The following is a 57,671-nucleotide window of genomic DNA, read 5'->3' on the forward strand; positions in this document are numbered from 1 at the left end:
CCGGCGGGGGAAGCCGGGATCGTCAAACGGGAGAAGAAGGGAATTCCGAGCGTTCGGCAGCGGGTGACCATGCTGCTCGATCCCGGGACGTTCATCGAGACCGGGGCGCTGGCTCGCCAGCCGGGTCAAGCGGACGCACTGTACGGTGACGGGCTGGTGACCGGTCGCGGGCTGATCGGGGGCCGTCCGGTGGTGGTGATCTCGCATGATCAGACCGTGTACGGCGGGTCGGTCGGGGTGACGTCGGCGCAGAAGTTCATGCGGGCATTGCAATTCGCGTTCGACACCGCGTGCCCGGTGGTGACGATCAACGATTCCGGCGGTGCCCGCATCCAGGACGCGGTGGGTTCCATCGCCTCGTTCGGCGATATCTCCCGGGTGCTGGAGAAGCTGTCCGGCTATGTGCCGCAGGTGTCGATCATTCTGGGGAAATGCGCCGCCGGATCGGTGTACGGGCCCATCAATACCGACGTGCTCATCGGCACCAAGGATTCCTACATGTTCGTCACCGGGCCGGACGTGATCAAAGCCGTCAACGGCGAGGACGTGAGCGCCGAAGAACTCGGTGGCGCGGAAGTGCAGGCCAAACGCGGCACCCTGCACCACGTGGCCGACACCGAGGAAGAGGCCTACAAGTGGGCCCGCGACTACCTGAGCTACATGCCGACCAGCTGCCTCGAGCAGCCGCCGATCGTGAATCCCGGCCTGGAGCCGGAGATTACGGCGCACGACCTGGAACTCGACACGATCATCCCGGATTCCGATCGCGCCGGTTACGACATGCACGAGATTCTGCTGCGCCTCTTCGACGACGGCGAATTCCATGAAATCCGTGCGGCATTCGCGCCGAATCTCATCACCGGGTTCGCCCGCGTCGACGGCTATCCGGTCGGTGTGATCGCCAATCAGCCTCTGGTGCTGGGCGGTTCGATCGACGCCGCCTGCTCGGACAAGTCGACCTACTTCATCCGGCTGTGCGACGCGTTCAATATCCCGCTGGTGTTCGTCGCCGACACCCCGGGCGTGCTGCCGGGTCTCGCGGAGGAGGCGGCCGGCGTGATCATCCGCGGCGGTCGCACGCCCCGGGCGATCATCGAGGCCACCGTCCCGATCATCAACCTGGTGGTGCGCAAGTCCTACGGCGGCGCCTACGGCATGATGGCGGCCCGGCAGGTCGGCGCGGATATCAGCCTGGCGTGGCCGACCGCCCGCATCGCGGTGATCGGCGCCGACAGCGCGGTCGACCTGCTCGGCAAACGCCAGTTGGCGGCGATGCCGGAGGAACACCGCGCCGCGGCCCGCGAATTCATGGTCAACCAGTACAACGAGACGATCGCCACGCCGTGGATCGCCGCCGAACGCGGCTACATCGACGCGGTGATCGAACCGTCCCGGACCCGCCTGGAAATCCGCCACGCCCTGCGGCTGCTACGCGACAAGCCGAAGGTGAAGCCGGAATTCAACCCGCGCAAGCACGCCATCTACCCGATGTGAGCCGATGCGGCCCGGTCAGGCGGTCAGGCCTCGCCGGGTCAGCAGGGGTTCGATGATCGGCGGGCGGCCTCGGAAGGATTCGAAGGCCGCCATCGGGTCGACCGCGCCGCCGCGGGACAGCAGTTCGCGGCGGAACGCCTCGCCCTTGTCGCGGATGGACGCGGCCTCGTCCTCGAACCAGGTGACGGTGTCGGCGTCCAGCACCTCGCTCCAGATGTAGGAGTAGTAGCCCGCGCCGTAACCACCCGCGAAGATGTGCGAGAAGTAGGCGGTGCGGTAGCGCGGCGGGATCGCGGCCAGGGCGACGCCCGCCTTGCCGAGGGCTTCGGCTTCGAAGGCTTCGGCGTCGACGCCGTCGGTGGCCCCGGCGGGCAGGCGGTGCCAGGCCCAGTCCAGCAGCGCGGCCGCCAGGTATTCGACCGTCCGGAAGCCTTCACCGAACTGTCCCGCCTCGAGCATGCGCTCGACCAGCTCGGCGGGCATCTGCTCCCCGGTCTCGACGTGCTTGGCGTAGTTGGCCAGCACCTCCGGGCGCGACATCCACATCTCGTTCACCTGCGACGGGAACTCGACGAAATCGCGGGGCACCGCCGTCCCGGAGAAGAACGGGTACCGCACGGCCGAGAACAGCCCGTGCAGCGCGTGGCCGAACTCGTGGAACAGGGTGCGCACATTGTCCCAGCTGAGCAGGGCCGGTTCGCCCTCCGGCGGCTTCACGATATTGAGGTTGTTGACGACGACCGGCCGCGTGCCCAGCAGGGTCGACTGGCCGACCAGGCTGTTCATCCACGCGCCGCCCCGCTTGGACGGGCGGGCGAAGAAGTCGCCGAGGAACAAGCCCAGCCCGGAGCCGTCGGCGTCGAAGACCTCGAACACCCGGACTTCGGGGTGATAGCCGAGCAGATCCGGGCGCTCCTGGAAGGTGACGCCGTACACCTCACCGGCCGCGAAGAAGACGCCGTCCCACAGCACCCGTTCGAGCTCGAAATAGGGCCGCAGCGCCTCGGCGTCGACCGAGAATTGCTCCGCGCGAATCCTTTCCGACCAGAACTGCCAATCCCAGGAGCGAAGCTCGTCGTCGTCGCCCGCCGCGCGCATGGCCGCGGTGAGTTCGCCCTGTTCCCGCTCGGCATTGGCCACCGCGGGCGGAACGAGCTGCGCCAGCATCTCTTCCACCGCGTCCACCGTCTTCGCGGTCTGATCCTCGACGACGTACGCCGCATGATCGGAGTACCCGAGCAGCGCCGCCCGCTCGGCCCGCAACGCCGCCATCTGCACCGCCAACTCGGCATTACCCCCCTCGCCGAACCCGCGCCCCAGTGACGCCGCCATCATGCGTTCCCGCACGTCGCGATCGGCCAACTCGGCCAGCACCGGCTGGTTCGACACATTCTGCAAGCTCAACGCCCACGCCCCCGCGTGCCCGAGCGCCGCCGCGTTCTCGGCCGCGGCCGCCACCGCCGCGTCCGCGAGCCCCTCGACCTGTTCCGCCCGATCCAGAATCAGCGCCGCGGCGTTGGTGTTGGCCAGATTGTTCTTCTTGAACAGCGTCGACGCCGACGCGAGCTCGGCATTCAACTCCCGCAACCGGGCCTGCTGCCCCGCGTCCAGCCGCGCCCCCGCCCGCACGAACCGCAGCCGATACCGCTCCAGCAGCCGCACCTGCTCCGCGTCCAGCCCGAGTTCCCCCCGCCGCTCGTACAGCTCCTCGATCCGCTGGAAGAGCTCCCCGTCCAGCAGAATCGAGTCCTCGTGCGCCGCCAGCCGAGGCGACACCTCCGCCTCGATCGCCTCGGTCCGCTCCGTCGAATCCGACGACGCGACATTGAAGAACACTCGCGACACCCGCCCCAGCAGCTGCCCCGAGAGCTCCAGCGCCTCAACGGTATTCGCGAACGTCACCTCCCCCTGTCCCGCCGTGATCCCCGCAACCTCGGCCAGCTGCTCCGCCATCCCCCGCTCGAACGCGGGCAGATAATGCTCGTCCCCGATCTCCGCGAACTCCGGAAGCTCATACGGCAGCACACTGCGCTCAAAGAAGGGATTCCTCGACATACGCGCCACCCTACGTACTCCCCACCCCCACCGCCCATCCGTAAGTAGTCGACCAGCAGAAATACCGGAAACTACGGATTCTTGCCCGGCCGCGACACCCCACTATGGATATCAGCAAGTACTTGGCAACACCGTCACCCCCATTCGGCGGAATCGCCCGACAGATCTCGCCAATGACGTCGAGATCAGGCTCGAAGAAGCGCCGCAGTCGTCCGACCAACCGAATGGGGTTGTCACATCCTCAGCTCACCGTCCGTGGTCAGGCTTCCAGTCTGGCTCGGATGGTGGCGAGGCGTTCCCGGAGTTCGGATTCGTCGATGACGCCGCGGACCACCAGCGAGTGCGCCAAGGCGACGAGCTGGTTTTCCGGGTAGGGCAGGTCGGCGTAGAGGGTCGACGACAATGAGTCCTCTTCGTCGCGGCGCTCCTTGAAATCAGGGATATTCGCCGCGCAGGCGGCATTGTCCAGGGCGTCGCACATACCGTCCAGGCTGGTCTTCCAGGGCGGCACCGGGTTGCTGACCCCGTATTTGGCGGCCATCCGTGGCCAGACCTGGTTTCGTTCCACGATGCTCTGCAGCGACGAGATTTCTTCCGTGCTCACGATTGCCCGCTTCCTCAGTCGACCGGATGGATGGCCGGACGCGTGTCGGTGATGACGTTGCTCGTCACGCCCACCTTGGGCATCGCGACACCGATCAAGCAGTCGCGCGTGACGATGTCGGCGAGCTGGTCTTCGTCCCAGCCGTTGGTTCCCTCCGGCCGCAGCGGCATCACCATGAACCGGTGTTTCTGGTTGGAGTCCTGCACTCGCACCGAAACACCCTCGGGCAGTTCGAGACCGAATTCCGACAGCACTTGGCGCGGCCAGCGGACCAGACGCCGCCGGTAGTTGGGCGTGCGATACCACTCGGGGGAATTGCCGAGGATCGGGCGTGGATAGCACGAGCACAAGGCGCAGACGATCACGTTGTGCACGGTCGGCGTGTCCTCGAGAATCTCGAATGCGGTGAAATCGCTGGGTGTTCCGAAGCCCGTGGGTTCCAGCCAGTCCACGCCGACTTCCCGGCTGGCGGTCATCGGTTCGGCGAGAGCGAGCGCTTTGAACTCGGGGTCGAGCCACGCCCGGGCCACCAGGTGCGCGGCCGGGGTGGGTCCGATCTGCTCGGCGAATTCGGTGAAGCGGCGGTGCTCCTCGGCCGTGAAGATGCCTTTCTCGATGCACAGTTCGCGTAGTGCGATCTCCAGGACTTCGAAGTCGGTTATCTCGTCGACCATCGGCGCGACCGTGCGCGCATGGTCATGGTCATGGTCGTGATCATGGCCGGTCATTCGATCCCTTTCAGCCAACGCTCGGGCAGCTCGGTTTGCAGGGTGTCGGTGCTCGTTCCGGTGTAGCCGTACCACAATTCGGAGAGATTGAACCGAACGACGTAGAACCACTCCGGTTTCGCGTCGGGCCGGTCCCAGGTTTCGTCCTCGGCCGCCGGGCTTTCATAAGCGACAGAGGCGATTTCACCGGTGGCGCCGCGGACGTACTCCGGCGTCCGGGTGTAGAACAGCGCCGGCAGTTCGCGCACCATCACGGTATCGCCGACGCGGAACTTCGGTTCACCGGCGCGCCCGGCGAACACCTGTGGATCGCCCTTGCCCACCGCCTCGATGTGATGCCGGTTCCGTTCGACCCCTGAACCGTCCCCCTCGAACTTGGGGCGAGCCTCGATGGGCCTGCCGTTGAGACCACCCGCATAACGGTCCTGGACCTCGACCATCCGCTCGCTCAACTCGGTGAGGCCGATGTGGTGTTTCTCGACCAGGACGCGCGCCACGGCCAGCAGCCAGCGAGCGTAATACGGAATCCCCAAGTAGATCGCGCGACCAACGTCGACATTGCCCATCCGGCGCCGCTCCTCCGACAGCCAGATCCCGCGCCAAGCGAGCACCTCGCAAATCACATAGGTGTTGTGCTCCCACACCTCGTACTGCTTGTTCTCGTACTTCATCGGCGCATCCGGCTCCCCGCCCACGTCATGCACCGTCTTCATATAGGCCGCCAAGTGCTCGTGATCCAGAAGATCGGGAGTCGGCGCGTCCGGAATCTCGGAGTACGAAGATTTGAGTCGAGCCACCAAATCCAGCTGGGCTGCCCGTTCCGCTGCAGTGCTCATCACGGCTCCCTTTTCCTCGGCGGATAGCAAACCAAGGCCAAATCCGGGCCGCACCACATCAGGTGTAAAGGGAGAGGGGACATTCGCCGACGACGGCGCCCCACAGTCCCAGGCTACATCCCGCGCCCCCAAACCAACGCCACAGCTCGTTGATGCAGATTCCGCCTCCGTCGGATAGGAGGCGGCTAACCTTCTATGCATGCGCCTCGCAGAGTTCGGGGACAACGATTACGCGGTCACCGTGGCTGCGGATCTCAGCCAGGCACTGTTCCGATACCGGGCAGACACCGCGATTCGGCGAATAGCGGAAGCGGCCGACCACAACGTCGAGGACATCGGCGAGCGAGAAATCGAAGAAGCTCGCCGCCCATTGCAAGGGCTCGACACGGTCTACGGTGCGGGACTCGTATGGGTTGAGGACCGTACCCAGGCGGTCGTGCTCCTCGATGCAACAAACCTCGACACATATGTCGTCGACCACGACGCCGCCCCCGGTTTCCCAACGCGGCTGAATTACCGATCGGAGATCGGCAATCTCATCGAGGACCTTCTTGGGGGAACCCCTGACGTCTGGGCAATACCAATCACCGAGCCACAGCCCCAGTTCGCCACCGTCGAAACGGTGACCGGCCCCTCACGGACGGGGACCTTTGGTGTCGTCGTGCACCCTCGGTCGCCAGGAACTTGGGCACAGGACCTCATCACAACCGCCGGACATGTCGCCCCTTCCAGCGGCCAGGCAGTGGTCCACGATTCTCAGCGGAACCAGGGGAATGTCGTGTGGTCTCAGGACCCGGCGTGCGCATCCGCGCCGACACCCTGTGTCGACTTGGCGCTGATCGATCCGAAGAACGCTGGTATCACCGCGACGAGCGCGGTCAACCTGGGACGGTCCGCGCCGTCACAGCAGGTTGAAGTCCGTGGCGCGGTTACCAAGGTCGGGACGAGCTACACGATGGGATTCACACCCGCCCTGTATGTGCCCTCCGTGACGGGAATGTGGGCACAGACGTACTTCACCGGCACGCAATGCAGCCGGAAAGGCGATTCCGGCGCACCCGTATTCGAACCAGGCACCAATACCGTCGTGGGGCACGTCGTCGGGGCTTCGCCGCCGATGATGAGCTTCATCCAGGACATCGATACACAGCTGAGGGCGACGAACTGCAAGCTCTAGTGGAAGGACGTCCATGCTCACCACTGTCGTTTGGTTCTGCCTCATCGGTGCAGCCCTGCTCCTCGGATACTCCGCGTACGCCGCACATTCAGAGTTCGACGCACAAAAGAGTGCTTTGAGAACACTCGATGCGGTCGCGAAAGAGCACCGGTCCGAACCAGGTGCTGGCGGCGCCTTCGAACAACAGGGAGCTGAAGCCCTCGTCGAAAAGCCCATCGAAGCTCTCGCCAAGCTCGCTGAGGCATTGGGCAAACTACGCACGAGCGTCGCTGCACTAGTGCTCGCCTTCGGCCTGATCATGCTCGCAGGAGTGTTCGCCAGCGTCCTTGACAAGATACCCACTGCCAACTGACTCGTTCCGGTACGCCAACAATCGCGCAGGCCCGTCCGAACTCCCGTCGGCGACACCGGCAATCTCCCTGCGCGGCCCAGAAATGCCTGTGGCTCAACCAAATCAACGGAGGATCTTCGGGCGGCCTACGCCAGTCTCATCGTCCACACGGAGACGTTGTCGGTCGCACCGATTAGTTTCTGCGTGCGGCCCCGTCTGCACCCACGAACCCCGGTTACCGCGAGGAAGAAGGACAGCCATGACCACCGGAAAAGATCTCGTACTCACCCACGTCGCCGTACTGGTCGGCGACCAGCAGCAAGCTCTGGAGTTCTACCGCGACGTGATCGGCCTCGAGGTACGCCAGGACATGCCGTTCTTCGGCGACGTCCGCTGGCTCACCCTCGGCCCGGCCACCCAGCCCGGCATCGAGTTCCTCCTCGAAACCCCCACCATGAACCCGAACGAGGCTGCCGTCCAAGCCAACCGCGCCCGCCTGGAAAGCCGCGCCATGGGCACCCTGATCTTCGTCACTGAGGACGTGGACGCGACCTTCAAGCGCCTCGAAGCGGCTGGCGTCCCGATCGAGCAGCCGCTGATCGACCAGCCTTACGGCATGCGCGACTGCGGTTTCGCCGACCCATGGGGCAACCACCTGCGCTTCTCCCAGCCGCAGGGCTGATCTTCGAGGACAACGGGACCCGCGCCTTCTCTAGCGCACGGGTCCCGTCACCGTGTGTCTCCATGAGGCCGGGAGCCACTGAACGGCCCGGGAAGCGGCTACTCCTCGGTGCCCGCCTAAGTGTCGGATTGCGGCGGTTCGGGTGTGTCCCGGATCGGCAACCGTCCGGGCAGACGTCGGGCCCACTGCCCGATTGGGATGCGGGGGAAGAGGAGATTTCGTATCGCCAAGCCCAGCTCGAAGCGATAACCCGTCCGGTAACCGGCGAGGAAGCCGCCGACTGGCCCAGCGCTTCGGGCCAGACGATTGTTGCGGTCTCGCATGGACTCTATTGCACCTCATCGAGACCGGGCGGTCAGAGTGTCGAGCTCGGCCGACCGCCCCGCCGGGGCGGGAAGCCGGAGCCGCCCGATCCCGTCTGCTCGGCCCGGTCCGGGCGACCTGTCAGGCCGCCCGGACCATGTGAGAACGCCGGCCGTGAAGTCACGGCAACCCGTCAACAGTTACTGGGTGCCGGCTCGCCGCGAACCCGGCCGTTGAGCCACGCCAGGACCTCAGGGGCACCCATCACCGCTCCCGACAGATGCTCGGGCGCGGGAACGTGCAGCGTCTGCACCGGAACGCCGGCCGCACACCACCGGCGGTCGGTGTTGTCGATCGCTTGGACCGGAATCAGCGGGTCGGTAGGTGAATGCCATTCGAACACCGGTGTTTGCGGCACTTCGCCGAAGAGTTCCAAGCTGTTCTCCCGCAGCACCTCCCGGCCTTCACGGACGTTGAAGCTCGAGGCATCGGTCATCAATGCCCCCGCGCTGCCGCCGACGCCCTCGGCGAGGATCTGATTGGTGCAGTCATTGGCCATGCCATCGCGGATCGCCAAGCCACGCTGGTTGAGGTAGGAGCTGATCGGCAGTTGGCTCGGATATTCGCGCTCGAGGCCGATCGCCGCCGCCATGGCCAGCCCGAAGGCCGGGTGCGGGTCGTAGCCCAACGCCTCGACCATCGTCTCCAGGTTCATCGGGGCACCGCCGATGGCCGCGCCCGCGAGTTTCAGCTCCGGCGCGTACGACGGTTGGAGCGCCGCCGCCGCCCCGGTGGCCATGCCGCCGCCGGAGTAGCCGGCCAACGTAATCGGACTCTGCTGGGAAGCGAGTTTCGGGACCTGTTTCACCGCTCGGACGCCGTCCAGAACGATCCGGCCACCCAGACGCGACGCGCCGAATGCGAAGTACGGACCGAGATGATCCGGCAGCGCAATGCTCCAGCCCTGCGCCAGTACCGCATTCAGAATCGACGCCGTCACCAAGAGATTCGGATCGTCGGAGTACAACAGATGCGACACTGCGCAACGGGTGCCGAGCGCATTGATGAAGTGCTGATACGACATCAACGGCGCGTCGGGCTGGTGACCGATCGGAGTGAGGACCGTGGTGGTAGCCGCGATCGGCTCATCCTGGGAGTTGGTGGATCGGAATTGCACCAGAGTAACGGTGGCGCCGGGAAATACGGCCACCGGCGGCAGTGTCTGCGTGCGGAGCACATCACCGGGCCGATGTGCCGCCAGATCCGGCGGCGCGGCGTAGAACGGATCCGGATCGGGGATCGGATATATCGGATCCGCCGCAGCAGTCGTCGTCATCGATAACCCGAGAACCACACCGCCCAGCGCAACCACAACTTTCGCCGACCCGCTGCGGAGGAAAACAGAAAAACGACCAAGCACGTGTCTGACCTCCATGAATAGTTCACGTTGTTCGACAAGCCAGTCCGAGTTCTGACGCGACTATATCGGCCAACTTCCAGCAACACATCAAAATGCGCGTGTGTCATTGATCGGCCAACAGTCCTCCCCGCGACCGGGATTCACCTGCTCGCCTGCCCGATGCCGGCCACCCGATCAACGAGCCCTCGCGCCTGCGCAACCCGACGACTCCTAATCCCGTAGGGGCGCACAGGTCATTCATAGACATCCCCGAATTGGCAATGCCGACACGAGGGGCAATCCCATAACGACACGCGGTGGGCCGACATGAATTCGGCGTTTCATCCACTGATTTACCCGTCGCGGTGGGCGACGACTTCTACCTGCCGCCGCCGCTACTGCCCACACCGGGAGCCGTCGTGCGACGCAAGTCTTGGTGAAAGTCAGTGGTCCCTGGTCCGGCTAGTTCTTGGCTAGCGATGACGGGTCCCGAGTCAATGGTGGCCGGCGTGTGTTCACGAGGGACAGGTCGCCGCCGTAGTGCTCGAGGACGCGGTGGTCCATGACTGCGCGCCAGAGTGGAGGAACGACGGCGAGCAGGATCATGGTGGCGTATCCGGCCGGGAGTTGTGGGGCCTGTTCGGAGCTGCGCAGGGTTTGGTAGCGGCGGCCTGGGTTGGCGTGATGGTCGCTGTGGCGTTGGAGGTGGAACAGCAAGATGTTCGTGACGAGGCGATCACTGTTCCAGCTGTCGCGGGGGGAGCACCGTTCGTACTTGCCGTTGGCGCGGCGCGGGCGGAGCAGCCCATAGTGCTCGATGTAGTTGACAGTTTCCAGCAGGCCGGCGCCCAGCATTGCCTGCACTACGAGATACGGAATCAAGCCGGGGCCGAATAGGACGATCAGGGTGCCCCACAGGGCGACGGACATCGTCCAGGCCTGCAAGAGCTGATTGTCTCGGCTGAGCCAACGTTTTCCTTTGCGGTGCAGTCGTTCCCGCTCCAGTTTCAGGGCGGAGCGGAAGCCACCCGTCGCACTGCGTGGCAGGAATCCCCACAGGGACTCGCCGAAGCGGGCGCTGGCCGGATCTTCGGGCGTCGCCACGCGCACGTGATGGCCGTGATTGTGTTCGACGAAGAAGTGCCCGTAACACGATTGTGCCAGTGCGACCTTCGCGAGCCAGCGTTCCAGGTGTTCGACTCGGTGCCCCAGTTCATGGGCGGCATTGATGCCGATGCCCGACACGAATCCGAGCGTCACAGCCAATCCGAGCTTGTCGGCTACGCTCAGCTCGGGACTAGCCCACAGATAGCCTGCCACGAACAGCCCGGCGAACTGCAGCGGCAGAAAAAGATACGTACACCACCGGTAATACCGGTCGTTGGACAACGACTGGTAGTCCTGGTCGCGTGGATTGCTCCCGTCATCGCCGACCGAGAGATCCAGCAGTGGGATCAGGCCGAGCACGAAAACCGGACCGATCCACCAGAATATGGGGAGCCCGGTGCGGGCTACCAATTGCGATGGAACCACAGCGCACGACGGAGCGATCAGCCCCAGAATCCATAGGTATCGCTTGGGGTCGCGCGCCTTCGAATTCTGAAATATTGACATGTGTATGTGCCTCGTGATTCAACAGAACAACACTTGGGTCGAAAGTGTGTGCGGTCGAAATCGTTTGGGCCCAAACGTCGCTCCAGGCTAGCGGTTTCCACCGCGAATTCTGCTGGAACGGCCAAAAATACGGACTGACCGGGCAAATCAACCTTGCGCTCGAACGCGAGATGCCCGGCAGCCGGATCGGCAAGAGCACCGAATCGCGGCTACCGGGCATCGTGGCCCGAACGTCATAGGGTCAGGGCAGCGCCCAGCAGTTGTTCGGGGCGGGCACGCCGGCGAGCCGATCGGTCACCCACTGCTGTGAGACTGTCAGCGCCGGGAAAAAGGCCATCACATGCGTTCCCACCATGCCGGAGACGGAGGGGATCTCGGCGTTGGCATCGAGCTGGACAGGCACTCCGTCACCACACCATGCCGCCGCCATCGCCCGCACCGGCGCGTACGGCGCCCCTTCGTCGTGCATGGCCGAGGCGGTGAGGACCGGTACTGACGGGGAAAGCGTGCCGAGGCGCTGTTCGGCGAAGGCCGAACTCAGCGCGGGGTTCCGATCGATGACCGCGGTGATCGGATCGCCGCTGGTCGTCCATTCGGAGGTGTTCGGATGTGCCTGGGCCAAGCCGATCGGGACAGCGCACTTGCCCAGAGATTCGTGCAGGATCGCCTTACCGGTGTCATTGAGCTCGGCGTCGAGAATCGGGCGGGTTTCGGGATAGTCGGCGGCGATGCCGTTGAGGATCCACGCGGTGGCAGGCGCCATGAGGGATCGTCCGTCGTTGTACCCGATGAAGTACTCGTCATCGACCACCGGACCGCCTACGTAGGCACCGCGGACATTCAGCTCCGGCGCGTAGCTCGACTGCAGCTCGGCCGCTCCCGCAGAGGCCATCCCGCCCTGGGAGTATCCGTAGAGAGCGACCGGCGTACCGGGGTTGAGGCCGCTACCGGGCAATTGCACCGCGGCGCGCGCCGCATCCAGCAGGGCGTAGGCCTGTGCCTTGCGATTGAGGTAGTCGTGCACGTCAGGGGTACCGAGCCCGTGATAGTCGGTGACCACCACCGCCATTCCGCGGGTGAGCAGGGACGTGATCGCCAGCAGGTCGTATTCGAACGTGACGTCGGCCGGAGGCTGGTATTGCACGATCTGCGTCATCAGTTTCGACGGCGCGCATTGGTTGCCCTGCCCCTTCGTGCCTCCCGCGTACGCGATCAACGGGCGCTCGCCTGGCCCGGTCCACGGCACAGTCGGCTGCAGGTAGGTGCCCACGACCGCCGTCGGCGCATCGTGGGTGTCGCTGCTGACGTACATCAGCCGCGTCGCGGCGGCCGGAACGACGCCGGGCATTCCCGGTGCGGAGAGAGCCACCTGCGCCGGTTCCGCGCGCACGATGGCTCCCGGTACAGGCGGTAGCGGTGGCGGCAAGTAGAAGTCGTCACCTGCCGCGACGGGTTCGGCCCTGGCGAGTAGCGCCGTGTTCGCGACGCCCCCTCCGATCATGACGAGAGTTCCTGTCAAAGCTGCAGCCAATCCAAACAGTCGGCTCCGCAATTCTTCCGATCCTTCCTGCGATGTGAGCGACCCAGGGCACAGAATCGGGTGTTGAGGCTATACGCCGGTCTATCGAATCCTTGTGAAGCAGCGGAAGAAACGCCGAATTCGCGTCCATCTACGGCGATTCGACTGCGTGTCGTCGCGTGGCCGCCGGCGGTGCGGGTGTCGGACGATGTCCGTGAAAGACCACGATGCCGGCGGGCGGCGAGCGCTCGGTGTCGAGTGGGCATGGGGCCGAGTGGGCATGGGACAAGGCCGGCCGACGGCCGAAGCCTCCCAAGGACTTCGAGCGGCGCGTCATCCCTATCGGTGAATCGATGACGACCGAGGCCGTGACCTGCTTCTCCCAGAGTGGGCGCAGAGGGTTTCGAACCCCCGACCGCTGGTGTGTAAAACCAGAGCTCTACCACTGAGCTATACGCCCTGATCGCCCGAACATGCCGGGCGACGGGTTATGAATCTAATGTGGCGAGGGCTTTTTCCCAAGCCTGCTGGTCACGGGGCTCGCCCGGGCCGTTCATTTCGGCGAAGCGGATGATGCCGTCCTTGTCGACGACGAAGGTGCCGCGGTTGGGGTAGCCGGATTTGGCGTTGAAGACGCCGTAGGCCTGGGCCACCTCGCCGTGGGGCCAGAAGTCGGAGAGCAGGGGGAAGGTGTAGCCCTGTTCGGCTGCCCAGATCTTGTGGGTGGGCGGGGGGCCTACGGAGATGGCGAGGATTTCCGCGTTGTCGTTCTGGAACTTGGGGAGTTCGTCGCGGACCTTGCAGAGTTCGCCCTGGCAGATGCCGGTGAAGGCGAGGGGGTAGAAGACGATGAGGACGTTCTTCTCACCACGGAAGCCCGACAGGGTGACTTCCTGGTTGTTCTGGTCCTTCAACGTGAAGTCCGGTGCGAGCGTACCGATCTCGAGCGGCATGCGTTCCCCTCCATCCTGATGTGGCGACGCAGCGTGCGACGCGGCGCCGCGTGCGACCCGGTGGATCGGACGAGCCGATCCACCGGGTGCACCCGGTTCACCGAAAACCTTAGTGGAAGGCCTCAGCGCTGCTTGGAGGGTGTCTTGGGCTGGGTGAGCTTGGTGCCCGTCCAGGTGCCCAGGGAGACCGGAGTGGTCGAGGTGAGGCCGGCGGGGGTGGCCGACTCGGCGATCTCACTCGGATCGACATGGCCGGATTGACCGGTCTTGGGCGTGAGCACCCACACGACGCCGTCATCGGCGAGCGGGGTGATCACATTGAGCAGTTCATCGACCAGGTCGCCGTCACCGTCCCGCCACCAGAGCAGCACGACGTCGACTACCTCATCGGTGTCCTCGTCGAGCAGCTCGGATCCGGTGGCCTCTTCGATGTCGGAGCGAAGCGCGTCGTCGGCGTCTTCGTCCCAGCCCAGTTCCTGAACCACCATGTCGTGTGAAATGCCAAGCTTCTGAGCGTAGTTCTGCGCGTCCGCCGCGGCGACCACGGTGGTGTCCTCCTCAATTCCCGACAATAGGTAGTTGCAAGCGAACATGGTAAAAGCCCCCAGCGCAAGCCGATCGGCCGAAATCGCACCCTAAATGTCGTATGTGAGACCGCCGGGGCTCAGTGGACAGCCCGCCCGGACCCCCTCCGACCTGGCCGATCGATCGGGCTCCGAGCCGGAGCGGCGTTCAGACCGGACAGGCATTGCGAACCGCGGTCAACGTGTCGTTGACCTTCCGGCTCGCGTCGTTCAACGGCGCGACGGAGGAGTTGGTGGTCAGCTTCCGCACCGACGCCGCCAGATCCCGGGCCGCGGACACGTAGTCGGTGAACTTCTGCGCCACCTCCGGCGACAGGTCCGGCCCCGACGCGGTCACCTGAGCCTCGACCGTCTTGGCCGCGTCCTCGAGCGCCTGGGCCGCGGTGTCACGCTTGGCGTTCTTGTCGGCCGCGCTCACGTCGTTCGCGTCGTGCGCGTCCACGAACTCGTTGTAGCGGTCGACCTGGGTGCCGGTGGTCTTGCGGAACGGACCGCAGTTGTCCGCGGTCGCCTTCGCCTTCGCCGCGGCCGCCTTCGAGGAGCTGGCCGCCGCCGCCGAGGTGGCCGCGTCGGCCTTGTACGACGACACCTGAACCTGATTCGCCGTCGGGGTACCCTCGACCGTGTTCGTGCACCCGGCCAGCGCCAGTCCGGCCGCCACCGCCGCGGACGCGCACAGCAATCCGAACCCCCTCGGGTTCAGCAGCTTCACTCGGTTCCTCCCCGATCCAGCCCGGAAGTGATGGAACCAGTCGCGAGCGGCGCGGTTCCCTGCGCCACGGTACTGGATTTCCGGCTGACATGATGACCTGGGCCGCATCATCGGCAAGGATGTGAGATGCGCCCCAACCAATCGTTAACGGGTACGCCGCGCACCAACGGCTACCCGGGGTATTGACGCCACACCAGATGTCCCACCCCATGTGTACGAGGAGCAATCGTCTTGACCGACTTGATGCACCCTACGTCGTCGAACTCCACCAACGGGTCACAGGAACCCCAGGGCGGATCGGCACGCAAAAGCCCGGCGGGGGGCCGGGTTCGAGTGATTCGCGAGGGGGTGGCGTCATACCTGCCGGACATCGACCCGGAGGAGACCAGCGAATGGCTCGACTCCTTCGACGAAATGCTGACCCGCGAGGGCCCCGGCCGCGCCCGCTACCTCATGCTGCGCCTGCTGGAGCGCGCCGGTGAACGCCACGTCGCGATCCCCGCGCTGACCTCCACCGACTACGTCAACACCATCCCCACCGAGAACGAGCCGTGGTTCCCCGGCGACGAGGAGGTGGAGCGCCGCTTCCGCGCCTACATCCGCTGGAACGCCGCCGTCATGGTGCACCGCGCCCAGCGCCCGGGAATCGGTGTGGGCGGCCACATTTCGACCTACGCGTCCTCGGCGGCGCTCTACGAGGTCGGTTTCAACCACTTCTTCCGCGGCAAGGACCACGCCGGCGGCGGCGACCAGGTGTTCATCCAGGGCCACGCCTCCCCCGGCATCTACGCCCGCGCGTTCCTCGAGGGCCGGTTGTCCGAGGATCAGATGGACGGCTTCCGCCAGGAGTACAGCCACGGAGGTCCGGGCGCGGGCCTCTCGTCGTACCCGCACCCGCGCCTGATGCCGGACTTCTGGGAATTCCCCACGGTCTCCATGGGTCTGGGCCCGATGAACGCCATCTATCAGGCCCGCTTCAACCACTACCTGCACGACCGCGGCCTCAAGGACACCTCCGATCAGCACGTGTGGGCGTTCCTCGGCGACGGCGAGATGGACGAGCCGGAGTCGCGCGGCCTGATCCAGGTGGCCGCCAACGAGGGCTTGGACAACCTGACCTTCGTCATCAACTGCAACCTGCAGCGCCTCGACGGCCCGGTCCGCGGCAACGGCAAGATCATTCAGGAGCTGGAGTCGTTCTTCCGCGGCGCCGGCTGGAACGTCATCAAGGTGGTGTGGGGCCGCGAGTGGGACTCGCTGCTGCAGGCCGACCGCGACGGCGCGCTGGTCAACCTGATGAACACCACCCCCGACGGCGACTACCAGACCTACAAGGCCAATGACGGCGCCTACGTGCGCGAGCACTTCTTCGGCCGCGACCCGCGCACCAAGGAACTGGTGAAGGGCCTGTCGGACTCCGAGGTCTGGAACCTCAAGCGCGGCGGCCACGACTACCGCAAGATCTACGCCGCCTACGCCGCGGCCATGGCGCACAAGGGCCAGCCGACGGTCATCCTCGCCAAGACCATCAAGGGGTACGGCCTGGGCAAGCACTTCGAGGCCCGCAACGCCACCCACCAGATGAAGAAGATGACCCTCGACGATCTGAAGGCGTTCCGCGACGTGCAGCGCATTCCGATCACCGACGCCGAGCTCGAGGCGAATCCGTACCTGCCGCCGTACTACCACCCCGGCATGGACGCCCCCGAGATCCAGTACATGATGGCCCGCCGCGGCCAGCTCGGCGGTTTCGTCCCCGAGCGCCGCACCATGTCCAAGCCCCTGCAACTTCCCGGCGACGAGGCCTACCGTTCGGTCCGCAAGGGTTCGGGCAAACAGAGCGTGGCCACCACCATGGCCTTCGTGCGCCTGATGAAGGAACTGTTGCGCGACAAGGAGATCGGCAAGCGCATCGTCCCGATCATCCCCGACGAGGCCCGCACCTTCGGTATGGACTCGTGGTTCCCTTCGTTGAAGATCTACAACCGCAACGGCCAGTTGTACACATCGGTCGACGCGGAATTGATGCTTGCCTACAAAGAGTCGAGCATCGGCCAGATCCTGCACGAGGGCATCAACGAGGCCGGTTCGACCGCCAGCTTCACCGCGGTCGGCACCTCGTACTCGACGCACGGCGAGCCGATGATCCCGCTCTACATCTTCTATTCGATGTTCGGCTTCCAGCGCACCGGCGACGGCCTGTGGGCGGCCGCGGATCAGATGGCCCGCGGTTTCGTGCTCGGAGCAACGGCCGGGCGAACCACCCTGACCGGTGAGGGCCTGCAGCACAACGACGGTCATTCACTGCTGCTGGCGTCCACCAATCCCGCCTGCGTCGCCTACGACCCGGCCTTCTCCTTCGAGATCGCCCACATCGTGCGCGACGGCATGCGCCGCATGTACGGCGGCGGCGTGGCCACCGGGTATCAGGAGGCGCTGCCGGGCACCGATCCCGAATCGCACTCGGTGCACCACGAGTTCGGCGGCGAGGACATCTTCTACTACATCACCCTCTACAACGAGCCGTATGTACAGCCGGCCGAGCCGGAGGGCCTCGACGTCGAGGGCCTGCTGAAGGGCATCTACCTCTATCAGCCCGGTTCGGCGGGAATCCTGCGCGCGAACATCCTGGTCGCGGGCGTCACCATGCCCGACGGCCTGCGCGCCCAGGAGATGCTGGCCCAGGACTGGAACGTGCAGGCCGACGTCTACTCGGTGACCTCGTGGGGCGAGCTCCGCAAGGAGGCGCTGTCCAAGGAGATCGCGAAACTGCGCCACCCCGACCAGGATCAGGGCCTGCCGTACATCACCGAGGTGCTGTCCAAGGCGCAGGGCCCGTTCGTGGCGGCCTCGGACTGGATGCGCGCGGTGCCCGATCAAATCCGCCAGTGGGTGCCGGGCGAGTACATCACCCTGGGCACGGACGGTTTCGGTTTCTCCGACACCCGCCCGGCCGCGCGCCGCGTCTTCAATGTGGATGCCGCGTCCATCGTGGTGGCCGCGCTGCAGGGACTGGCCAATCAGGGCCGGATCGCGCAGGCGACGGTGGCCGAGGCGGCCCGCCGGTACGGCGTCGACGACGTGAACGCCGCGCCGAAGGCGGCACCCGGTACCGAAGGCGGCGACGCATAGCCGAACATAAGAACTGTGGAACGTAAACCGCCGAGGCCGCGCCGGATAAACGAAGAGGGCACCTCCTCCCACGAGGTCTATCTTCCGACCGGCGCGCTCTCCCCGAATCGGCAGACGCGCGACCCGCTTCCGGACACCCTCCTGAAACGGGTCAAGCAGTTCTCCGGTCGCCTGTCGACCGAGGCCGTGGCCTCGATGCAGGATCGGTTGCCGTTCTTCGCCAATCTGGATGCCGCCCAGCGGGCCGGGGTGCAGATGCTGGTGCAGACGGCGGTGGTGAACTTCCTGGAATGGTTGCAGGACCCGGAGTCCGACATCCGGTTCAGTCTCGATGCCTTCCAGGTGATTCCGGACGATCTGGCGCGGCGGCTGACACTGCGCCAGACCGTCGACATGGTCCGGGTGGCCATGGAGTTCTTCGAGCAGTGGCTGCCGGCGCTGGCCCGCAACGACCGGCAGCTGGTGGCGTTGACCGAGGCGGTGCTGCGCTACGGGCGTGAGCTCGGATTCGCCGCCGCCTCGGTGTACGCCTCGGCCGCGGAGTCGCGCGGCGCGTGGGACACCCGATTGGAAGCCTTGGTCGTCGACGCCGTGGTGCGCGGCGACAACGGCCCGGAGATGCTCTCCCGCGCGTCCACCCTCAATTGGGACGCGACAGCACCGGCCACCGTTCTCGTGGGCACTCCGCCCAAGGATCAGGTGGCCGTTGTCAGTTCCGTACATGCGGTGGCCGCCCGGCACGGCCGCAACGCGCTCGCCGTGGTGCAGGGTTCGCGGCTGGTAATGGTAGTCAGCGGACATCTCGGGGACCCGATGTATCCGTCGCAGTTTCTGGCGGATCTGCTGGCGGATGCCTTCAGTGAGGGCCCGGTGGTGATCGGCCCGACCATGCGCGCGCTGTCCGCGGCGCACGTGAGTTCGGTGGAGGCGATGGCCGGGATGGAGGCCGTGGTGGGCTGGCGGGGAGCCCCCCGACCTGTGCACGCGTCCGAATTGTTGCCCGAACGTGCCCTGCTCGGGGACCGCGCCGCCATCGACGCCCTGAACGAGCTTCTCGTGCTACCGTTGGCCGCCGCCAGCGCCGATTTGTCGGACACGCTGGACGCGTATCTGGATTGCGGTGGAGCCGTCGAAACCTGCGCCCGCCAGCTGTTCGTTCATCCAAATACAGTGCGCTATCGCCTCAAGCGGATCGGCGACATCACGGGTCGGGATCCGATGAATCCGCGCGATGCCTATGTGTTACGGATCGCGGCCACAGTAGGCCGGCTGACACGAACCCGTAACGAATCACCCACTCCTGCCACTGACGTGACTCCCGTCACAGAGCCCAAGGATGGGGTGTAACGAGATTCGAGGATGGGGCGATCCGGACAACCCACGTGGTCTTTTGTGGACTCCTCACAAAACTGCCAACGAAGCTTCATTCGCGCCGACATCTCGTGAGAGCCGCCTCACAGTGTTTTCTTAAACCCGTGATCGCATTGCTCACGCCCGGACAGGGCTCACAGACACCCGGCATGCTCACCTCATGGCTGGAGCTTCCCGGCGCCGCGGACCGCGTCGCGCTGTGGGGCAAGGCCGCGGGGCTGGACCTGCTGCGGTTGGGCACGACTGCGACCGCCGAAGAAATCGTCGACACGGCTGTCACCCAGCCGCTCGTCGTCGCGGCCGCCCTGCTGGCTTTCGCCGAAATCCCGCAGGATTCACTGCCCGCCGATACAGTCGTCGCCGGACACTCGGTCGGTGAGTTCGCCGCCGCCGCCGTCGCCGGAGTCATCTCCGCCGACGACGCGGTCACCCTGGCCGCCATCCGCGGTGCGGAGATGGCCAAGGCGTGCGCGCTCGAGCCGACCGGAATGTCCGCGGTGCTCGGTGGTGACGAAGCGGAGGTTCTCGCTCGTCTCGAGGAACTCGGCCTGGTCCCGGCCAACCGCAATGCGGTGGGTCAGATCGTGGCCGCGGGTAAGCTCGAGGCGCTCGAGGCCCTGGCCGCGAACCCGCCCGAAAAGGCCCGCGTCCGTGCTCTGCCGGTCGCCGGCGCCTTCCATACCGTGTTCATGGCACCCGCCCAGGACGCGGTGGCGGAGGCCATCGCCCAGATCGTCCCGAACGAGCCGGTCCGGACCCTGCTGTCGAACTTCGACGGGCAGCCGGTCAGCTCGGGCAAGGATGCGATCGACAAGCTCGCTGCTCAGGTCACGCGCCCCGTGCGCTGGGACCTGTGCACCGAAACGATCCGTGCGGCAGGGGTTTCCGCGGTGGCAGAGTTGCCGCCGGCGGGCACCCTGGTCGGCATCGCCAAGCGGGAGCTCAAGGGCACCCCGAACCTGGCGCTGAAGACCCCCGCGGATCTCCCCGCGCTCGCCGAGCTGACTTCAGCAAGCTAGCTTGGCTGGCGGCCCGCTCCCATCAACGGCGATGGAGCACCGGGTCGCAAACAATGAATCCCCACCCCTCTACAGAAGATAAGGAGCCACCACAGTGGCCGCTCTGACCCAGGAACAGATCGTCGAAGAGCTCGGTAAGATCATCGAAGAGGTGACCGGTATCGAGCCCTCCGAGGTCACCATCGAGAAGTCCTTCGTCGACGACCTGGACATCGACTCGCTGTCGATGGTCGAGATCGCCGTCCAGACCGAGGACAAGTACGGCGTCAAGATCCCGGACGAGGACCTGGCGAGCCTGAAGACCGTCGGCGACGCGGTGGCGTACATCCAGAAGCTCGAGGCCGAGAACTCCGAGGCTGCCGAGGCCCTCAAGGCCAAGCACCAGGGCGAGTAGGACCGACACCGTGACCACTCCTTCCACCTTGAACGGGAACTTTCCCAACGTCGTCGTAACGAGCATGGCGGCGACCACGTCGATCGCCGGTGACGTCGATGCGACGTGGAAGGGCCTCCTCAATGGCGAGAGCGGCATCGACACGCTCGAGGACGACTTCATTGCGGAGTACGACCTTCCGGTTCGTATCGGCGGCCACCTGAAGGTGTCGCCGGACACTCTGCTCGAGCGGGTCGAGATCCGCCGCATGGCGTATGTCGAGCGACTGGCCACCGTGCTCGGTCGTGAGGTCTGGAAGAACGCCGGCACCCCCGAGGTCGACCCGCTCCGGCTGGGTGTGGCCATCGGTACCGGTCTCGGCGGCGGCGACGCGCTGATCGATTCGGTGGACAAGCTGAAGAACGGTGGCTACCGCAAGGTTTCGCCGCTGGCCGTTCAGATGGTCATGCCGAACGGTCCGTCCGCCGTGGTCGGCCTCGAGCTCAAGGCCCGCGCGGGAGTGGTCACTCCGGTCTCGGCCTGCTCGTCGGGTTCGGAGGCCATCGCCAACGCCTGGCGGATGATCGTCATGGGTGACGCCGACATGGTGGTCACCGGCGGTGTCGAGGGCTTCATCGACTCGATTCCGATCGCCGCGTTCTCCATGATGCGGGCCATGTCGACCCGCAACGACGATCCGAAGGGCGCCTCGCGTCCCTTCGACAAGGATCGCGACGGCTTCGTCTTCGGCGAAGCGGGCGCGCTCATGGTCCTCGAGACCGAGGAGCACGCCAAGGCTCGCGGCGCCACCATCCACGCCCGCCTCATGGGCGCGGGTATCACCTCCGACGGGTTCCACCTCGTGGCTCCCGATCCGGAGGGCAGCGGTGCGGCTCGCGCCATGCAGCGCGCGATGCAGACCGCGGGTCTGTCCGCTTCGGACATCACCCACGTGAACGCTCACGCGACCGCCACCCCCGTGGGTGACACCGCGGAGGCCAACGCGATTCACAAGGCCGGCGTCAAGCACGCGTCGGTCTACGCACCCAAGTCGGCCCTGGGCCACTCGATCGGCGCCGTCGGCGCACTCGAGTCGATTCTCACGGTGCTCAGCATCCGGGACGGTGTCGTCCCTCCGACGCTGAACCTCGAGAACCAGGATCCGGCGATCGATCTGGACGTCGTGCACGGCGCCGCGCGCCATCAGGACATCCAGTACGCGATCAACAACTCCTTCGGTTTCGGTGGGCACAATGTCGCGCTCGCCTTCGGCCGGTACTGACGCGCAGTTTTCACGATCAACCGTCTAGACGAACCGCGCACTTCTAGAACCGGTCAGTAAGACAAGCGGTCCCGGCAGGGGATTTTCGGATCGAGATCCCAAACCTTGATCCCCTGCCGGGATTTCGACATTTCGCAGCCGCTCTCAGCGACCGCATTTTCCTCATGAGGAGAGTTTGCGATGACCATCATGGCCCCCGCACACGCGGACACCACGACCGATCCCCGTGACCCGCTGGGTCGGTTGCAGCGCTTCTTCGATCCCGGAACCGTTCTCCCGCTCCACCCCCGCGACAAGTCCGGCGTGCTCGCCGCCATCGGTGAGATCGACGGTGTCCGCACCGTCGCCTACTGCTCCGATGCGACCGTGATGGGCGGCGCCATGGGCGTCGAGGGGTGCAAGCACATCGTCGATGCGATCGATACCGCCATCGACTCCAAGATTCCCGTTGTGGGCCTGTGGCATTCGGGCGGGGCGCGACTGGCGGAGGGCGTCGAGGCCCTGCACGCCGTCGGTCTGGTCTTCGAGGCCATGGTCCGCGCGTCCGGCCAGGTCCCGCAGATCTCCGTGGTGCTCGGCTTCGCCGCCGGTGGCGCCGCCTACGGCCCGGCGCTGACCGACATCGTCATCATGGCTCCGGAAGGCCGGGTCTTCGTGACCGGTCCGGACATCGTGAAGACGGTGACCGGTGAGAGCGTCGACATGGCGACCCTGGGCGGCCCGGTCACCCACGGCAAGAAGTCCGGCGTCTGCCACATCGTCGCCGATGACGAGCAGGACGCGATGCACCGTGCGCGCCGCCTGGTCTCGATGTTCGCCGAGCAGGGCGAATTCGACCTGGCCGCCGCCGCGCACGGCGATGTCGACCTCAAGGCCATGATGCCGGAGTCGGCCAAGCGCGCCTACGACGTCAAGCCGATCATCAACGAGCTGCTCGACAATGTCGACGGCGAAAGCACTTTCGAGGAACTGCAGGGCGGGTACGCCCGGTCCATGGTGGTCGGTCTGGGCCGCCTCGGCGGCCGTACCGTCGGCGTGCTGGCCAACAACCCGATCCGTCTGGGTGGCTGCCTCAACTCCGAAAGCGCCGAGAAGGCTTCGCGTTTCGTGCGCCTGTGCAACGCGTTCGGCATCCCGCTGATCGTCGTCACCGACGTGCCGGGCTACCTGCCGGGCGTCTCGCAGGAGTTCGAGGGCGTGGTGCGCCGCGGCGCGAAGCTGCTGCACGCGTTCGCCGAGGCCCGTGTCCCGCGCGTCACCCTGGTGACCCGCAAGATCTACGGCGGCGCCTACATCGCCATGAACGCCCGCTCGCTGGGCGCGACGGCCGTGTACGCGTGGCCGGGTTCCGAGGTCGCGGTCATGGGCGCCAAGGCCGCCGTCGGCATCCTGCACAAGAAGGCTCTCGCGGCCGCCCCCGAGGAGGAGCGCGAGGCCATGCTGGAGCGGCTCACCGAGGAGCACGAGCGGATCGCGGGCGGTGTCGAGCGCGCGATGGCGATCGGGGTCGTGGACGAGGTCGTCGACCCGGCCAAGACCCGCTCCACCATCGCCGCCGCACTGGCCGCCGCGCCGTCGCGGCCGCAGCACAACAAGAACATTCCGCTGTAATTCGTTACGCGGCAACGCAAAAGCGGGCGGTCTCTTCGGAGACCGCCCGCTTTCGTTGTGGGAGAAGAAGTTCCGGTTCAGGCCGGAGGGATGTTGGCGTTGTGGTGGAAGACGTTGTCGGGATCCCACTCGGCTTTGAGGGCGGTGAGGCGGGAGTACTTCTCGCCGTAGGATTCCCGGAGCCGGGCGGGGTCGTCGTCGACGAGGAAGTTGACGTAGCTCGCCGAGGAGTTGGCGTACGGGCGCAGTGCGTCCCAGAGGTCGCGGGTCCACTGGCGTTCGGCGGCGAATTCGTCCGGGTCCGGGGTGATGGCGCTGATGTTGATGGCCCAGCAGGGGTTCCGGGAGCCACTGAATGCCGTTGTGTCCTCGTGGATTTCGCTGTAGCGGCCGCGCAGCGCGAAGATCGGGATCAGGGTCATCGGGGAGCGCCGCTGCGGGAAGGCGCTGATCAGGGTGGCGAGGACGGCGTCGGACAGGTCATCGACGTAGAGCGACTTCTCGTACGCGTGCAGTCCGGGCGGGGCCGACTCGTCGAACATCTGTTGCAGCGCGGTGTACGGGATGGGGGTGACCAGTTCCCAGGCGGGGACCGGGGCGGCGTCACGCATCGGCTTGACGATGGCCTCGAGTTCCATCGGGTCACCGAAGCCCGCCACCATCACCACGAATCCGGGCTGCCCCTGATAGTGCTCGGGCACGAACGGCGCGGGCGGGGCGCTGACCGCGAAGATCACGCCGCCGTAGCCCTTGGGCAGCGTGGCGATGAGCTCGCGGCCCGCGGCGAGGCCGGCGGCGGCGTGCTCGGGGGCGAAGCACAGCATGGTGAGCTGGGCCAGCGCCGGGACGTCGTGCAGGGCGAAGGTGAGGGTGGTGACGATGCCGAAATTGCCTCCGCCGCCGCGCAATCCCCACAGCAGTTCGGCGTTCTCGCGCGGTGAGGCGACCACGACGCGGCCGTCGGCGGTAACGACCTCGGCGGCGACCAGGTTGTCGCAGCTCAGTCCGCAGCGCATGGTGAGCCAGCCCATGCCGCCGCCCAGGGTGAGGCCGCCGACGCCGGTGCTGGAGATGAAGCCACCCGTGACGCCCAAGCCGTGCGGCGAGATCGCGGCGTCGGCCTGCGCCCAGGTGGCGCCGCCGCCGATGTGCGCGAGCGCGGCGTCGGTGTCGACGGTGACCGAATCGAGGGTTCGCAGGTCGATCATCATGGCGTTGTCGGCGACCGCATGGCCCGCGTAGTTGTGGCCGCCGCCGCGCACGGTGATCTCGAGGTTGTACTGGCGTGCGGCCAGCACGGCGGCCGCGACACCCGCGGCGGAGGCGGGGCGGACGATGACGGCCGGGCGGCGGTCGATGCCGCCGTTCCAGACTTGACGGGCCGTGTCGTAGTCGGGGTCGGCGGGCGTGATCACCACCCCGTCGACGGCCGAGCGCAGTCCCTCGATATCGATTTCCGCAGTGGTCATGGTCCGCTCCTCAAAGGTGTCGGTCTGCCTCCGTGGCGAAATTCAGGCTGCGCTGTACGGGTTCACAGCACATCGGTCATTCGCCCTATTGAACGCCGCCGCTCGGGTGTTCCGGAAGTACGCAGGAGACGCGGAACGGGTTCATGGGCCGGTGCGCGCCGAAATGGTCGGCGAGTCGCGTGTGGCGCGTGTCCCGCTCGTGCGGCGCGCCGGGTGGCAAAACGCCGGGCGGAGGCCGGTGGCCGGGCGTATGGTGACCTGGCTGGCATTGGGGTGACTGGCGGAGGCGGCGGTATGCGGCTCGATCCGGGGGCGGAATTCTCGGGGTTCACGATCGAGCGAACGCTCGGCACGGGCGGCATGGGGGTCGTGTATCTGGCCCGCAATCCCCGGCTGAACCGGCTGGTCGCCCTGAAGGTGCTCGGTGAGCTGATCGCCGCGGACTCCCGGGGGCGGGCCCGTTTCGAACGGGAGGCGGCGCTCGCGGCCCGCCTGGAGCACCCGAACATCGTGGCCATCTACGACCGCGCGTCCTCCGACGCCGACCTGCCGTGGATCAGCATGAAATACGTCGGCGGCGGCGATGTGGCGCAGCGGATGACCACGCGCGGCGGCCCCCTCCCCGACGACCACGCGGTCCGCATCCTGACCGACGCCGCTCGCGCGCTGGACTACGCCCACCGCCACGGCATCCTGCACCGCGACGTGAAGCCCGGCAACATCCTTCTCGACGACTACCCCGCTCATCCCGGCACGGACCGAAATCGCGCCGTGCTCACCGATTTCGGCATCGCCCGCGCCCTCGACGACACCCTCACCCTCACCGGCACCGCCGCGACCTTCGCCTACGCAGCCCCCGAACGCTTCCACGGCGCCACCGCCGACCACCGCGCCGACATCTACTCCCTCGGCTGCACCTTCTACGAACTCCTCACCGCCCGTCAGCCCTTCCCGCGCACCGACCAGGCCGCCGTCATCGCCGCCCACCTCAACACTCCCCCGCCCCGCCCCACCGACATCCGCCCCGAACTCCCCTCGGGCATCAACGACGTCATCGCCATAGCCCTCGCCAAGAACCCCGCCGACCGCTACCCCACCTGCGCCGCCCTGGCCGAAGCCGCCACCCAGATCCTGACCCGATCCCGCCCCGCGAACCCCCGCACCGCCCCAACTCTCGCCGCCCCACCCCACCCTGAACTCATCCACACCCTCCCCGCCAACCACCTCCCGCCCACCTCCGAACCCGAACCCGCCACGGCGAGAGCTGACGAATCCCCTATCAGTCCAACGAGTTCCGCCGATCACAGTGCCCTGACAGGCATCCCCGAGTCGATCCGGGTCGCCCTCGACAGCCCCCATCCGGAGATTCGTCGCGGCGCAGCACAGGCCCTGAGCACCCGCCTCTCGTCATCCGACCAGCTCCAAGCCGATGTCGCCCGAAAAGCCCTGCACTACATGGCACTCCACGACAACCCCGCCGTCGCGTCCTATGCCCGCGAGGTCCTGGGCGGAGCCTCGACCATGGACAGCCCGCGCATGCCCGGCAGCCGCCCGAGGCGCGAGCACCCGCAGCCAGCGGCGCTCGCCGAAGTATCCGGAGCCACAGCTGCCGTTCGGGACGCGGACCACCCGGATTCATTGTCGAGCAGGCAATTCGGCGTAGCGCCTGGATCCCCCCGCGAACCCGATCCGCTCGGCGATCGCGAAGGTCCAGCGGGAGAAGGAGACGTACCCCGGCACAGCCGGCTTCGGCGGGCCGATTCCGGTCGCGCGAACCAGGGCGACGCGGGGCGAAATCCGATTCCCGAGCAGAACAGCGTCCGAACCGGACCGCGGGCCGAAGCGACCCCGACGGGTGCGCACACCGTCGCGGCCTCCGGCGCTCCCCCGAGGGCGCGAGGACGCGAGGCGAATCAGCGTGCGCGACAGGACAGTGGGCTCGCGAGTCGGCGTGGCATGGTCGCCGGTGTCACCACCGCGCTGTCCGGAGTTGCGGCGCTGGTCGCGGGTGGCGTGTTGCTGGACAGTCGGCATATGCCCTTCGCCGATTCCGCCGAGTACGACGCGGCGTACTGGTTCGATGACGTTCTCGCGCACGGCTCCTGGTATCTGGCGGCCGTGACCTGGATGTCGGTCATCGCAGGGCTGTTCACGTTCTTCCCACGGCCGCATCGGACCACGCGGCAGGCACTGGTCGCGGGGTTCGCATTGACCAGTCCGTGGGGCGCCATCGTCATCGCCCGGCTGGAGGGTTGGATCGCCTCGGATCGTCCGGGGTTCGCGACGTCCACCGGCGCGCACTTCGCGCTGAACGCGCACCTGTTCCTGGGTCTGGCAGGGCTCCTGGCCGCGGCGACGGTGCTGCTCGGCGCGCCTCGATTCGAACTCCGGTGGCCGAGTGGCCGATTCGCGATCGCCACGGCGGCCCTGGCGGTGTCGGGCTGTGTGCTGCTGAGTGCCGTCCTCGTGTTGTCCACCATCATCCCGCCGATCCTGCGCACGGATTTCCTCTGGCAGTTCGCCTCGGCGGCAGTTCTGGCTCTGGCCCCGGCCGCGCTGTCGGCCCTCCACCCGCGACGGCTCGCCATCCTGCTCACCATCGGTTGCGTGGCCGGTGAAGCGGCGATCAGCGTTCTGCTCATCACTCAGTCGGTGTCGATCGGCGACAGTGCTGCCGAGCATTGGATTCTCGCCCTGCCCGTGCTGTTCTCGACAACGCTGCTCGCTCTGGGCGTGGTCAATGCGGCCGAGTTGGTCCGCACCGGCGATAACCGGCGATCGGCGTGATCCGGCCGGTCGAAACCAGCGCGGTCGCACCGGCGTAGTGGTGCGCGAATCCGTTGACCGGGTTCAGGACTGGAGTCGGACCCGGTCGGCGGATTCGTTCTGGCTGGCGCATTCCTGGTACGGGTTGGGGTTGCCCGCGCGTTCACCGCAGACCCAGCGGATGGTGGCGACGGTGACGGCGATGTCGCCGCTGGATTGTTTGGCGCGTTGGTCGGCGTAGGCGCCCGCCACGGAGAGGGCGGTGGAGCAGAAGTCGTTGCCCTTGGCGGTGGAGGCGACGACGGCGAGACCCCAGGGACCGGTGCCGCATTGGACGGCGTCGTGGCCGGCGGCCGGGAAGGCGGCGGCGGAGGTGGCGGGTTTGGCGGCGCTGCTGGTGGCGTCCGAAGAACTGTTGTTGGTGGCGTCGTTGCAGGCGGTCAGGGTGAGGGCCGTGGTGATGACGGCCAGTGCCGTGCCCGCGATCTGCGCTGTGGTCCGCACGAATCCTCCTCGTCGGCTGCCCCTCCCCTGGGCATTCTGCCCGTTTCGGGGCGTTTGCGACGGCAGGCTCGCATGGTTCGGCGGTCCGCGCGGTGTGTCCGGTGGTGCGGGTCTAGCCGACGTCGCGGCGCAGCCAGGTGACGTCCGCGCCGTCGCCGCCGAGGCGGTAGGGCTCGAGGACGTCGTCCCAGGCGGTGCCGAGGGCGCGATCGATTTCGGCGGTGATCTCGGCGGCCGAGCCGCGGCCGTGGGCGCGAGCCTCGGCGACGATGGCGCGCAGCCGCATCTCGCCGACCATGACGTCGCCGCTGGCGCCGGTGGCGCCGCTCCACATGCCGAGGCCGGGGACGAAGCTGAAGCGTTCGCCGTCGACGCCCTCACTGGGTTCCTCGGTGACTTCGAAATGCAGCACGGGCCAATCGCGCAATGCTCTGGCTAATCTCCCCCCAGTACCGACTGGCCCGTACCAATCGGTGGTGGCGCGCAGCTGTCCGGGATCGGCGGGCTGGACGGTCCAGCGGAGTTTGGCGGGGGCCTTGAGGGTCGAGGTGAGCGCCCATTCGATATGCGGGCACAGCGCGGCCGGCGACGAATGGACATAGACGACCCCAGACGTCGCTTCCGCGAACTGACTCGACGCACGCACCACTGACACCTCCGGCTCGACGAGGTACGTCTTCCCCAACGACCCCTGGGCCGAGCGCGGTGTGGCCCGAGCTTACTGGAGTGCCCGATGATGCGTGTGTTACTCCGCGACCGTGTCGCCGTCTACGCAAACTCCGCGATCGCGGCATCACTGAGGGTCGGCCACGCGGCCCGGGCCCAGTCCCCGAAATTCTCGTCCGCGAGCGCGAGACACGCCATGCCGACGTCCGGATCCACCCAGAGGAACGTTCCGGATTGCCCGAAATGCCCGAAAGTGCGCGGCGAGTTCGCGCCCCCGGTCCAGTGCGGCGCCTTGTGGTCGCGGATCTCGAATCCCAGTCCCCAGTCGTTGGGCCGCTGCGAGCCGTAGCCGGGCAGTACGCCATTGCATCCCGGGAATTGCACTTCGCTTGCCTCGGAAGCCAATTCAGCACTCAGAATTTCCGGTGCCAGCAATTCTTCAGCGAAGCGCAGCAGATCTGCGACCGACGAGCGGCCCGCATGCCCGGCCGGACCGGTCAACACCGAGGAAGTCATACCCAGCGGTTCGAACACCGCCTCGTGCAGATACCGGTCGAAGGCGATACCGGTCTGCGCCGCAACGAAATCCGCGAGCACCTCGAATCCGGCGCTGGAGTAGATCCGCTTCGCGCCCGGCGCGGCCAGCACCGCGTCGGTGTCGAAGGCCAGCCCGGAGGTGTGGGCGAGCAGGTGCCGCACGGTGGATCCGGGCGGCCCGGCGGGCTGGTCGAGCTCGATCGCCCCCTCCTCGACCGCCACCAGGACCGCGTATGCCACAAGGGGTTTGGTCACCGAGGCGAGCGGAAACACCCGCGCGGCATCCCCCTCGGTGTCGACCACACCCTTGCCCCGGACGACGACACCCGCCGCCGCGTTCCGGACCGGCCACTGTCGAATCTGCTCGAGCGATCGCATACGTCGAGCCTAGGCGGCCCGGCTCAGCGCCGATCGCCGCCTGCCGTACCCGAAGTACACGAGCAGCCCGACCGCCGACCACACGGTGAACGCCAGCCAGGTCACCCCGGGCAGATGGACGAGCAGCCAGACGCACATGGCCACGCCGATCACCGGCACCACCGGCACCAGCGTCCGGAACGAGCGCGGCAGGTCGGGCTTGGTGCGCCGCAGTACCAGCACGCCGATGTTCACCAGCCCGAAGGACACCAGCGTGCCGATATTGGTGGCGTTCACCAGTTCTCCCAGCGGCACCAGCGCCGACAGCACCGCCACCACGCCGCCCACGATGAGCGTGTTGATCGTCGGCACCCGCTTCTGCCCGACCCGCGACAGCACGCTCGGCATGAGCCCGTCGCGGGACATGGCGACCAGGATGCGGGTCTGCCCGTACAGCACGGTCAGCACCACCGAGGCGATGGCGATGACCGCACCCGCCGCGAGGATGGTGGCGGGCCAACCGCGCCCGGTGACCTGGTCGAGCACGGTGGCCAGCGAGGCGCCGGAGCTGCTCACGCCGCCCACCCCGACCGCGCCGACGGCGGTCAGCGCCACCAGCACGTACATCAGCGTCACGATGCCGAGCGAGATGATGATGGCGCGCGGCAGATCCCGCTGCGGGTTCTTCACCTCCTCGCCCGCGGTGGAGGCGGCGTCGAAGCCGATGAAGGAGAAGAACACCATCGACGCGGCCGCCCCGATCCCGGAGATCCCCTCCGGCGCGAAGGGGTGCAGGTTCGAGGAGTTGAACGCGGTGACCGCCACGGCCACGAAGAACACCAGCACCGCGATCTTGATGACGGTGGTGACGGTGGTGACCCGCGCGCTCTCCCGGACGCCGCCCAGCAGCACCGCGGTGGCCAGCAGCACGACGACCGCGGCGGGCAGGTTGATCACCCCGCCCGCGCCCGGCGGCTGCGCGAGCACGTCGGGGATGCGCCAGCCGATGGTGGAGCCGAGGAATTCGTTGAGGTACGCGCCCCACCCGACCGCGACGGCCGCCACCGAGACGCCGTACTCGAGCAGCAGGCACCACCCGCACACCCAGGCCACGATCTCGCCCAGCGTCGCATAGGTATACGAGTAGGCCGACCCGGACACCGGCACGGCGCCGGCGAGTTCGGCGTACGACAACGCCGAGAACAGGGCGGCGAGCGCGGCGATGACGAAGGAGACGACGACGGCGGGCCCGGCCAGCGGCGCGGCCTCGCCGAGGACGACGAAGATGCCGGTCCCCAGCGTCGCGCCGACCGACAGGGCGATCAGCGGGATCAGGCCCATGCTGCGCCGCAGTGCGGTGTGCTCGCCGTCGGAGGTGAGTTGTTCCACCGGCTTGGTGCGCAGCAATGATGCGGTAATCCGCGGGATTCCGGGCATGTCCGGGCACGATACCGGTTCGGACCGGCAGGAATGCCTTTCGCCCACCAAGTCCGGGAAGGGTATGAACAACCAGCAGCTATGCCTTGGCTTCGCTCGGTGTGCGCCGCGTCTCCCGGCACCCCCGCATCGGCGGACGGCGAGGTCACCGCCCTGGCGCTCTGCGGGAACCCGGTTACGATCGTCCCCATCATGAGTGAGCAGGTCACGGTCCACGGCGAGGTGGACGCGGGTTTCGGTCCGGTCGCCGATGCGTTCCGCCGCAATTTCTCCCGGCACGGCGAGATCGGTGCGGCGGTCGCCGTCTTCGACGGGGATCGGCCGGTGGTGGATCTGTGGGCGGGGTATCGCGATCGCAAGCGCACGGTGGCGTGGGAGCGCGACACCATGGCCCCGGTGTGGTCCTCGACCAAGGGCATGACGGCGTTCGTGGTCGCGTCGGCGGTGTCGAAGGGCCTGCTCGACTACGAGGATCGGGTGGCGCTGCACTGGCCCGAGTTCGCCGCGCACGGCAAGGAATCGATCACCGTGCGCCAGCTGCTCGACCATCAGGGCGGCCTGGCGGCCCTGGATCGCCCGTTCCGTCTCACGGACATGGCGGATCTGGACGGCATGGCGGTGGTGCTGGCCGAGCAGAAACCGTTGTGGCGGCCGGGAACCCGGCACGGCTATCACCCGATCACGGCCGGCCTGTATCAGGGTGAGCTGCTGCGACGGGTGGATCCCGCGCATCGCACGCTGGGCCGCATCTTCGCCGAGGACATCGCCGCCCCGGTGGGCGCGGAGTTCTATATCGGCCTGCCGGAGGAGATCTCGCTCGATCGGGTGGCGACCCTGTCGGCGACCGAGGGCCTGGACATCCTCCGCTACGAGCGGGATCTCCCGGTGCGCATCGGAATCCAGCTCTACGGCAAGCGCGGCCTGTCCTACCGCGCCTTGAACAGCCCGCAGGTCGGCGCGCCCGCCCGAGCCGCGCGACGTGAGTTCCTCTCCGTGGAGAGTCCGGCGGCCGGTGGCGTCGGCACCGCACGCGCCCTGGCCCGGATCTACGGGGCGGCGGCCGGGCAGACCGGTGAGCTGCCGATCGGCCGGGCCCTGCTGGACCGCCTGGCCACCGCCGACACCGCCGACGATGTCCCGGCCGAGGACCTGGTCCTGCTCACCCCGAGCCGCTATCACCTGGGTTTCCGCAAGTCACGCGGCAGTTTCCGATTCGGCTCCGACAAGCGCGCCTACGGCACCACCGGCTACGGCGGCTCGTTCGGTTTCGCCGATCCGGCAACGGGTCTCGGCTTCGGCTATGTGATGAACCGCCTGGGCATGGCGGTGCTCGACGATGTCCGTTCGCGCAATCTGCGCGACGCCCTGCTGCGCTGCCGCTGATCCTCAGCCGCGTTCGACGTCGTGCGCGTGGTGCACGAGGTCGTGCAGGAAGTACCGCGCCATGGAGTAGATGGTGAACGCGGAACCGTTGCTGCGCAAGGCGGCTCGGTCGTGTTCATCGCCCGGCACCGCTTCGAAGGCGCTGGCGACCACGTCGACCGCGGCGGCGAGTTCGGCTGCCACGGTGGCGGTCTCGGACGCGCCGTAGTTCTCGGCGAGCGCGGTGGCGTCCTGGTCCCAGTTGGCGAACATGGGAATCCCGTTGTCCCCCACGGTGACCGCGGGGTCGTAGGCGGCGATCACCGGCCCCGGCCGGGGCCCGCCGGTGCGCGCGATGTCGAGCCGATGGGTGAAGATCCGGCACACGTCGCGTACGTGGGCCGCGTATTCGAGCGCGGACCAGGTGGAGTCGTCGGGCCGGACCCGCGCGTCCGGCCGTTCCAGCGCGGCCAGCAGCCGCGTGGCACTGTCGCGGGCCGACCCCGGCACCGCCGTGAAGGCGATGGCGTCGGGGTCGAACCCGCAGTCGGCGCAAGTGCGTTCGAGCACCCAGGTCCAGTCTTTGGCGTCGGGAACGATCGGCATGGCCCCAACTTACGGTGGCAATTGTTTGTCGGCCACCAATATTCAGCCAGCCGCCGTCGAGATGGCGACAGGTGTGCCATCACTCCATCAGCTGGTGCGCTTTGCCGAACAGCTCGAGGGTGATGGCGTGCAGGAAGTCGCCGACCTGCTTGGGCGCCTTGCCCGCGAAGGCGCGCGCGTGGGTGCCCTCGAGGACGATGCCGAGCTTGAAGCAGGCCAGCACGGTGTACCAGGTGACGTGGCTCAGGTCGCGGTCGGAGAACCGCCCGTAGTGGGCGATCATCTCCTCGGCGGTGGGCAGGCCGCCGACCGCGCCCAGGGTGCCGATCAGGGCCGCGCCGGTGGTGCCCGGTTCGGGGCGGGTGGCGATCTGCCAGCCGAGGTCGAGCAGCGGGTCACCGATGGTGGACATCTCCCAGTCGACCATGGCCACCACGTCGGGGCCGTCGAAGGAAAACATCATGTTGGCGAGGTGGCAGTCGCCGTGCAGGATCCCGGCTTTGGGCTGCGCCGGCCGGTTGCGGTCGAGCCAATCGCCGACCTGCTGGACGCCGGGGATCTCGGGGCCGGGGTAGCCCTCGTTGACGCTGTAGGAGTCGAGTTCCTTGAGCCAGCGCGGCACCTGGCGTTCCAGGAAGCCCTCGGGCTTGCCGTAGTCGGCCAGGCCGAGCGCCTCGTGGTCGAGGGAGCCGAGCCGCGCGATGGCCTCGACCGCGGACAGGCCCATCTTCCGCCGCACCTCGGGGTCGCCGGCGTGCAGTTCGGGCAGTTCGTTCTGCGGGTTGAAGCCGGTGATGGGTTCCATCAGGTAGAACGACGCGCCGAGCACGGATTCGTCGGGGCAGGCGGCGATCACCTTGGGGGCGCGGATCTCGGTGTCGCCGAGGGCGCCGAGGATGCGGGATTCGCGCTGGATGACGGTGTTGCTGGCGGTGCGCAGATGCTTGGGCCCGCGCCGCAGCACGTAGTCGCGGCCGCCGCGCCGGAAGCGCAGCATGATGTTCTGGGTGCCGCCGCCGAGCGGCTTCACCTCCTCGAACTCGCCGCCGGGCAAGCCCTGCTCCTCCATCCACTTTCCGACGATGGCGAAATCGACGACGTCACGATCCACTTCGGACGGCTGCGCAACAGACATGCCGACCATTGTGCCGTAGTCGGCCGGTCGAACTGAAGGCGTGTGCCAGCAGTAGTGGCGGGCGACTCGTTCACGCAGGTCGGAGCGCGGTGTTTCGACACGGCAGGCGTAATGTGCTGGGTCAAATGCGCACGCTGTTGATCGATAACTACGACTCGTTCACCTACAACCTGTATCAGCTGATCAGCCGGGTGAACGGGGTCGAACCCGTGGTCGTGCGCAACGACGAGGCGGGGTCGATCGAGGAGCTCGGGCTCGAACGATTCGACAATATCGTCATCTCCCCCGGGCCGGGACGGCCGGATGTGCCTCGTGATTTCGGCATCTCGGCGGCATTGATCGCGGAGTCCGACCTCCCATTGCTGGGTGTATGCCTGGGCCATCAGGGCATCGTGATCGCGGCGGGCGGCGAGGTGGTCACCGCACCGCGGGCCCGGCACGGGTATCCGGATCTGATCAGCCATGACGGCCGCGGCCTGTTCGCCGATGTGCCGCAGGGATTCTCGGCGGTGCGCTATCACTCGCTGTGCGCCGCCCAGCCGGTCCCGGCGGCCCTGGAGATCACGGCCACCGCCCCCGATGGCGTGATCATGGGCGTGCGCCACCGCACCCGCCCGCAGTGGGGTGTGCAGTTCCATCCGGAGTCCGTCTCCAGCGAGCACGGTGAACAGCTGCTCCGCAATTTCGCCGAGCTGACCGCCGAATACCATCGGGGACAGGGCGTCTCCCCGCCGTCCGAGCGAACGCCCCTGGCGCACAGTCCGATCGAGGCCGAGGCCCCGCACCCGGTCGAGGCACCCGTCCACTACCTCGTCGAGCGGACCGTCGTGGAGCGTGCGGTCGACGCCGAAGCCGTCTTCGACGCCCTGTACGCCGATTCCCCCCACGCCTTCTGGCTCGACAGCGAACACGTGGAGCCGGGCCTGGACCGCTTCTCGTTCCTGGGCGACGCGTCGGGCCCGCTGGCCGAGGTGGTCGGCTACCGGGTGGGCAGCGGCCACGTGGAGGTCGAGTCCGCGGCCGGGCGACGCACGGTCCCCGGCAGCGTGCTCGACTACCTGTCCGCCGAGCTGCGGCGCCGCCGGATCGACTTCCCCGACGTCCCTTTCGATTTCGCGGGCGGCTACGTCGGCTACCTCGGTTACGAGATGAAGGCCGACTGCGGGGCCCCCGCACCGCACCGCTCCCCCACCCCCGATGCCCAGTGGATCTTCGCCGACCGCCTGATCGTGGTGGACCACGAGGCGGGCCGCACCCACCTGCTGGCCCTCACCGAACCGGAGGCCACCGCCGCCGCCCGGGGCTGGCTCGCCACCACCCGCGCCGTCGTGGAAACCCTTCCGACATGGGAGAACCCGCCGCTACTGGAGCTGCGCGCCGACGAGGCGACGGTCGCGCCGCTGCTGACCCGGGGCCGCGCCCGCTATCTGGCCGATGTCGCCGCCTGCCAGGAGCAGTTGCACGCGGGCGAGTCGTACGAAATCTGCATCACCGACAGCGCGTATCCGCCGGGCGACGCCGACGGTCTGACCGTGTATCGCACGCTGCGCCGTTGCAATCCGGCCCCCTACGCGGCCTTCCTGCGCTTCGCGGACCTGGAAGTCGCCTGCTCCTCCCCCGAGCGCTTCCTCAAGCTGGACCGGGCCCGGACCGTGGAGAGCAAGCCGATCAAGGGCACCGCGAAGCGCGGCCACACACCCGCCGCGGACGCGGAGATCGCCGCGGACCTGGCCCGCGACCCGAAGACCCGCGCCGAGAACCTGATGATCGTGGATCTGCTCCGCAATGATCTGGGCCGGGTCTGCGAGGTCGACTCGGTGCACGTGCCCGAGCTGATGGCCGTCGAGACGTACACGACGCTGCACCAACTGGTCTCGACCGTCCGCGGCAGACTGCGCCCGGAGCTGGATGTCGTCGATTGCCTGCGCGCCTGTTTTCCGGGCGGCTCCATGACCGGCGCGCCGAAGCTGCGCACCCTCGAGATCATCGACGCCCTCGAAACCGAGGCCCGCGGCGTCTATTCGGGCACGATCGGCTTCCTCGGCCTGGGTGGCACGGCAGACCTGAACATCGTCATCCGCAGCGCGGTCCGCTACGACGGCCGGTGGCGGATCGGCGCGGGCGGCGCGGTGGTCCTGGATTCCGATCCCGAGGGCGAGTACCACGAGATGGTGTGGAAGGCCGCGGCCGCGCTGCGCGCCCTGCCCGGTCTGGGCGTCCCGCCACGCGCTCCGCTCCCCCTGGCCTGACCGCCGCGGTCACCTCACTTGCGGCGGCGGGACTTCTCCTGCGGCGGTTCGGGTTCCGGATTGTCACGGCTGCCGGTGAGACGGCCCAGCAGCGAGACGCCGGGGAGCTTGTCGAGTCGCTCGAGGATGTCCTCGCCGAGCGCCGTGACCGATTCCAGCCGGGTCAGGACGCGGTCGTAGGCGACGAAAGCCGGTTCGGCCAGCGCGAGGGTGCGGTCGAGCCGGTCGATGGTCGAGTTGAGGCGTTCGACCGCGATGGTGAGGCTCTGGATGAGGTCGGGCAGCTGCGCCGCGAGCTGGATGGAGGCGGGCGGCAGCCGGACCGCGGTGTCGAACGCGGTCGAGGCGGTGACCTGCGCCGAGTCCAGGGCCAGCCCGGCGGCGTTCTGGGCGGCCTCGACGGCGGCCTGCGCCGCGGCCAGGATGTCGCCGGCGGTGGGCACTCGCGCGCCGGCGCCCTTGCCGCGCGGGGCGGGGTTCTGCTGGTCGCTCCCCTTGGGGTTGGTCATCCCTCTACTGTGCCGCACGATTTCCGGATCGGCCGTGAGCGCGGGCGTGCGGTTTCGCCGGTGGCTGGTGGCCGTTTGTGTCGGTGGCGCGTGGCATAGTGCCACCACGATGAAACTGACCAAGGGTGAGCGAACGACGGTTCCGACATCGCTTCTGACGGTTGTGCTTTCGTGGCGGTCGTCGCATGCGGTGCGGGCGCAGGCCGTCCTGGTGGCGGAGCACGGCCGGGCCCGGTCCGACCGCGATTTCGTCTGGTTCGACGCGCCCCGCCACGTCTCGCAGGCGGTGACGCTGGATCGCGAGCCCGCGGCGGGGACCGCCCGGCTGTCGGTGTCGCTCCCGCGGACCGGGCCGGACATCGCCGGGATCGTCGTCATCGGATCGGTGGACGAGTCGGCCGTCGAGGCCGAGGACGCCGCTCGGCTCTCCCCGGGCGCGGCGGCTCCGGGCCGAGGATCCGCCGGGTCCGGCCGAGGTTTCGCCGGGGTCGACGGGCTGACGCTCACGGTGTTCGACCATGACAGCCCCGTGGTCTCCTACCCGGTGGCCGTGGCGGATACCGCTGCCGCCCTGGTACTGGGTGAATTCGCGCGCGCCGAGGGCGGGTGGGAGTTCCGGGGGCTGGCCGATGCCGGGGTGAGCCTGGCCGGGCTGGTGCGCGAATTCGGGGTGCGGATCGATCCCGCGCGCACGGTCCGGGCCGAGCCGCGCCGCACTCCGCCGCCGCCGGATCCCGAACGGGCCGACTGGCATCCGGACCCGCGTGATCCGGCGCGCCTGCGCTGGTGGGACGGCACAACCTGGACCACCTCGACCCGGCCCGTCGTCGTCCGCGACGCCCGCCACTGCCCGCGCTGCGGCACGCCGCGTAAAGGGCTGCTCGGCGCGGCGGCCGGACTGTTCGGGTCGGCGTCGCTGTGCCGCGAATGCGCCACCGAGACAGCCGAATACCTGCGCGGATGGCGGCAGCGCGCCGAGCGGGTGCTGCGTGCCCCGGGCCCGCGCGAGGATCGGGTCGCCCCGTCCGGCGCTGCCGACGGCGATTGGGAAGCGCTGTGGACCGAGTTGCGATTCCAGCGGATCGAGCGTGCGGTAGCCGTCGATCCGCTGCGCCCGGTCGCCGGTGCGCATCTGGAACGCGTGGTCGCCTTCACCCTCGCCGACAGTGTGGTCGAGCAGTCCGATCTGGACTCCTTCGAGGACATCGCCGGGGAACTGTCGCTGTCGGACCCGCGCATCGAGGAGCTGCGCCGCCGCCTGCACCGCGGTCGTCTGCTCACCCGCCTGCGCTCGGGTGAACTCCCACAGCAGCCCGCCACCGGCCTGCACCTGGACCCCGACGAGCGCGTCCACCTGAACCTGCCCGCCGTCCATGTCCGCCAGCTGGCCCGCGGCCCCAAACGCACCGAGGGCCGCCTGATCGTCAGCAACCGCAAACTCCGCTTCACCGGCCCCGATACCGGCATCGAGATGCCCTGGGCCCGAGTGGTTTCGGTGACTCCCGCCGCCGGGCGGATCGAGATCTCGGCCACCTCCGCGCGCGGCGGCGCGATCCTCGAGCTCGCCGATCCGGACTACGCGGCCGCCGCCATGGAGGGCGCGCTACGGGTGGCCAAACGCCTGGCCCTCACCCCCGGCCGCCGCGACACCCGTTCGGTCCCACCGGACGTCAAGGCCGTGGTGTGGCAGCGCGACGGCGGTAAGTGCGTCGAATGCGGCGACACCCACTACCTGGAGTTCGACCACATCATCCCGATCAGCCGCGGCGGCGCGACCAGCCCCGCCAACCTGCAGATCCTGTGCCGCGCCTGCAATCGCACCAAGGGCGCACACATCTGAGCCCGGCATCCCACCGCGACACCCCGCGACAGCGCACCGAATATGGGTAGTCGAACGCTGTGGGCAATCGAACACCATGCGATGAATCATGTTGAGCACCATCCCTTGTAGTTCTAGCGTCCGAGACGAGCAGGTCGAGAAAGGGGAGTCGAAATGCAGGTAGCAGTGGTGGGCGGTACCGGAACCCTGGGCGCGCCGGTGGTCCGCGAGCTGGCGGCCCGGGGCCACACCGTGCGGGTGCTGAGCCGGTCAGCACCGGCGGACCCGGTGCCGGGGACCGAGCATCACGCGGTGGACCTGGTGACCGGTGCGGGCCTGGACGCGGCGCTCGAGGGTGTCTACGCCGTGGTCGACGCCGGTAATCACCGCGGCCCGCGCAGTGCCCGCACCATGGTCGAGGGCGTGCGCGCCCTGCTGGCCGCCGAGCAGCGCGCGAAGGTCGGCCACCACGTGGAGATCTCCATCGTCGGCTGCGAGCGGGTCCCGTTCGCCTACTACCGGACGAAGGTCGCCCAGGAGCGCGCCGTCACCCAGGGCCCGATCCCGTGGACGCTGCTGCGCGCCACCCAGTTCCACGAGCTCATCGACGAACTGCTGGGCGGCGGCGCGAAGTTCCGGATCGCTCCGCACAGCGCCATGCGTTTCCAGCCGGTCGACGTGGCCGCGGTGGCGGGCCGGCTCGCCGACGCGGTGGAGGCCGGGCCGTCGGGCCGGGTCCGCGATGTCGGCGGACCGGCCGTGCAGACCCTGGCCGAACTCGCCGAACTCCGCCGCCGAACCCTCGGCCAGGCCCTGCTGCCCTTCCCCGTGCCGCCTATCGGCCGGGCCATCCGGCGGGTGCGCGACGCTGCGCTGTGCCTCGACTCCGCTGGCGAGGCAGTGTCTTTCGACTATGCCGAGTGGCTGCGCCGGCGATACGCGAAGCCGGTGAGCTGACCGGCTTCCATGGTGGCGGCGCCGGGGCGGTATGGGCATCCGGAATCGCCCGGAGAATCCCCCTGAACCGGGCCTACCACCCCCGGACGGTCAGCGCTTGACCCGCAGAACCGTTGGTTCGGCGCAGAATTGGGCCGTGGCCTGGTCCGGGCTGAGCCCGGTGCGGGCCAGCCCGCCGGTGTCGACGACCTTGCATTCGCTGCCGCCGACGTGACCGGTGCCGTCGTCGAGAAAGTGGATCTCCACGGTGACGAGCGGGTGCAGGACGGCGGCGTCGAAGGTCCAGAACTGGATGTTCCACAGTTCGTAGGAGTCGCGGGCGGTGATGACGGTGTAGCCCGCGGCGGAGGTGTCGATGCCGATTCCGGCGAGTTCGCCGGAGCGCTGGAGCTTGCCGTCGGGCGCCGCGTGGTAGATGACGTACCGGATATTGGCGGTGGCGGCCATGACCGGGATGATCAGCTCGTCGCGGCCGTCGTTGTCGACGTCGCGCAGGCGCGGTTCGGTCGTGCCGACGGCCGGTTCGGTCAGGGTCTGGAGGGTGACGCCCTCGGGGTCCAGGGTGGTGACGGTGACCGCGCTCTGCTGTCCGTGGCCGTGGTGGCGGACCTCGAAGGTGAGTCCGGCGCTGTCGTGCGACTGCAGGTAGCAGTCGGGAGGCGTTGCGGCGGAACCGATATCGCCGCACGGCTCCAGGCCGGAAACAGGGGCGGGCGGGTCGGTGGCCGCGATGTCGCGGGGTGCGCTGGGTTGCGGGTCGAGGTTGCCCGCCAGGGGCGCGCTGGGACGGGCGCAGGCGGCCAGTGCCAGTGTCGCGGCGGCGACCAGGACGCCGGCCGCGAGATTCCTCCCCATAACAGTGAGGATAGCGACGAATCGCCCAGTCACCCGCACGGCGACGAGGCACCGGGACCATACACGCGACATCATGTGCACACCTGCGCACCTATTGGCTTATAGTGGCGGCATGCTCGTAGTCCTGCGCCATCCCCAGTTCCGCAAGCTGTTCACCGCCCAGGTCGTCGCCCTGGTCGGCACCGGCCTGCTGACCGTCGCGCTGGGCCTGCTCGCCTACGAGGTGGCGGGCGGCCAGGCGGGGGCGGTGCTGGGAACCGCGCTGGCCATCAAGATGGTGGCGTATGTCGCTGTGGCGCCGGTCATCTCGGCGCTCACCGCGCGGCTGCCGCGCCGCCTGGTGCTGGTGTCGGCGGACGCGGTGCGGGCGGGAATCGCGCTCATGCTGCCGTTCGTCACCCATACCTGGCAGATCTACGTGCTGATCGCGCTGCTGCAGTCGGCCTCGGCGACCTTCACCCCGGCGTTCCAGTCGCTGATCCCGTCGATCCTGGTCGACGAGGAGGACTACACGCACGGCCTGTCCCTGTCGCGCCTGGCCTACGACCTGGAGTCGCTGCTCAGCCCGATGCTGGCCGCCGCCCTGCTGACCGTGATCAGCTATCACTCGCTGTTCGTCGGCACCGCCGCGGGCTTCGTGGCGTCGGCGATGCTGGTGGTGACCACCCGACTCCCGCGCCTGGACCCGGCCGACCACTCGGCCCCGCTGCTGGAGCGCATCACCGCGGGCGCGCGCATCATGATGAACCGCCCGGTGCTGCGCGGCCTGCTGGCCCTGAACATGGTGGTGGCCGCCGCCTCCTCGCTGGTCATCGTGAACACCGTTGTGTACGTGCGCGACCAGCTCGACGGCTCCAATACCGGTGTGGCACTCGCGCTGGCCTGCTTCGGGTTCGGATCGATGGCGGTGGCGCTGTCGACCCCGCGACTGCTGACACTCCTCCCCGACCGGCGATTCCTGCTGACCGGCGCGGCTCTGCTGCCGCTGGGCCTGATCGCCGCGTCCCTGCCGCCTCTGCTCCCCCACACCGCCGGGACGATCGTGCTGGCCCTGACCTGGCTGTTGCTCGGCGCGGGCACCTCGATGATCAGCACCCCGTCGGCCCGCCTGCTGCGCGCCCAGACCCAACTCTCCGATCGCACAGCCGTTTTCACCGCCCAGTTCTCGCTGTCGCACGCCTGCTTCCTGGTGACCTATCCGATCGCGGGCAAGCTGGGCGCGCTGGCAGGTCTGCCGACCACGGCCATCGTGCTGGCCGCGCTCGCTACACTGGCAGCGACGACCGCGGCGCGGGTCTGGCCCGCGTCCGTCCCCGCCGACATCGAGGCGGTGCCCGCGGCAGGAAGGTGATCAGGTGAGCAAGGCCGAATCGCTGCCCGCCGCCACTCCCAGCCTCACCCATCCGGTCGCTCCGGACGAGGCCCGGCTGGATGTGGCCACCGAGACCTTCCGCATGCTCTCCGATCCGACCCGCCTGCACATCCTGTGGATCCTGGCCGCCGCCGAGGCCGATGTCTCCGCGCTCACCGAGGCCTGCGGCGCGTCCCGGACCGCGGTCAGCCAGCATCTGGCGAAGCTGCGCTTCACGGGCATGGTCGACACTCGCCGTGAGGGACGCCGCATCATCTACCGGATTCGCGACGGCCACCTGGCCCGCCTGGTCCGCGAGGGCCTCAACCATGCCGATCACGTCGTGACCGGCGAACCCTCCCACGAGTAACCATCCCCCGGACCTGCGCTCCTGGTCAGTGGGACGTGGTATCGCCGTGTACCCGCATTCGCCGCGACGATATGCCTATTCGAAATATCGCCGGACGAATAGTGAGAGGTCGCGCGCATGCATCCCGAGCAGGGCAGCCCATTCGATGTCATCATCATCGGGGCCGGATTCGCCGGACTGTACGGCGTCCACCAGGCGGCGAAGGCCGGATTGAACGTGCTCGGCTTGGAGGCCGGCGAGGGCGTGGGCGGCACCTGGTTCTGGAACCGCTACCCCGGCGCGCGCTGTGACGTGGAGAGCGTCGACTACTCGTACTCCTTCGACGAGGACCTGCAGCAGAGCTGGACCTGGACCGAGCGGTTCGCCGCGCAGCCGGAGATCCTCGACTACATCAACCACGTGGCCGACCGCTTCGAACTGAAGCGCCACTACCGCTTCGGCCAGCGCGTGATCGGCGCGAGCTTCGACGACGCCGCCGCCGTCTGGACGGTGCGCACCGAGCGCGGCGACGAATTCCGGTCGCAGTTCGTGATTTTCGCGACCGGCTGCCTGTCCGCGCCGATCAAGCCGAACATCCCGGGCATCGAATCCTTCGCGGGCGAGGAGCTGTTCACCGCGCAGTGGCCCGAGCAGGGCGTGTCCTTCGAGGGCAAGCGGGTCGGCGTGATCGGCACCGGTTCCTCGGGAATCCAGGTGTCGCCGATCATCGCGCGGGAGGCGCAGGCGCTCACCGTGTTCCAGCGTTCGGCCAACTTCAGCGTCCCGGTCCCGAACCGCCCGTGGACCGAGGAGGAGCAGACCGATATCCGCGCCACCTACCGGCAGCGTCGCGAGAAGTCCTACTACGCGGGCGCGGCCACCCCGCACGCCTCGTTGGAGACCAAGGCCCTGGAGATGAGCGCCGAGGATCGGGCCACGGCCATGGAGGACCGCTGGAACGGCGGCGGCGTGCTGTTCAACAAGGTCTTCCCGGACCAGAACAGCGATATCCGCGCCAATGAGCTGGTGCGCGAGTTCGCGGTCGCGAAGATCCGCGCCAAGGTCGACGATCAGGCCGTCGCCGACGACCTGATCCCCAGCGACCACCCGATCGGCACCAAGCGCATCTGCACCGACTCGGGCTATTACGAGATGTTCAACCGCCCCAATGTGTCGCTGGTGAACCTGCGTCGCGAGGCGATCGAGGAGGTCACCCCGACCGGTATCCGCACCGCGGACCAGTTCATCGAGCTCGACACCCTGGTCTACGCCACCGGTTTCGACGCCATGACCGGCGCGCTGCTGCGCATCGACCTGCACGGCGCGGGCGACGCCCGCCTGGGCGACCTGTGGGCCGACGGCCCGGTCACCTACCTGGGCTTCGGCATCCCCGGCTTCCCGAACATGTTCAGCATCAACAGTGTCGGCACCCCGTCGGTGATGGCGAACATGGTGCTGCACTCGGAGCAGCAGCTGGACTGGGTGCTGGCGCTGGTGCAGCACTGCCGCGCCAACGGCATCCGCACCGCGGAGGCGCGGTCGGAAGCGGCGGTCAAGTGGACCGATCACCTGCTGGAGGTCGCCGAGGGCACGCTGTTCGTGAAGGCCAACTCCTGGTACATGGGCGCGAACGTGGAGGGCAAGAAGCGCGTGTTCATGCCCTACATCGGCGGTTTCGGCAACTACCGCCGCTACTGCGACGACGAGCGCGACAACGGCTACCCGAACTTCGAGCTGACGGCGTAATCGACCGCGGAGACCGGCTTGCTTCCCTGGGGGGCAAGCCGGTTTCGCTGTTTCAGGCGGGCAGTCCCAGCCCGGCCGCCAGCACCGGCCACGACTGCTTCACCGCTTCCTGCCAGTAGCCCCAGGAGTGGGTGCCGGTGAGCGTGAAGAAGCAGGTGGCGGGAATGCCGAGCCACTCGAGCCGGGCCGCGAGATGGTGGCTGCAGTAGTCGGTGGCGGCTTCGATGCTGCCCCCGAGGGTCAGCTGGTCGATCCAGCCGTCGAGGCCGGGCAGGGTGTGCGGGCCGCCCGGGAGATCCCATCGGCCCGGCAGCCCGGATCCGCTGGAGAGGAACAGATTCAGGCCGCGCAGCTGATCGGCGTGCAGGAAGGGATCGTTGGCCGCCCACTCGGGATCCCCCGCGGGCCCGTACATGTTCTCCGGGTCACCGCCGCCCTTCTCCACCACGGTGCTCACGAAATGATGGCCCAGCGGGTCGCTGATCTGGGCGCAGCCGCTGTAGGACGCGACCGATCGATACAGCCCGGGTGCGGCGATGGCCAGTTGCAGCACCGAGGTGCCGGCCATGGACAGGCCCGCGATCGCGTTGCGCCCGTTGCCGTTCAGTTCGCGGTCCACGACCGGCGGCAGCTCCTGGGTGAGGAAGGTCCGCCATTTGTTCACGCCCAGAACGGGATCGGGCTCGCGCCAGTCGGTGTAGTAGGTGTAGTCGCCGCCGATCGGCGCCACCACGGTGACGTTCTTTCCGGCCAGGAAGTCCATCGCGTCGGTCGCGGTCTGCCAGCTCACCGCGCCGGCGCCGCCGCCCGCGCCGCCGAGCAGGTAGAGCACCGGGACGGGCTGCGAGGTGTCGGCGGCGCGATGCACTTCGACCTGGATGTCGCGGCCCATGGCGTCGGAATGGACCCACAGTGTCTGGAGGCGCGCGTCGGCGGTGTCGGGTTCGGCGGTGGCGGTGCCCGCGGCGGTCGTGAGCAGGAGGGTTGCGGCCACTGCGGATAGTGCGCTGACCAGGGCATTTGTCGATCGCACGGTGTCTCCTTCGGCGATGGAACTATGCCTGAGGGTACGATTCCGCGCCGCCGGTCAGGGCCGGATTCCACCCCCCGGTGACCGCACTGTGGCCGTCCCGCGACCACCCCGATCAGGCGGGCAGGCCCAGACCGGATGCCAGGACCGGCCACGACTTCTTCAGCGCGTCCTCCCAGTACCCCCAGGAGTGGGTGCCGGTGGGCGTGAAGTCGTAGGTGGCCGGAATGCCGAGGCCGTCGAGCTTGACCTTCAGATTGTGGGTGCAGTAATTGGTGGCGGCCTCGAGCCCGCCGCCGAGGGCGAGCTGGTTGATCAGGCCGCCCGCGCCGGGCAGGGTGTGCGGGCCGTCGAGGGTATCCCATTCGCCTGGCATGCCGGATCCGCTGGAGATGAACAGGTCCAGGCCGCGTAGCTGATCGGCGTGCAGGTAGGGATCATTGGCGGCCCATTCCGGATCGCCTTGGGGGCCATACATGTTCTTGCTGTCACCGCCGCCCGCGGCGACGACCATCTTGACGAAGTTGTAGCCGAGCGGATCGCTGATCTGGGCGCAACCGCTGTAGGCGGCCACCGATTTGTACAGGCCCGGCGCGGCGATGGGCAGCTGCAACACCGAGGTGCCCGCCATGGACAGACCCGCGATGGCATTGCGCCCGTTGGTGTTCAAGGCGGCGTCGATGAGCGGGGGCAGCTCCTGGGTGAGGAAGGTCGTCCACTTGTTCACGCCCAGTGTGGGATCCGGGTCACGCCAGTCGGTGTAGTAGCTGAACGCGCCGCCGACCGGCTGCACCACATTGACGTTCTTGTCGGACAGGAAGTTCAGGACGTCGGTGCGTTTGCGCCAGGTCGCGGTGTCGGCGCCGCCGCCCGCGCCATTGAGCAGGTACAGCACCGGGGTGGGCCCCGAGGTGTCGGCGGCTCGTTGCACGTCGACCTGGATGTTCTTGTCCATGGCGGCCGAATAGACCTGCAATGTCAGGTTCCGCGCATCGGTGGGCTTGCTGGAGGCGATGCGGGAGCCGTCGGTGGAGGCCCCGGCGTAGTCCACCGCGGCCGGGTCGGCCCAGGCGGCACCCGCGGCCATTGGTAGCAGAACGGTTGCGGTCAAGGCGAGTACTCCACTGCCCCAGATCTTCGTTGAACGCACGCTTTCTCCTTCGGCAGTGTTTTCCAGCTTGTTACGACTCAGCGCCTCACCTTGCCGATCTCGTCTAAGTAATTGCTGGCTCGAAACTGAGCGGCGGCTGAGAACCCCGGTCAGCGGCTGTCAGAGCACTGTCGGTGAGCTGTCAGCGCCGGTCGGCATCGTCATGGACATGACACAGACCACCACTTCCGACGCCGCTCTGACCGCTTTCGTCGAGGCCACCGCCGCGCGGTACGACATGCCGGGCATCGCCGTCGGTATCTGGACGGGCGGCCGTGAGATCCACGCCACGGTCGGCGTGACCAGCATCGAGAACCCGGTTCCGGTGACCGCACACACCGTGTTCGCGATCGGCTCGACCTCCAAGACCTTCACCGCCACCGCGCTGCTGCGCCTGGTCGCCGACGGCCGGGTCGACCTCGACGCCCCGGTCCGCGCCTACGTTCCCGAGCTCGATCTGCTCGACGAGCACGCCGCGGCCACAGTCACCGTCGCGCAGCTGCTCAACCACACCGCCGGGTTCGAGTGGAACCTGATCAACAACACCGGCGAGGGTGAGGACGGGCTGGCCGCGTTCGTGGCGTCGCTGGCCGAGCTGCCGCTGCTCGCCGCGCCCGGTGAGCGCGCGTCCTACAGTCAGGCCGGTTTCAACCTGCTGGGCCGCGTCATCGAGAACGTGACCGGCGAGCCGTTCGAAAAGGTCGTCGCCGACACTGTTTTCGCGCCGGTCGGGCTGACCGAGAGCCACTACTTCCAGGGCGACATCATGACCCGCCGTTTCGCGGCCGGGCACGAACGCCGGCAGGACGGGACCCTCGAGGTGGCGAGGGTCTGGAAGGGGACCCGCGCCAACAATCCCGGCGGCGGCATCGGCGCCACGGTGTCGGATCTGTTGCGCTGGGGCCGATTCCACCTCGGCGACGGCCGCGGCGCGCACGGTGAGACCGTGCTGCCCGCCGACCTGCTGCGCGCCATGCGGGAGCCGACCGTCACGCTGCGCAACAGCACCCTGGCCGACGCGTTCGGCCTGTGCTGGATGCTGCGCGACGTGGACGGGGTCCGCATGGCCGGGCACGGCGGTTCCGGGTTCGGCCAGTTCGCGGACTTCCAGGTGGTGCCGGAGCGCGATTTCGCGATCGTGGTGCTCTCCAATGCCGGCCCGGACGGTATTCCGGCCAACCAGGCCACCGTCCGCTGGGCGTTGGAGCACTACCTGGGCGTGGTCGACCGGGACCCGGTGCCGGTGCCGTTCGACGCCACCCGCGTCGAGGAGCTGTCGGGCGTGTACGACATCGACGCCATGACCATGACCTGCTACGCCGAGGGCGATCAGCTGTACCTGGACTGCAAGGTCAAGCCGGAGATCCGGGCCGCCGGGGGCGCGGAGATCCCGCAGGATCACCCGCCGTTCCCGTTCGGCATCCTGCCGGGCGACGGGGACGAATATGTGATCACCGCGGGGTCTTTCGAGGGTCAGCGCGGATTCTTCAGCCGGGACGCCGACGGGCAGATCTCCGGCGTGGATCTGGCCGGGCGACTGTTCGGCAGGGTGTCCTGAACGGCATGCATCGACAGCGCCGGGTCGGCGCTGTCGTCGCGTCAGCCCACAGCTCGCGTCAAGCGGCCCAAGGCTTCCGGCCTGGACAGATCGGCTCCGAGTCGGTACGCGCGGCGGTACGCGTCCTCGCCGAGACGCTCGGTGAGGGTGGCGACGAGAGTGGCCAGCTCGGGTTCTCCGTGATCGAAGACGCCGCGGATGACCTCGCTGAGACCGAGGGCCGTGGCGGCCGCTGTCGGATCGTCCTCCAGGAGAAGAAGTTTCGCGACGAGTTCGGCGGCCTGAGCCTGCGCGTGCGCGGTCAGAGCGGAATCGCCGTGGACGAACGAGCCTTCGACCACCTGTGGGAGGAGAGCACGAGCGGACTCGACATCCGACCCCGAGAGGTGATTCCGCAGCCGCGCGACCGCTATCTGGTTGGCTGCCATGGACTCCGGGTAGGGCAGGTGGCGAATCCGCTGTTCGACCTGATCCAGATCGCGACCGGACCGATCGAGATCACCTGTGCGGCGATGCAATTCGGCGCTGATGAACAGGATCACCGCGCCCAGCCGAGCCAGGCCCTGGTCGGCGGCGAGTCGTTGCGCGGCCTCGATATCGCGGGCCGCCTCGGCGAGTTCACCGCCGCGCATTCGTTCTTCCGCGAGGGCGGTGCGAGCGGCGGCGATATCGTCCTCGGTCCCGAGTTCGGATGCCAGGGTGACCGCGCGGGCGTAGTCGGCGAGGGCCCGATCATGCTCGCCCGCCACCGCGTGGGCGCGTCCGTCCGCGAGCAGGGCCATGCCCAGGCCCCAGCGATCACCGACGATCTCGTAGCCCCGCAATGCTTCTCGCCGGGCCTCGACGCCTTCCGAGAGCCGCCCCTCCCCGGTCAGCGCGATGTCGCGGGCGAACTGCGCACTGGCCCGCACCCACGGATCCGGCCAGGTCATGGCCTGCTTCAGCTGTCGTTCGGCGAGCTTCTCGTCCTCGGCGCGGGCGGCCAGCAATGCGGTCCACAGCGGTACGGCGGGATGGAATTCCAGCCCACCGGCTGCCACGCATTCCTCGATCAGGCTCGGCAGCGTGCTTCCGGCGGGCGGGGCTCCGGCCATCAGGGCGATGACCCGGAACGCGGCGCGCGCCGATTCCGGCAGCTGGTCCGCGAGGCTCAGGATTCCGGCCAGCGAGCTCTCGAACTGGGTGCTCATCCCCCGGATCCCCCAGTACCAGAACAGGGCCCGTACCAGACGCGACGCGATCTCCGGCGACGCCGGTTCCCCCAGCGCGGTGCGCAGCGCGGCGGCCAGGTTGGCGTGTTCGGCGTCGAAAAGGGCAATGGCGGCGAGCTGTTCGGTGCCGCGCAGGTGAGGTTCGGCCTGCTCGGCGAGGGTCAGGTAGTAGTCGGTGAACGGCTCGGTGAGGTGGTCGAGTGAGGAAGCGAGCCGGTCGGCGGCGTAGGCGCGGATGGTCTCCAGCATGCGATAGCGCGGCGGATCGTCGGAGCTGACGGTGACGAGGGACTTCTCGACCAGGGCGTCCAGGAGGTAGAGCAGGTCGTCGGCCAGGAGTTCCTCGTCGCCGCAGACGATCTCGACGGCTTCGGCGGTCGCCCCGCCGGGGAACGCGGAAAGCCTGCGAGCGAGGATCCTTTCGGGTTCTTCGAGGAGGTCCCAGCTCCATTCGACCAGGGCGAGCAGGGTGCGCTGCCGGGGCAGGGCGGTGCGGCTGCCGGAGGTGAGCAGCCGGAAGCGGTCGCCGAGCCGCCGGGCCACCTGGTCGACGTTCATGGCGCGCAGTTTCGCGGCGGCCAGTTCCAGGGCTAGCGGAAGGCCGTCGAGTCGGCGGCAGATCTCCACCACCGGCGCGACGGTGTCGTCGTCGAGTGTGAAGCCGGGACGGATGGCGGCGGCGCGTTCGACGAAGAGCCGCACCGACGAGGAGCGTTGGGCCGCAGTGGCATCCGCTGCCTCGGCAGGGACCTCGAGCGGCCCCAGGTGGCACAGCGTCTCGCCGGTGATGGCGAGGGGTTCACGGCTGGTGGCGAGCACCCGCAGTTGCGGCAGCCGGTCCAGCAGTGTCTCGGCGAGCCCGGCGGCGGCCGCGATGACATGCTCGCAGTTGTCGAGCACCAGCACGGCGGGGCCGACGTCGAGGAGTTCGATCAGCCGACCGGCTTTGCCGGGACGTTCGGCGGCGTCACTGTCGAGAGCGCCCGCGACGGCGTCGGCGAGCTGGTCGGGTGCGCCCAGTTCGGCCAGCGGGACGAAGAACACCGCGCCGGCCCCGGGCCGGTCCATGGCCTCGAGCGCGAGGCGGGTCTTGCCCGCGCCGCCGGGTCCCACGATGGTGACCAGTCGTGAATCCGCCAGCAGCCCGGCCACTTCCGCGATCTCGGCTTCGCGGCCGACGAATCCGGTGAGGCGGGCCGGGAGCTTCCGGGTCGCGGCTTCTCGTCGCGGGGGCGGACTTTCGAGTTCGCCGCGCAGCAGGGCCAGGTGGGTTTCGCGCAGGATCGCCGACGGGTCGATGCCCAGTTCCTCGTCGAGCCGGGCCCGCGTCTCCTCGTAGGCCGCCAGCGCGTCGGACTGCCGTCCGGCCGCGGCCAGGGCCCGCATGCGCAGGGCGGCGAGCCGTTCGCCGAGCGGATTGTCGGAGGCCGCGACCTCGAGGTCGGTGAGCACCTCGGCGTGGCGGCCCAACCGCAGTTCGGCCTCGAAGCGGTCCTCGAGGGCGGCGGCCCGCAGATCGTCGAGCCGGGTCGCGGCGGGCTGGGCGTAGGGGGCGTCGAGAACATCGCCGAGAGCGGGCCCGCGCCACAGCGCGAGGGCCTCGCCCAGCAGGCGGGCGGCCGGTTCGGCACGGCCCGCGGCCAGTTCCTGCCGTCCGCGCCGCACCAGATCCTCGAACCGATCGGCATCCACGCTCACCCCGGGCAGCCGGTAGCCGCCGGGCCCGAATTCGACGGCGCCCACCTCGCGCAGGGCCTTGCGCAGCCGCGACACCAGCGCCTGCAGCGCGCCCGACGCCTCGGCGGGCGGCTCCTCACCCCAGAGTCCGTCGACGAGCGCGGCGACGGGCACATCGCGCCCCGACTCCAGCGCCAATCGCGCCGCCAGCATTCGCACCCGGACGCCGGGGATCTCGACCCGGGTCCCGTCCTCCGCATGGACCCGAACCGGTCCGAGCACACTCACCTGCACCCGGCGAGTCTTCCAGACACACCGGCCCGGCACCGGTCTCCGATCGCGGCGGGGCACAGCCGATTACCCCGGAGGTAATCGACTCCGGGCGCCGCGCCGGGCACAGTCGATCCCATGACCGATATCTCCGACGATCCGATCGGCCCCCAGTTGTTCGCCACCATGCCGTTCACCGAGGGCCTCGGCGTGCAGGTTCTCGACTGCGGCCCGGAACTCGTGCGCAGCCGGCTGGCCTGGCGCGAGAACCTGTGCACGCTGGGTGGTTCCATGCACGGCGGCGCGTTGATGGCGCTGGCCGACGCCACCGCGGCGGTGTGCGCGTACCTGAATCTTCCGGCGGGCAAGCAGGGTACGACCACCGTGGAGTCGAAGACGAACTTCGTGCGCGCCCTGCGGTCCGGTCACGCCACCGCCACCGCCACGCCGCTGCACGCCGGCCGGAGCTTCATCGTCGTGGAGACCGAGATCCGCGATGACGCGGGCGCTCTCGTCGCCAAGGTGACGCAGACCCAGGCGGTGCTCTGACCCGGCTCTCACGCGATGCCCCCAAAGTTGCGGTCGTTCCAATCGGAACGACCGCAACTACTGTTCGTCCCGTCGAAAGGGACCTTCAGTGAACCGATTCATCGCCGCAGCCTCCACCAGCGCACTTCTCGCCCTCGGCCCGCTGGCCGCCACCGCCTCCGCGGCGCCCGAGCCCGCCGCGACGCCCGTCGCCGACAGCGGCTCCGCCTCGGGCTCGGGCACTGTGGCCGGCCTCGGCCTCCAGATGCTGTTGTGCCAGCTCAAGGGCGGCACCATGACCAGCTCCGCCGCCGAAACCGCGCCCCCGTCCCACTGCACCGTCCTCTGATCCCCCGAGCGGATGCCGACCACCCTCGATCCGGCCAGGTGGCCCGGATCGAGTCTGGGCGTTATGATCTGCTCGATGACTACTCATTCCCATCAAGGATTGGGGGTTTCGTTCGCTTGTGGTGAGTGCTGATGCACCCATCCACCGCGAACGGGACAACTTCCCGACATTCATTCTGGCTGCGCGTGCGGGAGTTCGCCGTGCCGCCCTCCATGATCGAGACCGCTACCGCTCGGCGACGCGTCGGCGATTGGGCTGGGGCTTGTGCCGCAGCGGGTTTCGATGTGGATATCGATCTGCGGGCCGTAGCCCGCGTGCACGGGCGCGGACTGGCCGCTCGAGTGCGAGACGATCTGCGAAGTCTGGCACCGGATCTGCTGCGCTGGCATCTGCCGCGGGTCGCTCCTGACGGATTGCTGCGGCCCGGGCTGACGATGTCGCTGGCCCGGTACGGCGGCAACGAGTACGGAAATGGTTGCGGCGGAGCCGGTTCGGTTCATCTGGTGGCGCGGACCGCGCCCGCGTGGGCGGATGCCGGTCAACGGGTGAACCTCGCACTGTGGGACGGATCCTGTGACCGGGACGTCGGCACATTGCATCCGCACCCCCGGCCGGACCGGCGGTATCGGCTGGATCTTCATCGCCACCTGTGGGACTCCCGCCGCAGCGACGAGCTCCGAATACGTTCCGGGGCAGCGCGACTCGACAGCCCGGGTGACATCGAGAGCCAACTCTCAGGTGCGGCCCCGCCCGGTTGCGCCGTGGACCGGTGGTCCGACGAGGCCGGGATCCTGCTGCGCGCCGAACGGAGTGCGGACGGCCGGGTTCTCGTACGGGCCGGGGTGCGGCGGCGGATCGTCCTCGAATTGCCTTCGCACGCAGGCGATCCTCCCGACGTGCGAATCGCCGAGCGATATCCGCGTGGCGAGATGTCCGGGCTACCTGTGCTGCCCGATGCCGCGACCTGGGTGCTGCCCGATCTGGAGCTGATGCGCGCGGGTGCGATCACGGCCGATCGGCTGCATCCACTGGTCGCCTCGGCACTGGACCCGGGCCATTCGAGGTCCGAAACCTCCGGTGGCGCAGCTCAGGACGGCCGGACACTGGTGGTGGAGTGCCGTGGCGAGCTGCATCGGGTGGCACTCGTGGACGGGGTGCTGGCTGCCCTGGATCACGATCCCGCCGAGGTCCGGCGAGAAGAGTTGCTGGTCGCGCTGACCGGAACTCCCCTGCCCTGTCTCCAGGCGATCGACCGGGCCCACCGGCGACCGGACTGGCTGTCCGATGTCCGGGAACGGTTGATGCACGGCGACACGGCCGGTGCGCTGACCGTTGTCGAGCGCGCTCTGGGTCCCGACGCGTTGTTGCGCGAGGGCGCGCTGCGCGACGAGCTGGAGTCGGCCGCGCGCCAGCGGATCACCTACGGCCTGTTCCGATCCGGTCTGGCCAAGCCGTTCCCGTGCATGCCCCGGCCGAAGCACCGAGCCCATCCGCGAAACGCGACCTTCCGCTGATCCCGCGATCGTCGCGTCTCTTCCCATTCCTCCGAACTCCCAAGGTGATTCACGCATGTCCTCTGAAGCCCACTCCGATTCCCAACTCGCCATCGCGGGCGACCTGCTGACCCTGCTGGGCGATGTCGCCACCGAGCCCCGGCCCAATCTCCAGCTCGAAGCCCTCACCCTGGCCGTGGCCGCCGACCTGCCGGTCCTCCTGTGGGGCGAGCCGGGCATCGGCAAAACCGCCGCCCTGAACCAACTCTCGGACGCTCTCGACCTCCCCCTGACCACGGTGATCGCCAGCGTGCACGAACCGTCGGACTTCTCCGGCCTGCCGATCATCGGCGACGATCCCGCCACCCAGGGAGTCCCCATGGCCCCGCCGGAGTGGGCCGTCCGCCTGGTGCGCGCGGGGCGCGGCCTGCTGTTCCTGGACGAGCTGTCCACCGCGCCGCCCGCCGTCCAGGCCGCGCTGCTCCGCCTGGTGCTGGAACGCCGGATCGGCACCCTGCGACTGCCGCCGGGCGTCCGTATCGTGGCCGCCGCCAACCCGCGTTCCTCGGCGGCCGACGGCTGGGAGTTGAGCCCGCCGCTGGCCAACCGATTCGTGCACCTGAACTGGGTGCACGACCACGAGGTGGTGGTGCGCGGTCTCGGCGGGACCTGGCCGTACGCGACGCTGCCCACGCTCGATCCCGAAAAGTTCCCGGAGGCTGTGGATTTCGCCCGTCGCGCGGTGTGCGGCCTGCTCGCGGGCCGCCCGAAGCTCGTGCACCAGCTGCCCAGTAGCGAGGCTCGCCGTGGCGGCGCGTGGCCGTCCCCGCGCAGCTGGGAGATGACGGTGCGGCTCATCGCCTTCGCCACCGCCGCGGGCGCGAGTCGCGACGTGCTGTCTCTGCTGGTCCGCGGCTCGGTCGGCGACGGCCCCGGCTTCGAGCTGCTCACCAGTATCGACCGCATGGATCTCCCCGACCCCGAGCTGCTGCTCGCCGATCCCGACGCCGCCGAACTGCCGACCCGCGGCGATCTGCGTCAGGCCGCTCTCGACGCCGTGGTGGCGGCCGTGCGCGGCCGCCGCACCAAGGCACGGTGGGACGCCGCCTGGGTGCTGCTGGCGAAGGCCGCCGAAACCGGCGCACCCGACCTGGTGGTCGTCCCCGCCACCACCCTCGCGAGTGTGCGCCACGAAACCTGGGACGTCCCCGCCTCGATCGAACGCCTCACCGGCATGGTCTCGGTCTCCCAGGGCGCGGACCGCGCGGCCGCCCGCATCACCGCGCAGGTGGGCCGATGACCCCGATCCTGGACTCCGAGAAGCTCTTCGCCGCCCGCCTGCTGGCCGTCCGCGCTCGCCCGTACCTCGCCACGGCCCTCTACGCCCTGAACATCGTCGAATCCCGCCGCGTCCCCACCATGGCCGTCGACCGCTGCTGGCGCTGCTACGTCTCCCCCGCCTTCGTCGACCACACCCCTGTCGAGAACCTGGCTTCGATTCTCGTGCACGAGGTTTCCCATCTGCTCCGCGACCACCACGGTCGCAGCGATCGATTCGCGCAGGCCCACAACCTGTCCGGCCCCGCCGAACGCCTCCGCATGAACATCGCCGCCGACGCCGAGATCAACGACGACGCGTTCGGTGACGGCCTGATCCAGCCCGAGGACGCGGTCACCCCCGCCACCCTCGGCCTCTCCTCGGGCGAGCTGATGGAGGACTACCTCCACCAATTCCGGCTCACCGTCACCACCCAGCACCTGGCCTGGCTCGACTGCGGCAGCGGCGCCGACGGCCTCGACCGGGAGTGGGACCTGGGCCCCGACGGCGCCGACGTCCTCACCGAACAACAACGCGACGCCGTCAAATTCCGTGTCGCCCAAGGCATCGTCGGCCGGCCCGGCGATGCCCCCGAAGGCTGGCGCCGCTGGGCCGACCGCGCCCTGCACCCACCCCAGCCCTGGCGAGACCTCCTCGGCGCGGCCCTCCGCTCCGCCGCCTCCGCCCCCGGCCTCGGCGAAACCCACACCTACTCGCGGCCTTCCCGCCGCGCCACCGCCCTCCCCCGAACCATCCTCCCGACCCTGCGCCGAACCCCACCCCACGTCACCGTCATCATCGACACGTCAGCCTCGGTGAGCGACACCGAACTGGGCAGCGCCCTCCTCGAAACCACCGCCATAGCCCGCACTCTCGGCGGCCGCAAAGACCTCCTCACCGTCATCTCCTGCGACGCCGCCGCCCACATCGCGGGCCCCTTCTGCCACTCCGAGAGCATCCCCCTGATCGGCGGCGGAGGCACCGACCTCTGTACAGGTTTCGCCAAAGCCGCACGCGCCCAACCCCGCCCGGACGTCCTGGTGGTCCTCACCGACGGCCAAACCCCCTGGCCCACGCACCGCCCGTCCGCCCGAACCGTGGTCGGCCTCTTCCGCCGACCCATCACCTGGACCGACGACGACACGGGTTACATCCCCGACCAGCCCCCATCCTGGGCCCGTGTCGTCGAGATCGGCTGACATTCGCGGCAACGACACGGTCGAACAACGCCGCCGCGCCATCGGATTCAGTGCTCGCGGCAGCCGCAATCACGGTCCGCCGCTCGGGCGCCCGCTCCGAGCGCGGTCGGCGACGGGCAGCAGGTGTCACCGCGCCACGCGTTGACACCTTCCCGTACCGCGATGGCGGCGATGACGAGAGCGGCGATCGGGTCGGCCCACGACCAGCCGAACACACTGTTGACCACCAGTCCGACCAGCAGCACCGCGGACAGGTAGGTACAGAGCAGCGTCTGCTTCGAATCGGCCACCGCGGAGGCCGACCCGAGTTCCCGCCCGGCCCGGCGCTGCGCCCACGACAGCACCGGCATCACAACCAGACTCACCGCCGCCAGCGCGATACCGATCGGTGAATGCCGAGCCTCCCCGGCACCGGCCAGCCCGCGCACCGAGTCGACCGTGACGTACGCGGCCAGCGCGAAGAACGAGAACGCGATGATCCGCAGCGCGGTCCGCTCCCGTCGCTCCGGATCCCGGCCCGCGAACTGCCACGCGACCGCCGCGGCCGAGGACACTTCGATCACCGAGTCCAGCCCGAATCCGATCAGCGCCGTCGACGACGCCCGAGTGCCCTCACTCAGCGCGATGAGCGCCTCGACCACGTTGTAACCGATGGTCGCCGCCACGAACCAGCGAATCCGGCTCGCCAGCACCGCCCGCCGCTCCGGCGATGGCCCCACCACCGACGACGGCAGCGACGGCATCCCCAGTGACGCCGACATCAGCAGCACCCTTCGGCCTCGGCCGCCGCACAACACGCGGGGTCGACCGCGAGCACCAGCCCGGTCAGATCATCGAGCGCCCGCCCGATCCGCGCATCCGCCAGCTCATACCGTGACCGCCGCCCCTCCGGCACCGCGACGACGAGTCCGCAACCCCGCAGGCACGCAAGATGATTCGACAGAATCTGACGCGACACCCCGATCCGCTCCGCCAGCTCGGACGGATAACCCGGTTCCCGCCGCAAGCTCAACAGAATCTGGGTCCGCGTCGGATCCGACAGGGCATGCCCGAACCGGGCGAGCGCATCACGGTGCAGCAGAGTGTCCACCCTCTGACAGTACATAAGAATCTGTATTCAGAAAATGATGAACCTTCCCGCGGGAGAGCCGGCCCAGCTTCAGATCGCGTTCCGGAACCGCGGTCAGGACACACGACCTACGGAGTCGAGGCGTCGTCGCGCCGTGATCCCCAGCGCGGTGAACACGCTGAGCAGCGCCACCGCCGCGATCGCCCACCACGAGTGCCTGAACCCGTTCAGCGCGTCGTTCCCCGAGGCGGTGAGCGTGCCGAGCAGGGCGACCAGCATGGCGACGCCGAGGACATAGCCGAGCTGGCGGCTGGTGTTCACGATGCCGCTGCCGGTCGAGACCTGGGCGGGCGGGAGATCCACCGT

General features: G+C 68.4%; 49 protein-coding genes and 1 tRNA gene (2 of these 50 running past the window's edge). 24 read left to right on the plus strand and 26 right to left on the minus strand.

Annotated features, from left to right (window positions below; genetic code table 11):
- Positions 1–1,494 carry the 3' portion of an acyl-CoA carboxylase subunit beta gene (locus ACQPYY_RS24900; RefSeq protein WP_379095253.1) on the plus strand. 60 nt of this gene lie to the left of the window's left edge, so 1,494 of the gene's 1,554 nt are visible here — the last part of the coding sequence; its start codon lies beyond the left edge, outside the window; it ends in the stop codon at positions 1,492–1,494.
- 15 nt (positions 1,495–1,509) lie between these two features.
- On the opposite strand, the gene ACQPYY_RS24905 is transcribed toward ACQPYY_RS24900, so the two are convergent.
- From ACQPYY_RS24905 to ACQPYY_RS24920, 4 genes are all read right to left on the minus strand, one after another.
- On the minus strand, positions 1,510–3,549 hold the full coding sequence (locus ACQPYY_RS24905; RefSeq protein ID WP_433591196.1) for a M3 family metallopeptidase: 2,040 nt from the start codon (positions 3,547–3,549) through the stop codon (positions 1,510–1,512).
- A gap of 259 nt (positions 3,550–3,808) precedes the next feature.
- The gene (locus ACQPYY_RS24910; protein ID WP_379095880.1) at positions 3,809–4,090 is read right to left on the minus strand and encodes a thiocyanate hydrolase; all 282 of its coding nucleotides are present in this window, start codon (positions 4,088–4,090) and stop codon (positions 3,809–3,811) included.
- 77 nt (positions 4,091–4,167) lie between these two features.
- Positions 4,168–4,881, minus strand: coding sequence for a thiocyanate hydrolase subunit gamma (gene scnC, locus ACQPYY_RS24915; RefSeq protein ID WP_379095248.1), 714 nt, complete (start codon positions 4,879–4,881; stop codon positions 4,168–4,170).
- Entirely contained in the window at positions 4,878–5,717 is an 840-nt protein-coding gene (locus tag ACQPYY_RS24920; RefSeq protein WP_433591197.1) for an SH3-like domain-containing protein, read from the minus strand. Before ACQPYY_RS24920 ends, scnC begins: the two co-directional genes overlap by 4 nt.
- A 199-nt stretch (positions 5,718–5,916) precedes the next feature.
- On the opposite strand from ACQPYY_RS24920, the gene ACQPYY_RS24925 reads away from it, so the two are divergent.
- From ACQPYY_RS24925 to ACQPYY_RS24935, 3 genes are all read left to right on the plus strand, one after another.
- Positions 5,917–6,894, plus strand: coding sequence for a hypothetical protein (locus ACQPYY_RS24925; RefSeq protein WP_433591198.1), 978 nt, complete (start codon positions 5,917–5,919; stop codon positions 6,892–6,894).
- A gap of 13 nt (positions 6,895–6,907) precedes the next feature.
- Positions 6,908–7,246, plus strand: coding sequence for a hypothetical protein (locus ACQPYY_RS24930; protein ID WP_379095239.1), 339 nt, complete (start codon positions 6,908–6,910; stop codon positions 7,244–7,246).
- A 238-nt stretch (positions 7,247–7,484) separates the two neighbouring features.
- A complete protein-coding gene (locus ACQPYY_RS24935; RefSeq protein WP_433591199.1) occupies positions 7,485–7,907 on the plus strand; it encodes a VOC family protein in 423 nt (140 codons plus the stop codon).
- Between the two features lie 496 nt (positions 7,908–8,403).
- On the opposite strand, the gene ACQPYY_RS24940 is transcribed toward ACQPYY_RS24935, so the two are convergent.
- The 7 genes from ACQPYY_RS24940 to ACQPYY_RS24970 form a co-directional block, all read right to left on the minus strand.
- Positions 8,404–9,645 (minus strand): lipase family protein, encoded by a 1,242-nt coding sequence (locus ACQPYY_RS24940; protein WP_433591200.1) that lies wholly within the window; start codon positions 9,643–9,645, stop codon positions 8,404–8,406.
- A gap of 426 nt (positions 9,646–10,071) precedes the next feature.
- Complete coding sequence (locus tag ACQPYY_RS24945; RefSeq protein WP_433591201.1) at positions 10,072–11,223, minus strand: alkane 1-monooxygenase; 1,152 nt, start codon at positions 11,221–11,223, stop codon at positions 10,072–10,074.
- A gap of 241 nt (positions 11,224–11,464) precedes the next feature.
- Positions 11,465–12,724, minus strand: a complete 1,260-nt coding sequence (locus tag ACQPYY_RS24950; RefSeq protein ID WP_433591202.1) for a lipase family protein — start codon at positions 12,722–12,724, stop codon at positions 11,465–11,467.
- Positions 12,725–13,130: 406 nt separating this feature from the next.
- Positions 13,131–13,202, minus strand: a tRNA-Val gene (locus ACQPYY_RS24955).
- A 28-nt stretch (positions 13,203–13,230) separates the two neighbouring features.
- Positions 13,231–13,695 (minus strand): peroxiredoxin, encoded by a 465-nt coding sequence (locus ACQPYY_RS24960; protein ID WP_433591203.1) that lies wholly within the window; start codon positions 13,693–13,695, stop codon positions 13,231–13,233.
- Between the two features lie 122 nt (positions 13,696–13,817).
- On the minus strand, positions 13,818–14,240 hold the full coding sequence (locus ACQPYY_RS24965) for a DUF3052 domain-containing protein (protein ID WP_357098200.1): 423 nt from the start codon (positions 14,238–14,240) through the stop codon (positions 13,818–13,820).
- A gap of 187 nt (positions 14,241–14,427) precedes the next feature.
- Positions 14,428–14,991 (minus strand): hypothetical protein, encoded by a 564-nt coding sequence (locus tag ACQPYY_RS24970; RefSeq protein ID WP_379095194.1) that lies wholly within the window; start codon positions 14,989–14,991, stop codon positions 14,428–14,430.
- Positions 14,992–15,222: 231 nt separating this feature from the next.
- On the opposite strand from ACQPYY_RS24970, the gene aceE reads away from it, so the two are divergent.
- From aceE to ACQPYY_RS25000, 6 genes are all read left to right on the plus strand, one after another.
- Complete coding sequence (gene aceE, locus ACQPYY_RS24975; RefSeq protein ID WP_379095191.1) at positions 15,223–18,123, plus strand: pyruvate dehydrogenase (acetyl-transferring), homodimeric type; 2,901 nt, start codon at positions 15,223–15,225, stop codon at positions 18,121–18,123.
- Positions 18,124–18,168: 45 nt separating this feature from the next.
- A complete protein-coding gene (locus ACQPYY_RS24980) occupies positions 18,169–19,470 on the plus strand; it encodes a PucR family transcriptional regulator (RefSeq protein ID WP_433594726.1) in 1,302 nt (433 codons plus the stop codon).
- Positions 19,471–19,598: 128 nt separating this feature from the next.
- Complete coding sequence (locus ACQPYY_RS24985) at positions 19,599–20,513, plus strand: ACP S-malonyltransferase (RefSeq protein WP_357098108.1); 915 nt, start codon at positions 19,599–19,601, stop codon at positions 20,511–20,513.
- 94 nt (positions 20,514–20,607) lie between these two features.
- The gene (gene acpM / locus ACQPYY_RS24990; RefSeq protein ID WP_357098105.1) at positions 20,608–20,907 is read left to right on the plus strand and encodes a meromycolate extension acyl carrier protein AcpM; all 300 of its coding nucleotides are present in this window, start codon (positions 20,608–20,610) and stop codon (positions 20,905–20,907) included.
- Positions 20,908–20,917: 10 nt separating this feature from the next.
- Complete coding sequence (locus tag ACQPYY_RS24995) at positions 20,918–22,168, plus strand: KasA/KasB family beta-ketoacyl-ACP synthase (protein WP_213560178.1); 1,251 nt, start codon at positions 20,918–20,920, stop codon at positions 22,166–22,168.
- A gap of 180 nt (positions 22,169–22,348) precedes the next feature.
- Complete coding sequence (locus tag ACQPYY_RS25000) at positions 22,349–23,779, plus strand: acyl-CoA carboxylase subunit beta (protein ID WP_357098102.1); 1,431 nt, start codon at positions 22,349–22,351, stop codon at positions 23,777–23,779.
- Positions 23,780–23,856: 77 nt separating this feature from the next.
- On the opposite strand, the gene ACQPYY_RS25005 is transcribed toward ACQPYY_RS25000, so the two are convergent.
- Positions 23,857–25,248, minus strand: a complete 1,392-nt coding sequence (locus tag ACQPYY_RS25005) for an FAD-binding oxidoreductase (RefSeq protein WP_433591204.1) — start codon at positions 25,246–25,248, stop codon at positions 23,857–23,859.
- A gap of 294 nt (positions 25,249–25,542) precedes the next feature.
- Here ACQPYY_RS25005 and ACQPYY_RS25010 point away from each other — a divergent pair, with 294 nt between their 5' ends.
- Entirely contained in the window at positions 25,543–28,035 is a 2,493-nt protein-coding gene (locus ACQPYY_RS25010) for a protein kinase domain-containing protein (protein ID WP_433591205.1), read from the plus strand.
- A 63-nt stretch (positions 28,036–28,098) separates the two neighbouring features.
- Here the strand turns inward: ACQPYY_RS25010 and ACQPYY_RS25015 are convergent, their stop codons facing one another.
- From ACQPYY_RS25015 to ACQPYY_RS25030, 4 genes are all read right to left on the minus strand, one after another.
- Positions 28,099–28,518 (minus strand): hypothetical protein, encoded by a 420-nt coding sequence (locus ACQPYY_RS25015; RefSeq protein ID WP_379095174.1) that lies wholly within the window; start codon positions 28,516–28,518, stop codon positions 28,099–28,101.
- Positions 28,519–28,630: 112 nt separating this feature from the next.
- Positions 28,631–29,164 carry a DUF3145 domain-containing protein gene (locus tag ACQPYY_RS25020; protein ID WP_433591206.1) on the minus strand — a complete coding sequence of 178 codons (534 nt, stop codon included), beginning with the start codon at positions 29,162–29,164 and terminating at the stop codon, positions 28,631–28,633.
- 122 nt (positions 29,165–29,286) lie between these two features.
- On the minus strand, positions 29,287–30,099 hold the full coding sequence (locus ACQPYY_RS25025; RefSeq protein ID WP_379095168.1) for a serine hydrolase domain-containing protein: 813 nt from the start codon (positions 30,097–30,099) through the stop codon (positions 29,287–29,289).
- A gap of 9 nt (positions 30,100–30,108) precedes the next feature.
- Complete coding sequence (locus tag ACQPYY_RS25030; RefSeq protein ID WP_433591207.1) at positions 30,109–31,515, minus strand: amino acid permease; 1,407 nt, start codon at positions 31,513–31,515, stop codon at positions 30,109–30,111.
- A gap of 192 nt (positions 31,516–31,707) precedes the next feature.
- Here ACQPYY_RS25030 and ACQPYY_RS25035 point away from each other — a divergent pair, with 192 nt between their 5' ends.
- Positions 31,708–32,898: a serine hydrolase domain-containing protein gene (locus tag ACQPYY_RS25035; protein WP_433591208.1), complete on the plus strand. Its 1,191-nt coding sequence runs from the start codon at positions 31,708–31,710 to the stop codon at positions 32,896–32,898.
- A 3-nt stretch (positions 32,899–32,901) separates the two neighbouring features.
- Here ACQPYY_RS25035 and ACQPYY_RS25040 read toward each other — a convergent pair whose 3' ends face one another.
- On the minus strand, positions 32,902–33,483 hold the full coding sequence (locus ACQPYY_RS25040; protein ID WP_433591209.1) for a DinB family protein: 582 nt from the start codon (positions 33,481–33,483) through the stop codon (positions 32,902–32,904).
- Between the two features lie 79 nt (positions 33,484–33,562).
- Positions 33,563–34,627: a phosphotransferase family protein gene (locus ACQPYY_RS25045; RefSeq protein ID WP_433591210.1), complete on the minus strand. Its 1,065-nt coding sequence runs from the start codon at positions 34,625–34,627 to the stop codon at positions 33,563–33,565.
- Positions 34,628–34,743: 116 nt separating this feature from the next.
- On the opposite strand from ACQPYY_RS25045, the gene pabB reads away from it, so the two are divergent.
- Positions 34,744–36,867 (plus strand): aminodeoxychorismate synthase, encoded by a 2,124-nt coding sequence (pabB, locus tag ACQPYY_RS25050; RefSeq protein WP_433591211.1) that lies wholly within the window; start codon positions 34,744–34,746, stop codon positions 36,865–36,867.
- A 14-nt stretch (positions 36,868–36,881) separates the two neighbouring features.
- On the opposite strand, the gene ACQPYY_RS25055 is transcribed toward pabB, so the two are convergent.
- Complete coding sequence (locus ACQPYY_RS25055) at positions 36,882–37,376, minus strand: hypothetical protein (protein WP_379095152.1); 495 nt, start codon at positions 37,374–37,376, stop codon at positions 36,882–36,884.
- 109 nt (positions 37,377–37,485) lie between these two features.
- On the opposite strand from ACQPYY_RS25055, the gene ACQPYY_RS25060 reads away from it, so the two are divergent.
- Together ACQPYY_RS25060 and ACQPYY_RS25065 are read left to right on the plus strand one after the other, a co-directional pair.
- A complete protein-coding gene (locus ACQPYY_RS25060; RefSeq protein WP_433591212.1) occupies positions 37,486–39,216 on the plus strand; it encodes an HNH endonuclease in 1,731 nt (576 codons plus the stop codon).
- Between the two features lie 153 nt (positions 39,217–39,369).
- Positions 39,370–40,152, plus strand: coding sequence for an SDR family oxidoreductase (locus tag ACQPYY_RS25065; RefSeq protein WP_433591213.1), 783 nt, complete (start codon positions 39,370–39,372; stop codon positions 40,150–40,152).
- Between the two features lie 90 nt (positions 40,153–40,242).
- On the opposite strand, the gene ACQPYY_RS25070 is transcribed toward ACQPYY_RS25065, so the two are convergent.
- Complete coding sequence (locus ACQPYY_RS25070; protein WP_379095144.1) at positions 40,243–41,007, minus strand: hypothetical protein; 765 nt, start codon at positions 41,005–41,007, stop codon at positions 40,243–40,245.
- A 112-nt stretch (positions 41,008–41,119) separates the two neighbouring features.
- Here ACQPYY_RS25070 and ACQPYY_RS25075 point away from each other — a divergent pair, with 112 nt between their 5' ends.
- From ACQPYY_RS25075 to ACQPYY_RS25085, 3 genes are all read left to right on the plus strand, one after another.
- Positions 41,120–42,358, plus strand: coding sequence for an MFS transporter (locus tag ACQPYY_RS25075; protein ID WP_433591214.1), 1,239 nt, complete (start codon positions 41,120–41,122; stop codon positions 42,356–42,358).
- A gap of 4 nt (positions 42,359–42,362) precedes the next feature.
- Positions 42,363–42,728 carry an ArsR/SmtB family transcription factor gene (locus tag ACQPYY_RS25080; RefSeq protein ID WP_357278405.1) on the plus strand — a complete coding sequence of 122 codons (366 nt, stop codon included), beginning with the start codon at positions 42,363–42,365 and terminating at the stop codon, positions 42,726–42,728.
- Positions 42,729–42,845: 117 nt separating this feature from the next.
- Complete coding sequence (locus ACQPYY_RS25085) at positions 42,846–44,453, plus strand: flavin-containing monooxygenase (protein WP_433591215.1); 1,608 nt, start codon at positions 42,846–42,848, stop codon at positions 44,451–44,453.
- A gap of 52 nt (positions 44,454–44,505) precedes the next feature.
- Here the strand turns inward: ACQPYY_RS25085 and ACQPYY_RS25090 are convergent, their stop codons facing one another.
- Positions 44,506–45,486: an alpha/beta hydrolase gene (locus tag ACQPYY_RS25090; RefSeq protein ID WP_433591216.1), complete on the minus strand. Its 981-nt coding sequence runs from the start codon at positions 45,484–45,486 to the stop codon at positions 44,506–44,508.
- A 112-nt stretch (positions 45,487–45,598) separates the two neighbouring features.
- Positions 45,599–46,570, minus strand: a complete 972-nt coding sequence (locus ACQPYY_RS25095; protein WP_433594727.1) for an alpha/beta hydrolase — start codon at positions 46,568–46,570, stop codon at positions 45,599–45,601.
- Positions 46,571–46,802: 232 nt separating this feature from the next.
- On the opposite strand from ACQPYY_RS25095, the gene ACQPYY_RS25100 reads away from it, so the two are divergent.
- The gene (locus ACQPYY_RS25100; RefSeq protein WP_433591217.1) at positions 46,803–48,191 is read left to right on the plus strand and encodes a serine hydrolase domain-containing protein; all 1,389 of its coding nucleotides are present in this window, start codon (positions 46,803–46,805) and stop codon (positions 48,189–48,191) included.
- A gap of 41 nt (positions 48,192–48,232) precedes the next feature.
- On the opposite strand, the gene ACQPYY_RS25105 is transcribed toward ACQPYY_RS25100, so the two are convergent.
- The gene (locus ACQPYY_RS25105) at positions 48,233–51,373 is read right to left on the minus strand and encodes a BTAD domain-containing putative transcriptional regulator (RefSeq protein ID WP_433591218.1); all 3,141 of its coding nucleotides are present in this window, start codon (positions 51,371–51,373) and stop codon (positions 48,233–48,235) included.
- 114 nt (positions 51,374–51,487) lie between these two features.
- Between ACQPYY_RS25105 and ACQPYY_RS25110 the strand changes: the two genes are divergently transcribed.
- The 5 genes from ACQPYY_RS25110 (at position 51,488) to ACQPYY_RS25130 (ending at position 56,236) form a co-directional block, all read left to right on the plus strand.
- Entirely contained in the window at positions 51,488–51,898 is a 411-nt protein-coding gene (locus ACQPYY_RS25110) for a PaaI family thioesterase (RefSeq protein WP_433591219.1), read from the plus strand.
- 88 nt (positions 51,899–51,986) lie between these two features.
- Positions 51,987–52,226, plus strand: a complete 240-nt coding sequence (locus tag ACQPYY_RS25115; RefSeq protein ID WP_379095122.1) for a hypothetical protein — start codon at positions 51,987–51,989, stop codon at positions 52,224–52,226.
- Positions 52,227–52,510: 284 nt separating this feature from the next.
- Positions 52,511–53,740, plus strand: a complete 1,230-nt coding sequence (locus ACQPYY_RS25120; RefSeq protein WP_433591220.1) for a hypothetical protein — start codon at positions 52,511–52,513, stop codon at positions 53,738–53,740.
- 55 nt (positions 53,741–53,795) lie between these two features.
- Positions 53,796–55,019, plus strand: coding sequence for an AAA family ATPase (locus ACQPYY_RS25125; protein WP_433591221.1), 1,224 nt, complete (start codon positions 53,796–53,798; stop codon positions 55,017–55,019).
- Positions 55,016–56,236: a vWA domain-containing protein gene (locus ACQPYY_RS25130; RefSeq protein WP_433591222.1), complete on the plus strand. Its 1,221-nt coding sequence runs from the start codon at positions 55,016–55,018 to the stop codon at positions 56,234–56,236. Before ACQPYY_RS25125 ends, ACQPYY_RS25130 begins: the two co-directional genes overlap by 4 nt.
- A gap of 47 nt (positions 56,237–56,283) precedes the next feature.
- On the opposite strand, the gene ACQPYY_RS25135 is transcribed toward ACQPYY_RS25130, so the two are convergent.
- The 3 genes from ACQPYY_RS25135 to ACQPYY_RS25145 form a co-directional block, all read right to left on the minus strand.
- Positions 56,284–56,997, minus strand: a complete 714-nt coding sequence (locus ACQPYY_RS25135) for a cation transporter (RefSeq protein WP_433591223.1) — start codon at positions 56,995–56,997, stop codon at positions 56,284–56,286.
- On the minus strand, positions 56,997–57,326 hold the full coding sequence (locus ACQPYY_RS25140; protein WP_357278432.1) for an ArsR/SmtB family transcription factor: 330 nt from the start codon (positions 57,324–57,326) through the stop codon (positions 56,997–56,999). The genes ACQPYY_RS25135 and ACQPYY_RS25140 overlap by 1 nt, the downstream gene beginning before the upstream one ends.
- Before the next feature lie 93 nt (positions 57,327–57,419).
- Positions 57,420–57,671, minus strand: the final stretch of a protein-coding gene (locus tag ACQPYY_RS25145; protein ID WP_433591224.1) for an MFS transporter. 1,191 nt of this gene lie beyond the right edge of the window; 252 of the gene's 1,443 nt are visible here — the last part of the coding sequence; the start codon falls outside the window, past its right edge; its stop codon occupies positions 57,420–57,422.

Source organism: Nocardia sp. CA-145437 (genome assembly GCF_050956485.1).
GTDB lineage: Bacteria > Actinomycetota > Actinomycetes > Mycobacteriales > Mycobacteriaceae > Nocardia.

What these genes read in the sequence shown, in the direction of transcription:
- ACQPYY_RS25055 (WP_379095152.1), bottom strand. Translation starts at nt 37,376, where the DNA reads ATGACCAACCCCAAGGGGAGCGACCAGCAGAACCCCGCCCCGCGCGGC.
- ACQPYY_RS25075 (WP_433591214.1), top strand. Translation starts at nt 41,120, where the DNA reads ATGCTCGTAGTCCTGCGCCATCCCCAGTTCCGCAAGCTGTTCACCGCC.
- ACQPYY_RS25100 (WP_433591217.1), top strand. Translation starts at nt 46,803, where the DNA reads ATGACACAGACCACCACTTCCGACGCCGCTCTGACCGCTTTCGTCGAG.
- ACQPYY_RS25110 (WP_433591219.1), top strand. Translation starts at nt 51,488, where the DNA reads ATGACCGATATCTCCGACGATCCGATCGGCCCCCAGTTGTTCGCCACC.
- ACQPYY_RS24925 (WP_433591198.1), top strand. Translation starts at nt 5,917, where the DNA reads ATGCGCCTCGCAGAGTTCGGGGACAACGATTACGCGGTCACCGTGGCT.
- scnC (WP_379095248.1), bottom strand. Translation starts at nt 4,881, where the DNA reads ATGACCGGCCATGATCACGACCATGACCATGACCATGCGCGCACGGTC.
- ACQPYY_RS24940 (WP_433591200.1), bottom strand. Translation starts at nt 9,645, where the DNA reads ATGGAGGTCAGACACGTGCTTGGTCGTTTTTCTGTTTTCCTCCGCAGC.
- ACQPYY_RS25005 (WP_433591204.1), bottom strand. Translation starts at nt 25,248, where the DNA reads ATGACCACTGCGGAAATCGATATCGAGGGACTGCGCTCGGCCGTCGAC.
- ACQPYY_RS25030 (WP_433591207.1), bottom strand. Translation starts at nt 31,515, where the DNA reads ATGCCCGGAATCCCGCGGATTACCGCATCATTGCTGCGCACCAAGCCG.
- ACQPYY_RS25035 (WP_433591208.1), top strand. Translation starts at nt 31,708, where the DNA reads ATGAGTGAGCAGGTCACGGTCCACGGCGAGGTGGACGCGGGTTTCGGT.
- ACQPYY_RS24935 (WP_433591199.1), top strand. Translation starts at nt 7,485, where the DNA reads ATGACCACCGGAAAAGATCTCGTACTCACCCACGTCGCCGTACTGGTC.
- ACQPYY_RS25040 (WP_433591209.1), bottom strand. Translation starts at nt 33,483, where the DNA reads ATGCCGATCGTTCCCGACGCCAAAGACTGGACCTGGGTGCTCGAACGC.
- ACQPYY_RS25025 (WP_379095168.1), bottom strand. Translation starts at nt 30,099, where the DNA reads ATGCGATCGCTCGAGCAGATTCGACAGTGGCCGGTCCGGAACGCGGCG.
- ACQPYY_RS25010 (WP_433591205.1), top strand. Translation starts at nt 25,543, where the DNA reads ATGCGGCTCGATCCGGGGGCGGAATTCTCGGGGTTCACGATCGAGCGA.
- ACQPYY_RS24905 (WP_433591196.1), bottom strand. Translation starts at nt 3,549, where the DNA reads ATGTCGAGGAATCCCTTCTTTGAGCGCAGTGTGCTGCCGTATGAGCTT.
- pabB (WP_433591211.1), top strand. Translation starts at nt 34,744, where the DNA reads ATGCGCACGCTGTTGATCGATAACTACGACTCGTTCACCTACAACCTG.
- ACQPYY_RS25070 (WP_379095144.1), bottom strand. Translation starts at nt 41,007, where the DNA reads ATGGGGAGGAATCTCGCGGCCGGCGTCCTGGTCGCCGCCGCGACACTG.
- ACQPYY_RS24945 (WP_433591201.1), bottom strand. Translation starts at nt 11,223, where the DNA reads ATGTCAATATTTCAGAATTCGAAGGCGCGCGACCCCAAGCGATACCTA.
- ACQPYY_RS24930 (WP_379095239.1), top strand. Translation starts at nt 6,908, where the DNA reads ATGCTCACCACTGTCGTTTGGTTCTGCCTCATCGGTGCAGCCCTGCTC.
- ACQPYY_RS25130 (WP_433591222.1), top strand. Translation starts at nt 55,016, where the DNA reads ATGACCCCGATCCTGGACTCCGAGAAGCTCTTCGCCGCCCGCCTGCTG.
- ACQPYY_RS25065 (WP_433591213.1), top strand. Translation starts at nt 39,370, where the DNA reads ATGCAGGTAGCAGTGGTGGGCGGTACCGGAACCCTGGGCGCGCCGGTG.
- ACQPYY_RS24910 (WP_379095880.1), bottom strand. Translation starts at nt 4,090, where the DNA reads ATGGCCGCCAAATACGGGGTCAGCAACCCGGTGCCGCCCTGGAAGACC.
- ACQPYY_RS25095 (WP_433594727.1), bottom strand. Translation starts at nt 46,570, where the DNA reads ATGGCCGCGGGTGCCGCCTGGGCCGACCCGGCCGCGGTGGACTACGCC.
- ACQPYY_RS25085 (WP_433591215.1), top strand. Translation starts at nt 42,846, where the DNA reads ATGCATCCCGAGCAGGGCAGCCCATTCGATGTCATCATCATCGGGGCC.
- ACQPYY_RS24950 (WP_433591202.1), bottom strand. Translation starts at nt 12,724, where the DNA reads ATGATCGGAGGGGGCGTCGCGAACACGGCGCTACTCGCCAGGGCCGAA.
- ACQPYY_RS24920 (WP_433591197.1), bottom strand. Translation starts at nt 5,717, where the DNA reads ATGAGCACTGCAGCGGAACGGGCAGCCCAGCTGGATTTGGTGGCTCGA.
- ACQPYY_RS25125 (WP_433591221.1), top strand. Translation starts at nt 53,796, where the DNA reads ATGTCCTCTGAAGCCCACTCCGATTCCCAACTCGCCATCGCGGGCGAC.
- ACQPYY_RS25060 (WP_433591212.1), top strand. Translation starts at nt 37,486, where the DNA reads ATGAAACTGACCAAGGGTGAGCGAACGACGGTTCCGACATCGCTTCTG.
- ACQPYY_RS25000 (WP_357098102.1), top strand. Translation starts at nt 22,349, where the DNA reads ATGACCATCATGGCCCCCGCACACGCGGACACCACGACCGATCCCCGT.
- ACQPYY_RS25135 (WP_433591223.1), bottom strand. Translation starts at nt 56,997, where the DNA reads ATGTCGGCGTCACTGGGGATGCCGTCGCTGCCGTCGTCGGTGGTGGGG.
- ACQPYY_RS25045 (WP_433591210.1), bottom strand. Translation starts at nt 34,627, where the DNA reads ATGGTCGGCATGTCTGTTGCGCAGCCGTCCGAAGTGGATCGTGACGTC.
- ACQPYY_RS24960 (WP_433591203.1), bottom strand. Translation starts at nt 13,695, where the DNA reads ATGCCGCTCGAGATCGGTACGCTCGCACCGGACTTCACGTTGAAGGAC.